The sequence below is a fragment of the Micromonospora sp. NPDC049171 genome, assembly GCF_040648275.1.
Lineage (GTDB): Bacteria > Actinomycetota > Actinomycetes > Mycobacteriales > Micromonosporaceae > Micromonospora.
Genome location: NZ_JBEZDJ010000031.1, coordinates 1 through 57,671 on the forward strand (window position 1 = coordinate 1; position 57,671 = coordinate 57,671).

The 57,671-nt window shown below is 72.3% G+C and carries 50 protein-coding genes and 1 pseudogene; 21 read left to right on the top strand and 30 right to left on the bottom strand.

All coding sequences use genetic code 11. The annotated features are described in order from the left end of the window. Nucleotides 1-34: 34 nt before the first annotated feature. A complete protein-coding gene (locus tag AB0B14_RS30750) occupies nt 35-1,537 on the bottom strand; it encodes an amino acid permease (protein ID WP_357525614.1) in 1,503 nt (500 codons plus the stop codon). A gap of 200 nt (nt 1,538-1,737) precedes the next feature. Between AB0B14_RS30750 and AB0B14_RS30755 the strand changes: the two genes are divergently transcribed. Both AB0B14_RS30755 and AB0B14_RS30760 read left to right on the top strand, forming a co-directional pair. Next, nucleotides 1,738-3,393: a family 10 glycosylhydrolase gene (locus AB0B14_RS30755; RefSeq protein ID WP_357525616.1), complete on the top strand. Its 1,656-nt coding sequence runs from the start codon at nt 1,738-1,740 to the stop codon at nt 3,391-3,393. Nucleotides 3,394-3,574: 181 nt separating this feature from the next. Then, complete coding sequence (locus AB0B14_RS30760; RefSeq protein ID WP_357068357.1) at nt 3,575-4,108, top strand: phospholipase; 534 nt, start codon at nt 3,575-3,577, stop codon at nt 4,106-4,108. A 166-nt stretch (nt 4,109-4,274) separates the two neighbouring features. Here the strand turns inward: AB0B14_RS30760 and AB0B14_RS30765 are convergent, their stop codons facing one another. Beyond that, a complete protein-coding gene (locus tag AB0B14_RS30765) occupies nt 4,275-7,115 on the bottom strand; it encodes an adenylate/guanylate cyclase domain-containing protein (protein WP_357525618.1) in 2,841 nt (946 codons plus the stop codon). A gap of 152 nt (nt 7,116-7,267) precedes the next feature. Beyond that, entirely contained in the window at nt 7,268-7,480 is a 213-nt protein-coding gene (locus AB0B14_RS30770; RefSeq protein WP_357068353.1) for a zinc ribbon domain-containing protein, read from the bottom strand. Nucleotides 7,481-7,534: 54 nt separating this feature from the next. Between AB0B14_RS30770 and AB0B14_RS30775 the strand changes: the two genes are divergently transcribed. From AB0B14_RS30775 to AB0B14_RS30785, 3 genes are all read left to right on the top strand, one after another. Then, nucleotides 7,535-9,259, top strand: a complete 1,725-nt coding sequence (locus AB0B14_RS30775) for a lytic murein transglycosylase (RefSeq protein ID WP_357525619.1) — start codon at nt 7,535-7,537, stop codon at nt 9,257-9,259. Between the two features lie 72 nt (nt 9,260-9,331). Next, nucleotides 9,332-10,348, top strand: coding sequence for a GNAT family N-acetyltransferase (locus AB0B14_RS30780; RefSeq protein ID WP_357525674.1), 1,017 nt, complete (start codon nt 9,332-9,334; stop codon nt 10,346-10,348). Between the two features lie 93 nt (nt 10,349-10,441). Beyond that, nucleotides 10,442-13,720 (top strand): lamin tail domain-containing protein, encoded by a 3,279-nt coding sequence (locus AB0B14_RS30785; protein WP_357525622.1) that lies wholly within the window; start codon nt 10,442-10,444, stop codon nt 13,718-13,720. Between the two features lie 69 nt (nt 13,721-13,789). Here AB0B14_RS30785 and AB0B14_RS30790 read toward each other — a convergent pair whose 3' ends face one another. Both AB0B14_RS30790 and AB0B14_RS30795 read right to left on the bottom strand, forming a co-directional pair. Further along, nucleotides 13,790-14,365, bottom strand: a complete 576-nt coding sequence (locus tag AB0B14_RS30790) for a helix-turn-helix transcriptional regulator (protein ID WP_357525624.1) — start codon at nt 14,363-14,365, stop codon at nt 13,790-13,792. Between the two features lie 539 nt (nt 14,366-14,904). Then, nucleotides 14,905-15,252 (bottom strand): MerR family transcriptional regulator, encoded by a 348-nt coding sequence (locus tag AB0B14_RS30795; RefSeq protein WP_357068345.1) that lies wholly within the window; start codon nt 15,250-15,252, stop codon nt 14,905-14,907. A 57-nt stretch (nt 15,253-15,309) separates the two neighbouring features. Between AB0B14_RS30795 and AB0B14_RS30800 the strand changes: the two genes are divergently transcribed. After that, entirely contained in the window at nt 15,310-15,885 is a 576-nt protein-coding gene (locus AB0B14_RS30800; RefSeq protein WP_357525626.1) for an NAD(P)H-dependent oxidoreductase, read from the top strand. A gap of 8 nt (nt 15,886-15,893) precedes the next feature. Further along, entirely contained in the window at nt 15,894-17,420 is a 1,527-nt protein-coding gene (locus tag AB0B14_RS30805; protein ID WP_357525628.1) for a DHA2 family efflux MFS transporter permease subunit, read from the top strand. Here the strand turns inward: AB0B14_RS30805 and hemB are convergent. The 5 genes from hemB to AB0B14_RS30830 are packed head-to-tail and all read right to left on the bottom strand — an operon-like array spanning nt 17,371 to nt 23,083. After that, nucleotides 17,371-18,354: a porphobilinogen synthase gene (gene hemB / locus AB0B14_RS30810; RefSeq protein WP_357068339.1), complete on the bottom strand. Its 984-nt coding sequence runs from the start codon at nt 18,352-18,354 to the stop codon at nt 17,371-17,373. The genes AB0B14_RS30805 and hemB overlap by 50 nt on opposite strands. A gap of 22 nt (nt 18,355-18,376) precedes the next feature. Then, on the bottom strand, nt 18,377-19,957 hold the full coding sequence (locus AB0B14_RS30815; RefSeq protein ID WP_357525630.1) for a uroporphyrinogen-III synthase: 1,581 nt from the start codon (nt 19,955-19,957) through the stop codon (nt 18,377-18,379). Continuing rightward, nucleotides 19,954-20,922 carry a hydroxymethylbilane synthase gene (hemC, locus tag AB0B14_RS30820; protein WP_357068335.1) on the bottom strand — a complete coding sequence of 323 codons (969 nt, stop codon included), beginning with the start codon at nt 20,920-20,922 and terminating at the stop codon, nt 19,954-19,956. Before hemC ends, AB0B14_RS30815 begins: the two co-directional genes overlap by 4 nt. Then, entirely contained in the window at nt 20,919-22,316 is a 1,398-nt protein-coding gene (locus AB0B14_RS30825) for a glutamyl-tRNA reductase (RefSeq protein ID WP_357068333.1), read from the bottom strand. Before AB0B14_RS30825 ends, hemC begins: the two co-directional genes overlap by 4 nt. Continuing rightward, nucleotides 22,313-23,083: a redox-sensing transcriptional repressor Rex gene (locus tag AB0B14_RS30830; protein WP_357068331.1), complete on the bottom strand. Its 771-nt coding sequence runs from the start codon at nt 23,081-23,083 to the stop codon at nt 22,313-22,315. The genes AB0B14_RS30825 and AB0B14_RS30830 overlap by 4 nt, the downstream gene beginning before the upstream one ends. A gap of 358 nt (nt 23,084-23,441) precedes the next feature. Between AB0B14_RS30830 and AB0B14_RS30835 the strand changes: the two genes are divergently transcribed. Both AB0B14_RS30835 and AB0B14_RS30840 read left to right on the top strand, forming a co-directional pair. Then, entirely contained in the window at nt 23,442-24,743 is a 1,302-nt protein-coding gene (locus AB0B14_RS30835) for a sensor domain-containing protein (RefSeq protein WP_357068329.1), read from the top strand. Nucleotides 24,744-24,801: 58 nt separating this feature from the next. Continuing rightward, nucleotides 24,802-25,452, top strand: a complete 651-nt coding sequence (locus AB0B14_RS30840) for a response regulator transcription factor (RefSeq protein ID WP_357068327.1) — start codon at nt 24,802-24,804, stop codon at nt 25,450-25,452. Here the strand turns inward: AB0B14_RS30840 and AB0B14_RS30845 are convergent. Beyond that, a complete protein-coding gene (locus AB0B14_RS30845; protein ID WP_357525632.1) occupies nt 25,433-26,095 on the bottom strand; it encodes an HAD hydrolase-like protein in 663 nt (220 codons plus the stop codon). The two genes, AB0B14_RS30840 and AB0B14_RS30845, sit on opposite strands and share 20 nt — an antisense overlap. 20 nt (nt 26,096-26,115) lie before the next feature. Then, complete coding sequence (locus tag AB0B14_RS30850) at nt 26,116-26,370, bottom strand: glutaredoxin family protein (RefSeq protein ID WP_357068457.1); 255 nt, start codon at nt 26,368-26,370, stop codon at nt 26,116-26,118. Nucleotides 26,371-27,085: 715 nt separating this feature from the next. Between AB0B14_RS30850 and AB0B14_RS30855 the strand changes: the two genes are divergently transcribed. The 3 genes from AB0B14_RS30855 (at nt 27,086) to AB0B14_RS30865 (ending at nt 30,199) form a co-directional block, all read left to right on the top strand. After that, nucleotides 27,086-28,042, top strand: a complete 957-nt coding sequence (locus tag AB0B14_RS30855; protein ID WP_357068323.1) for an ECF subfamily RNA polymerase sigma factor, BldN family — start codon at nt 27,086-27,088, stop codon at nt 28,040-28,042. 281 nt (nt 28,043-28,323) lie between these two features. Then, nucleotides 28,324-29,196 (top strand): DUF5667 domain-containing protein, encoded by an 873-nt coding sequence (locus AB0B14_RS30860; protein WP_357525676.1) that lies wholly within the window; start codon nt 28,324-28,326, stop codon nt 29,194-29,196. 127 nt (nt 29,197-29,323) lie between these two features. Beyond that, entirely contained in the window at nt 29,324-30,199 is an 876-nt protein-coding gene (locus tag AB0B14_RS30865) for an HAD-IB family hydrolase (RefSeq protein WP_357068321.1), read from the top strand. Nucleotides 30,200-30,205: 6 nt separating this feature from the next. Here AB0B14_RS30865 and AB0B14_RS30870 read toward each other — a convergent pair whose 3' ends face one another. The 9 genes and pseudogenes from AB0B14_RS30870 to AB0B14_RS30910 form a co-directional block, all read right to left on the bottom strand. Then, the gene (locus AB0B14_RS30870; protein ID WP_357525678.1) at nt 30,206-31,063 is read right to left on the bottom strand and encodes a lysophospholipid acyltransferase family protein; all 858 of its coding nucleotides are present in this window, start codon (nt 31,061-31,063) and stop codon (nt 30,206-30,208) included. A gap of 230 nt (nt 31,064-31,293) precedes the next feature. Continuing rightward, the gene (locus AB0B14_RS30875) at nt 31,294-32,370 is read right to left on the bottom strand and encodes an NAD-dependent epimerase/dehydratase family protein (protein ID WP_357525634.1); all 1,077 of its coding nucleotides are present in this window, start codon (nt 32,368-32,370) and stop codon (nt 31,294-31,296) included. 116 nt (nt 32,371-32,486) lie between these two features. Beyond that, the gene (locus AB0B14_RS30880; RefSeq protein WP_007465623.1) at nt 32,487-32,588 is read right to left on the bottom strand and encodes an AURKAIP1/COX24 domain-containing protein; all 102 of its coding nucleotides are present in this window, start codon (nt 32,586-32,588) and stop codon (nt 32,487-32,489) included. A 215-nt stretch (nt 32,589-32,803) separates the two neighbouring features. After that, on the bottom strand, nt 32,804-33,013 hold the full coding sequence (locus AB0B14_RS30885) for a helix-turn-helix domain-containing protein (protein ID WP_110563213.1): 210 nt from the start codon (nt 33,011-33,013) through the stop codon (nt 32,804-32,806). 230 nt (nt 33,014-33,243) lie between these two features. Next, the gene (locus tag AB0B14_RS30890; RefSeq protein ID WP_357068317.1) at nt 33,244-34,428 is read right to left on the bottom strand and encodes an ABC transporter permease; all 1,185 of its coding nucleotides are present in this window, start codon (nt 34,426-34,428) and stop codon (nt 33,244-33,246) included. A gap of 236 nt (nt 34,429-34,664) precedes the next feature. Further along, a pseudogene (locus AB0B14_RS30895) lies at nt 34,665-35,501 on the bottom strand (ABC transporter ATP-binding protein); the annotation flags it as partial. Then, entirely contained in the window at nt 35,498-36,889 is a 1,392-nt protein-coding gene (locus AB0B14_RS30900) for an efflux RND transporter periplasmic adaptor subunit (RefSeq protein ID WP_357068313.1), read from the bottom strand. The gene AB0B14_RS30900 and the pseudogene AB0B14_RS30895, both read right to left, overlap by 4 nt. Before the next feature lie 42 nt (nt 36,890-36,931). Then, a complete protein-coding gene (locus AB0B14_RS30905) occupies nt 36,932-38,224 on the bottom strand; it encodes a hypothetical protein (protein WP_357525636.1) in 1,293 nt (430 codons plus the stop codon). 101 nt (nt 38,225-38,325) lie between these two features. After that, nucleotides 38,326-39,246, bottom strand: a complete 921-nt coding sequence (locus tag AB0B14_RS30910; protein ID WP_357068309.1) for a proline dehydrogenase family protein — start codon at nt 39,244-39,246, stop codon at nt 38,326-38,328. A 107-nt stretch (nt 39,247-39,353) separates the two neighbouring features. Here AB0B14_RS30910 and AB0B14_RS30915 point away from each other — a divergent pair, with 107 nt between their 5' ends. From AB0B14_RS30915 to AB0B14_RS30925, 3 genes are read left to right on the top strand one after another with little or no spacing between them, the layout of a single operon-like run. Next, a complete protein-coding gene (locus AB0B14_RS30915; RefSeq protein WP_357068307.1) occupies nt 39,354-39,626 on the top strand; it encodes a hypothetical protein in 273 nt (90 codons plus the stop codon). A 1-nt stretch (nt 39,627) separates the two neighbouring features. Next, the gene (locus AB0B14_RS30920) at nt 39,628-40,794 is read left to right on the top strand and encodes a glutathionylspermidine synthase family protein (RefSeq protein ID WP_357068305.1); all 1,167 of its coding nucleotides are present in this window, start codon (nt 39,628-39,630) and stop codon (nt 40,792-40,794) included. Nucleotides 40,795-40,813: 19 nt separating this feature from the next. Further along, complete coding sequence (locus tag AB0B14_RS30925; protein WP_357068303.1) at nt 40,814-41,401, top strand: CGNR zinc finger domain-containing protein; 588 nt, start codon at nt 40,814-40,816, stop codon at nt 41,399-41,401. 31 nt (nt 41,402-41,432) lie between these two features. Here AB0B14_RS30925 and AB0B14_RS30930 read toward each other — a convergent pair whose 3' ends face one another. Both AB0B14_RS30930 and AB0B14_RS30935 read right to left on the bottom strand, forming a co-directional pair. Then, complete coding sequence (locus AB0B14_RS30930; protein WP_357068301.1) at nt 41,433-42,239, bottom strand: sugar phosphate isomerase/epimerase; 807 nt, start codon at nt 42,237-42,239, stop codon at nt 41,433-41,435. 75 nt (nt 42,240-42,314) lie between these two features. Continuing rightward, nucleotides 42,315-43,259, bottom strand: coding sequence for a Ppx/GppA phosphatase family protein (locus tag AB0B14_RS30935; RefSeq protein WP_357068299.1), 945 nt, complete (start codon nt 43,257-43,259; stop codon nt 42,315-42,317). 80 nt (nt 43,260-43,339) lie between these two features. Here AB0B14_RS30935 and AB0B14_RS30940 point away from each other — a divergent pair, with 80 nt between their 5' ends. After that, nucleotides 43,340-44,137 carry a hypothetical protein gene (locus tag AB0B14_RS30940; protein WP_357068451.1) on the top strand — a complete coding sequence of 266 codons (798 nt, stop codon included), beginning with the start codon at nt 43,340-43,342 and terminating at the stop codon, nt 44,135-44,137. A gap of 107 nt (nt 44,138-44,244) precedes the next feature. Here the strand turns inward: AB0B14_RS30940 and AB0B14_RS30945 are convergent, their stop codons facing one another. Then, complete coding sequence (locus AB0B14_RS30945; protein WP_039906992.1) at nt 44,245-44,928, bottom strand: response regulator transcription factor; 684 nt, start codon at nt 44,926-44,928, stop codon at nt 44,245-44,247. Between the two features lie 23 nt (nt 44,929-44,951). Further along, nucleotides 44,952-46,235, bottom strand: a complete 1,284-nt coding sequence (locus AB0B14_RS30950; protein ID WP_357068296.1) for an ATP-binding protein — start codon at nt 46,233-46,235, stop codon at nt 44,952-44,954. A gap of 206 nt (nt 46,236-46,441) precedes the next feature. Between AB0B14_RS30950 and phoU the strand changes: the two genes are divergently transcribed. Next, nucleotides 46,442-47,095: a phosphate signaling complex protein PhoU gene (gene phoU, locus AB0B14_RS30955; RefSeq protein ID WP_357068294.1), complete on the top strand. Its 654-nt coding sequence runs from the start codon at nt 46,442-46,444 to the stop codon at nt 47,093-47,095. 51 nt (nt 47,096-47,146) lie between these two features. Here the strand turns inward: phoU and AB0B14_RS30960 are convergent, their stop codons facing one another. Beyond that, entirely contained in the window at nt 47,147-47,914 is a 768-nt protein-coding gene (locus AB0B14_RS30960) for a phosphoglyceromutase (protein WP_357525638.1), read from the bottom strand. A 152-nt stretch (nt 47,915-48,066) separates the two neighbouring features. On the opposite strand from AB0B14_RS30960, the gene AB0B14_RS30965 reads away from it, so the two are divergent. Both AB0B14_RS30965 and AB0B14_RS30970 read left to right on the top strand, forming a co-directional pair. Beyond that, a complete protein-coding gene (locus tag AB0B14_RS30965) occupies nt 48,067-49,344 on the top strand; it encodes an MFS transporter (protein WP_357068290.1) in 1,278 nt (425 codons plus the stop codon). 75 nt (nt 49,345-49,419) lie between these two features. Next, nucleotides 49,420-50,685 (top strand): MFS transporter, encoded by a 1,266-nt coding sequence (locus AB0B14_RS30970; protein ID WP_357525640.1) that lies wholly within the window; start codon nt 49,420-49,422, stop codon nt 50,683-50,685. Between the two features lie 372 nt (nt 50,686-51,057). Here the strand turns inward: AB0B14_RS30970 and AB0B14_RS30975 are convergent, their stop codons facing one another. From AB0B14_RS30975 to mshA, 3 genes are all read right to left on the bottom strand, one after another. Then, complete coding sequence (locus AB0B14_RS30975) at nt 51,058-52,044, bottom strand: hypothetical protein (RefSeq protein ID WP_357525641.1); 987 nt, start codon at nt 52,042-52,044, stop codon at nt 51,058-51,060. Between the two features lie 443 nt (nt 52,045-52,487). Beyond that, nucleotides 52,488-53,003 (bottom strand): YbjN domain-containing protein, encoded by a 516-nt coding sequence (locus tag AB0B14_RS30980; RefSeq protein ID WP_357525642.1) that lies wholly within the window; start codon nt 53,001-53,003, stop codon nt 52,488-52,490. Between the two features lie 93 nt (nt 53,004-53,096). Continuing rightward, nucleotides 53,097-54,461 (bottom strand): D-inositol-3-phosphate glycosyltransferase, encoded by a 1,365-nt coding sequence (gene mshA, locus AB0B14_RS30985; RefSeq protein WP_357068284.1) that lies wholly within the window; start codon nt 54,459-54,461, stop codon nt 53,097-53,099. Nucleotides 54,462-54,664: 203 nt separating this feature from the next. Here mshA and AB0B14_RS30990 point away from each other — a divergent pair, with 203 nt between their 5' ends. Both AB0B14_RS30990 and AB0B14_RS30995 read left to right on the top strand, forming a co-directional pair. Further along, nucleotides 54,665-55,432 (top strand): SDR family oxidoreductase, encoded by a 768-nt coding sequence (locus AB0B14_RS30990; protein ID WP_357068282.1) that lies wholly within the window; start codon nt 54,665-54,667, stop codon nt 55,430-55,432. 129 nt (nt 55,433-55,561) lie between these two features. Further along, nucleotides 55,562-56,359 (top strand): class I SAM-dependent methyltransferase, encoded by a 798-nt coding sequence (locus tag AB0B14_RS30995; RefSeq protein WP_357525644.1) that lies wholly within the window; start codon nt 55,562-55,564, stop codon nt 56,357-56,359. Nucleotides 56,360-56,533: 174 nt separating this feature from the next. Here AB0B14_RS30995 and AB0B14_RS31000 read toward each other — a convergent pair whose 3' ends face one another. Then, nucleotides 56,534-57,616 (bottom strand): UDP-N-acetylmuramate dehydrogenase, encoded by a 1,083-nt coding sequence (locus AB0B14_RS31000; RefSeq protein ID WP_357068278.1) that lies wholly within the window; start codon nt 57,614-57,616, stop codon nt 56,534-56,536. Nucleotides 57,617-57,671 lie beyond the last annotated feature (55 nt).

Sequence of the window (57,671 nt, forward strand, 5' to 3'; positions counted from 1 at the left end):
GGGCGTGGGGCGGGGGGCGTGGGGCGGGGGAGGGTTAGCTTTCGGTGGTTGGGGTGCGGGGGGTTGGGGTGACCGCTGGTTCGTGTTGGGCCAGGCGGTTGCGGCGGTAGCCGTAGCCGAAGTAGATGATCGCGCCGAGCAGCATCCAGGCCAGGAACCGCAGCCAGGTCTCCACCGACAGGTTGAGCATCAGGTAGAAGCAGGCCAGCGCCGAGACGATCGGCAGCACCGGGGAGAACGGCACCCGGAACGGGCGCTCCAGGTCCGGGCGCTTGCGGCGCAGGATCGGCACCGCGATCGACACCAGCACGAACGCGCAGAGCGCGCCGATGCTGACCAGGTCGGCGAGCGCGGACAGCGGCAGGAAGCCGGCCAGCAACGCGACAGCCACCGTCATGATCGCCGAGATCCGGTACGGGGTGCCCCAGCGCGGGTGCACCGCCGCGATCGACGGTGGGATCAGCCCGTCCCGGGCGATGGCGAAGCCGATCCGGCCCATCGCCACCAGGTCGACCAGGATGACGCTGGTCAGGCCCGCGACGGCGGCGATGGAGACCAGCACCGCCGCCCAGCCCGCGCCGACCGCCTCGAACGCCGACGCGATCGGGGCACCCCTGTCGATCTCGGTGTACGGCACCATTCCGACCACCACCAGCGAGACGCCGATGTAGAGCAGGGTGGAGATCAGCAACGTGCCGAGCAGGCCCAGGGTGAGGTCCCGCTTGGGCTTCTTCGTCTCCTCACCCAGGTTCGCGACGGCCTCGAAGCCGGTGTACGCGAAGAAAACCACAGCGGCGGCGCTGAGCACCCCGACGAAGCCGAAGACCGACGGTTCCAGCCCGAAGAGCGCCTGCGTGACAGGTTGCTTGATGCCGTCGTCGCCGCCGCCCGCGGGCTCGGCCGGCGGGATGAACGGGCTGAGGTTGGTGGCCTTGACGAAGAACAGACCGGCCACCACCACGAACACGCAGATGGCGACCTTGACCAGCACCAGCAGGTTGGTGATCCGGGAGGACTCCCGGATGCCGACGATCGCCACGACACCCAGGATCAGCACGATGGCGATGGCACCGATGTTGACGGTGCTGCCCTCCTCGCCGAACCAGCGGGTCGGCAGGTCGAGCAGTTCGGCCAGGTAGCCGGACCAGCCTCGGGCCACCACGGCGGCGCCGAGCGCGAACTCCAGCAGCAGGTCCCAGCCGATGATCCAGGCGACGATCTCGCCCATCGTCGCGTACGCGTAGGTGTAGGCGCTGCCGGCGGTCGGCACGCTGGAGGCCAACTCGGCGTAGCAGAGCGCGGCGAGCAGGGCGACCACGCCGGCGATGGCGAAGGAGATCACCACGCCCGGGCCGGCGCTGTCCCGCGCCTCGATGCCGGTGAGCGTGAAGATGCCGGTGCCGATCACGATGCCGATGCCGAAGCCGGTGAGGTCGACGGCGCCAAGCCGTCTCTTCAGCCCGAGCGTGCCGTCACTGCCGTCCGCCTCACCCTGGGCTATCACGTCCTTGATTGGTTTTGTGCGCAGCACGGACACCCGGTCACCCCTCCCGCCGTGCGACCACCTTCGTGGCGGTCGGTAACCGGCGTTGCTACCCAGCGGCGCGATTGGTCAACCACGAACCCTTGCGGCAACGGCCAGACTGTGAAAATTTCCTACCAGCAACGCGGACATCCAAGGCGATTCTTGCCGTGTGCCGCGAACCATCCGGGAGCCCCAACGGAGGGACACACCGCATGAGAGCCACCCGACTCGGAGTCGTTGGGCTGGTCGCAGCCCTGCTCGGCACGTCTGTCACCGCCACCCCCGCGAGCGCCGCGACCGATGCCGCCGCTCCCACCACCACCTGCGTCACCGACCCGGCCACGCCGAAGCGTCAGTTCCGGGCCATGTGGATCTCGTCGGTGGTCAACATCGACTGGCCCAGCAAGGCGTCCCAGAGCAGCCCGGACCGGGTCGCCACCCAGCAGGCGGAGTACCGGGAGCTGCTCGACCTCGCCGAACGGCTGCACCACAACGCCGTCGTCGTGCAGATCCGGCCCACCGCCGACGCGCTCTGGCCCTCACCACACGAGCCCTGGTCGGAGTACCTGACCGGCGTACGTGGCCAGGACCCCGGCTGGGACCCACTGGCCTTCCTGGTGGACGAGTCGCACCGGCGCAACCTCGAGTTCCACGCCTGGTTCAACCCGTACCGCGTCTCCATGCCGGCCCCCGGCGGCGCCGGCGCCGACCCGACCCAGCTCGCCCCGGGCCACCCGGCCCGGCAGCACCCCGACTGGACCTTCGCCTACCCGCCGGCCGGCGTCGCCGGCAGCCGGCTCTACTACAACCCCGGCATTCCCGAGGTACGCGAGTTCGTGCAGACCGCGATGATGGACGCGGTCAGCCGGTACGACATCGACGGCGTGCACTTCGACGACTACTTCTACCCGTATCCCAGCGGCACCTACCAGGTGCCCGACGATGCCACCTTCGCCGCGTACCACCGGGGCTTCACCGACCGGGCCGACTGGCGGCGGGACAACATCAACCTGTTGATCCAGGAGATGAGCACGAAGATCAAGGCGGCGAAGCCGTGGGTGAAGTTCGGCGTGAGCCCGTTCGGCATCTGGCGCAACAGGGCCGTCGACCCGCTCGGCTCGGACACCACCGGCAGCCAGTCGTACGACATCATCTCCGCGGACACCCGCACGTGGATCAAGCAGGAGTGGATCGACTACGTGGTGCCGCAGCTCTACTGGTACATCGGCCAGTACCCGGCCGCCGACTACGCGCGCCTGGTGCCGTGGTGGGCCGAGACGGTGCGCGGCACCCGCGTGCAGCTCTACATCGGTCAGGCCGACTACAAGAGCGGCGACCCGGCGTACGGGCCGTACTGGCAGAAACCACGGGAGCTGTCCGACCACCTGACGCTCAACCGGTCGTACCCGGAGGTGCAGGGCAATGTGCACTTCTCGGCCGTCCAGGTGCGGGCCAACCGGCTCGGTGCCACCGACAACTACGCGGCCGAGCACTACTCGCGCCCGGCGCTGGTGCCGGCCATGCCGCACCTGCCGGCCAGGCCGCTGCTCTTTCCGGTGGTCACCGCGGCGGCCCGACAGACTGACGGGGTACGGCTCACCTGGCGTCAGCCCGCCGACGGCGTCGGCCCACTCGGCACCGCCACCTCGTACGCGATCTACCGGTTCGACGGCACCACGCTGCCCGGCCGGTGCGCCACGGCCGACGCCGCGCACCTGGTCGACACCGTCCGGGCCACGCCCGGCGGCACTCAGTCCTGGGTGGACACCTCGGCCGAGCCCGGCCAGCGCTACACCTACCAGCTGACCGCCCTGGACCGGTCGGCCAACGAGAGCCCCACCAGCCCGCCGGTGTTCGTCCTGCGCTGACCCGCTCTCGTCGAATGCCCCGGGTGCCCCTGGCAGCCGGGGCATTCGCCTGTTTCGACACATGTCACCAATAGTTTGCGAGGCGCATTCCCGCTGGTCGACCCCTTGATCGAAACTTATCGACATCCGGTAACCCGCCGGTAACTTCCGGCCCACCCGCTCACCCCCGCGGAGGTAACCCGTGCCCCGACGTCTCGCCACCCTGCTCGCCTCGGGCGCGTTAGCGCTGCTCGCCACCCTCACCATCGCCTCCCCCGCCGCCGCCGTCACCCCCGCCCAACGGCTCTCCGTGCTGTCCAGTTGGACCCAGACAAGCGCATCCAGCTACAACTCGTGGAACAGCGCCCGGCTCAACCGGGCACCCTGGGCCGAGTACAACTTCACCTGGTCCACCGACTACTGCTCGTCCAGCCCGGACAACCCGCTCGGCTTCACCTTCAACCTGGGCTGCTACCGGCACGACTTCGGCTACCGCAACTACAAGGCGGTCGGCCAGTTCTCCGCCAACAAGTCCCGCCTCGACAGCGCCTTCTACGAGGACCTGAAGCGCGTCTGCACCACGTACAACTCGGTCGTCCGGCCGGCCTGCTACAGCCTGGCCTGGACCTACTACCAGGCGGTCAGCATCTTCGGTTCGGTAGCGGCCGTCCAGCAGGCCGACATCGACCGCGCCGCCCGAATGAAGGCCCAAGCCGAAGCCCAAGCCCGCACCTAACCCCCTCTCCCCCACCCCACCCACCCCACCCCCCCCACCCCCCTCTCGCCCGTTGATCATGGGGTTATTGCCCGTCCGCCCGGCGTGTCGCAGCTATAGCCTCATGATCAACCGCGGTGGGGGTGGGGGTGGGGGTGGGGGTGGGGGTGGGGGTTCGGGGGTTTGGTTAGGCGCGTTCGGTGCGGGTTGCTGGGTGGCGGTCGGGGTCCAGCGGGCGGCGGGGGGTGGGCTGGGACAGGCCGGTGCTGAAGCGGGTCGAATCCGCTGCCAGGTCCGGATGTTCCACGTCCAGTGCCAGCGCTGCCGCCTCGTCCAACCCCAACTCGGCGCCCTCGCCGTACGCGTCGTCGAAGACCGTGTCGCCCAGCACCGCGCGCAGCTCCGCCTGCTGTTCGGCCCAGTAGCCGCCGAAGATGCCCGGGGTCGCACGCATGCTCGCCCGGGTGGCCTGCGCCGCGCCGAACAGGCGCGCCGCGGTCAGCCGGTCCCCGCCAATCGCACAGCGCACCGCGATCGCGTTCAACGTGTCGCAGGCGCGGCCGTGGTAGCCGTGACCCATCCGCGAACGCAGCGCCACCAGCAGGTGCTCGTGTGCCGCGATCACGTCGCCCCGGGCCAGCGCGACCATCCCGAGCAGCATGTCCACCGACCGCCGACCGCGCTCCACCGGACGGGCCGCCTCCACCGGACGCACCGCCCCCAGCAGGTCCGCCGCCTCCTCCAGAGCACCGCGCCGCCAGAGCAACTCGGCCAGGCTGAACACCGCCAACAGCGCCTCGCCGACCACGTCCTGCCCGTGCGCCCAGTCGATGACCTCCCGGCACACCCGCTCGGCCTCGACGAACTGCCCCATGTCGACAAGCGGTGCGGCTCTGCCGGCGAGCACCCGGGCCAGCAGCCCGGCATCACCGGCCTGTCGGGCGGCGGCCTCGGCCCGCTGGGAGTAGCGCAGCTCCTCGGCGAACTCACCGTCCGCGCCGGCATGCAGCGAGTGCATGTGGTAGACCGCCGCCAGCTCCGCCTCCGGGATCCGCTCACCCGTCTCGGCGATCCGCCCGTACAGCCGGAACAGCCACAGCCGCCCCTCCCGGGCCAGGCCCCGCTCAAGCCACCACTGGTCCAGGCCGCCGGCCAGACCGAGACCGGCACGGGCACTGCCGCCGGTGGCGCACCACCGCAGCGCGGCGCGTACCTCCCCGGCCAGGGGGTCGAGGGCGTACAGCGACAGGGTCACCGGGCGGCCGTCCTGGCCCAGGTGCGCCCGGTCCACCGCATGGGCCGACCAGGCCACGTGCCGGTCCCGGGCGGCCTGCGCCTCACCCGCCTCGGCCAGCCGCCGCGCCGCGTACGCCCGGATGGGGTCGAGCATCCGGTAGGTGCTGCCGGTGGCTCGTGGCTCGGCCAACACCATCGACTTGTCCACGAGCACCGAGAGCGGATCCAGCGGGTCGTCACCCAGCAGCCACTCCACAGTCGCCAGGTCCACCGGCCCGGCGAAGACCGACAGCCACCGCAGCAGGCGGGCGGCCCGGGGCCCCAGCGTCCGGTACGACCAGGTGACGGTGGCCTGCATGGTCAGGTGCCGCTCGGTGGCCGAGCGTTGCACCGCCCTGCTCGCCGGAGTGGGTGGCGACGCCCCGGACGCCGCGGCCACCAGGTCCACGGTGTCCTGCTGGTTGCCGGACCACCCGCGCTCCACCGGCGGCGGATCCGGGTCCTGACGACCGGCGTCCAAGGTGCCGAGGACGTCGTCCAGGCGCTCCGCGAGCTGGCCCACGGAGAGGACCCGCAGCCGGGCGGCGGCCAACTCGATGGCGAGCGGCAACCCGTCCAGGCGCTGCACCACCCGGCGGAGGTCGGCCGACTCGGCTGGGTCCGGTCGTCGACCGCCGCGCGCCGCCGCCGTACGGTCCAGCAGCAGCGCCACCGCGTCGCTCTCCGTGCCGTCGGCCCGTGGGTCGACCGAGAGGGGCGGGATCCGCCACACCACCTCGCCCGGCAGGCTGAACGACTCACGGCTGGTCGCCAGCACCCGCACGCCACTCCCGCCGGACAGCAACCGCGCGATCACCTCCGCGCAGGCGGCCGGCTGGGTGTCACAGGTGTCCAGGACGACAAGCATGCGGCGGGCCGCCGCGTACTCGACGAGGGTGTCCAGCATCGGCCGGCCCGGCTCGGGTCGCAGGCCGAGCACCGCGGCGATCGCGAACGCCACCAGACCCGGGTCGGTCACCGCGGCGATGTCGACAAACCAAACCCCATCCGGGTACGCCTCAACCATCCCGCTGGCCAACTCCACCGCGAGCCGGGTCTTGCCCGCCCCGCCCGCGCCCAGCACCGTGATCAGGCGATGCTGCTTGACCAGCAGGCCCAACTCGACGCGCTCGGCCTGCCGGCCGACGAACGACGTCACCTGGGTCGGCAGGTTGTGCGCCACCGCGTCCGCGGTGCGGGGCCGGGGGAACTGCCGCTCCAGGCCCGGCGCGACCAGTTGGAAGAGTCGTTCCCGGTCGTCGAAGCCACGCAACCGGTGCAGGCCCAGGTCGAGCAGGGTCGCACCGGGCGGCAACGGCTCGGCCCGACGGGCGGTGGACGCCGAGCAGAGCACCTGCCCGCCGTGCGCGGCGGCGGCCACCCGGGCGGCCCGATGCACCTCGGGGCTGGCGTAGTCGCCGTCGCGCGGCTCGGCGTAACCGGTGTGCAGGCCCATGCGTACCCGGGGTGCGGCTTCGGCGGTGGGCCAGTCGTGGTTGGACAGCGCCCGCTGGGCGGTCAGGCAGGCGGTCAGCGCCGAGGCCGCGTCCTCGAAGGCGAGGAAGAACGAGTCGCCCTCGGTCAGCAACTCCGCGCCACCCGTGCTGGCCAGCGTCCGACGCAGCAGCCGTCGGTGCTCGGCGAGCACCGGCCGGTAGTCCGGGCCGAGCAACTGGGCCAGCCGGGTCGAGCCCTCGATGTCGGTGAACACGAAGGTCACCCAACCGCTCGGGAGCTGGATCCGTGGCGACATGCGTGGAACCTCCGCCCGTAACGTCGGGTTCATGCTGCCTGAGTCCGAGCGGTAACGCATCGTGAGAACGGCCGGGCAGATGCCGCCTCAAAGTGCCACTCGAACCCGCTCACGGCAAGGCCAGCCCACCAGGTGGCGGAGAACGGGTCCGATCAGCAGCCGCAGGCGCCGCCGCAACACCCGCCACCGGCGGACGTCGGGGCACTGCCGGCCCCACCCCGGCCGGTGACCGCGACCGCGGAGAGCAGCTTGACCGTGTCGGCGTGCCCCTCTGGGCAGGTGGCCGGGTCAGCGGCCGCCGCCATCGAACGGTTGACCTCGAAAGTGTCGCCGCAGGCGCGGCAGCGGAACTCGTACCGGGGCATGTGCCCAGGGTACGTGGATCTGACGTTCGGCGGAGGATGGGTGATACTCGACGGGTGGTGGACGGCGAGGACGACACGCGTGTGCAACCGTTACGACCGGCCGCGCCGCTGGACGGGCCACTTGAGGGCTCCGGGGCCGCGCCCGACCCGGTGCCCGCGGTGCCCCGCCCCCGCCGGCCCTGGCTGAGTGGCCGGATCGGGGGTACCCCGACCCCACCCCCCACCAAGGCCAGCCCCGCCGACCCCACCGGGTCCAGCCCGACCGCGAACGCCACCGGCCCAGACGCGAGCGCCACCGGGTCCAGCCCGGACGCGAGCGTCACCGCTCCGGGCGCGAAGCCGTCGGCCGCGTCCGATCCGGTCGCCGACGGCAACGCCGACAGGCAGGTCGAGGCACTCAAGTCCGAAGCGAAGGCCGAAGGGTCGAAAGGCGAAGACCCGACGGCCGCCAGCTCGGAAACCGGAGGCCCGGAGGCGACCGGTGGCGCCGGTGACCCGACCGCGTCGAAGTCCGCCACCGAGCCGAAGACCGACAGCGCGAAGACCAACGCGCCGGCCGACAGCGCGAAGACCGACGTGCCCGCCAACAGCGCGAAGACCGAGGCGCTGGCCGACGGCGCGAAGACCGAGGCGCTGGCCGACGGCGCGAAGACCGACGTGCCCGCCGACACCGTGAAGACCGACGCCTCGGCCGACGGCGCGAAGGCCGTGACCGTGGTTGGCGCCGGGGATCCGGCGAAGACCAGTGTGGACGAGTTGCCCGTCGTGGCGGCCTCCGGCACCGCCCGGCGACGGCGGGTGCCGTTCGCGCACGCGGTACGGCTGCCACCGCGCCAGGCGGCAGCCTCCGCCGCCCGTGCGACCCGAGCCTGGGCTCGCCGGCCGAGTGGTCGGCTCACACTGCCTGGCCTCTTCCTGCTGGCGCTTGTGGGCGCGACCGCCGCGGCGGGCGCCCTGCTCGTGCCGGCCACGATCCGCGCACCCCGTCCGGTCGCGGCCGACGCCTCCGGCACACCCACCGTGCCGCCGGGGGCCCCGTCCGGCCTGCCCACCGGCCTGGTCCCGACCGGCCCTGGCCTGCCCGGAGGCGGACTGCCCAGCGGTGGGCTACCGAGCGGTGGGCTGCCCAGCGGTGGGCTGCCCAGCGGTGGGCTGCCCAGCGGCGGGTTGCCCAGCGGGCCCGCCATCGGGCCGGGGGTCGGCGGGCGTCCGTCGGACGCCTTGGCGGGCTGGGCTCAGCAGATCGCCGGCAAGGTGGGCATTCCGGCCGTGGCCATGCAGGCGTACGGCTACGCCGAGCTGATGCTCGCCCAGACCAACCGCAGCTGCGCGCTGAGCTGGACCACGCTGGCCGCGATCGGTCAGGTCGAGTCGGGGCACGGCTCGGCCAACGGTGCCCGGCTGGGGCAGGACGGCAAGGCGCTGCCGAAGATCATCGGGTTGCCGTTGGACGGTAACGGTGGCCGGATGCGGATCATCGACACCGACCGTGGGGTGCTCGACGGGGACCTGACCCTCGACCGCGCCATCGGGCCGATGCAGTTCATCCCGACCACCTGGCAGGAGATCGGCGCGGACGCCGACAACGACGGGGTCAAGGATCCGCACGACCTGGACGACGCGGCGCTGGCGGCGGGCAACTACCTCTGCAAGGGTGGTCGCAACCTGAGCATCCCCGGCGACTGGTGGAACGCGATCCTCTCCTACAACGACGTACGGCGGTACGCCCAGGACGTCTACGACACCGCCAACCGGTACGGACGGGCCAGTCGCCTGTGAAGTGATCGTCTCGATACGTTGGAGAACTGGACACTTCCCCCCAGCCTCTGTTAGCGGCAAGCTAGACAGGTGATGGTGCGCGAGTGGGACCCCAGGACCGCGTCGTCCGCCGAGATCGCGTCGCTGCTGGTCACGCTGAACGCGGTGCTGGCGGCCGATCTTCCGCAGGACCCGCCGTGGCGGGAGACCTCACTGCGGGAATACCTCGCCGAGGTGATGCCCGGCGAACGGCGGATCTCGTGGATCGCCCAGGCCGAGCCGACCGGCCCCGATGACCCGGGCGCGGTGCTCGGCCAGGTCCACGTGCTGCTCCTCGGTGACATCGGTGTGCTCGAGGTGCTGGTGCACCCGTCCGTGCGACGCGGCGGCCTCGGTCGTGACCTGGTGTTGCGTGCCGCCCGCCGGGTCTACCAGGAGGGTTTCCAGTCGATCGGGGTCGAGGTGGTCGGCGACACGCCCGCGGTCGGGTTCTTCGAGTCGCTCGGCTTCACCCGGGAGTACGTGGAGACGCGCAGCGTGCTCGACCTGACCGCGGTCGACTGGGCCGAGCTGGCCGAGATGGCCACCGGCGTCGCCGCGGGCTACCACCTGGAGTTCTTCCCCGGCGGGCCACCGGACGACCTGATCGAGGCGTACGCGCGGGCGAAGGCCGAGGTCCGCGACGTCGACGACGGTGAGCTGCGCCCCAGCTCCTACGATCCGGAGCGGCTGCGCGACAGCATCGACACCCTGCACCGACGAGGCATGAAACCGTACATCGTGCTCGCTCGGCACGAGCAGAGCGGCGAGGTGGCCGGCCTGACCGAGGTGGTGGTTCCCGCGCAGCACCCCACCCGTGCCGACCAGTACGACACGATCGTCGCGCAGGACCACCGGGGCTACGGCATCGACCGGGCGATCAAGGCCCGGATGCTGCTGGAGCTGCGCTCCGCCGAGCCGGAGCTGATCGAGGTGCAGACCTGGAACGCGCAGGCCAACGAGGCGATGCTGAAGGTCAACGCGGAGCTGGGCTACCGGCCCGACCGGGACTGGTGCGAATACAGCGTCGACGTCGCCGAGCTGGTGCACCGACTCGATCCGCCGCGCTGAGGGAATTCACGCAACTGTCCACTAGGGGATGGACGGTGGACAGTCGGGCACCTTAACGTGCGTTGACTCTCATCCACCCATCGTGGAGGCCCTATGCGCCCGCGCCGCTCAATCGCCGCGCTCGCGACCGCCACCGCCGCCGTGACGGTGGCGGCGCTCGGCGTCGCACCCACCGCGGCCAGCGCCGCGCCCACCGACCTGTTCATCTCGGAGTACGTCGAGGGCTCGTCGAACAACAAGGCGATCGAGCTGTTCAACGGCACCGGCGCCCCGGTCGACCTCACCGCCGGCGGCTACCAGCTCCAGCTCTCCTTCAACGGCTCCACCACGGCCACCACGATCGCGCTGGCCGGAACGGTGGCTGCCGGAGACACGTTCGTGTTCGCCAGCGCCTCGGCCGGGGCCGCCATCCTCGCCCAGGCCGACCAGACCACCGGGGCCAGCCTGTTCAACGGCGACGACGCGATCGTGTTGCGCCGGGGCACCACCGTGCTCGACTCGATCGGGCAGGTGGGCGTCGGCCCGGGCACCGAGTGGGGTGCCGGTGCCACCAGCACCGCGGACAACACCCTGCGCCGGTTGTCGACAGTCACCACCGGCGACACCGATCCGACCGACGCGTTCGACCCCGCCACACAGTGGGCCGGTTTCCCGGTCGACACCTTCGACGGCCTCGGCACGCACACGGTCGACGGCGGCGGCCCGGTCGACGTCCCGGCCACGCTGACCTGTGGCGCCCCGCTGGTCACCAGCGCGGGCACGGCGGCGAGCCGGGAGGTCACCGCCACCGACCCCGACGACACGATCGTCGACCTGACGGTGGGCTCGGTCAGCCCGACGCCGTCCGCCGGTTCGATCACCCGCACCGCGTTCACTCCCGCCGAGGGCCTGGGCGGCACCGCCCGCGCCACGATCGGCGCGAGCGCCGACCTCGCCGCCGGGGCGTACACCGTCGCAGTGACCGCGACCGACGCGGGCGGTGGCACCGCCACCTGCGCGCTGGCCGTGCAGGTGACCCGGGAGTTGACCGTCGGCGAGGTGCAGGGCCCGACCACCGACGCCGAGTCCGGCCCCGCCGACCGGTCACCGCTCGCACCGGCGAGCGGCAACGGCACGAGCAGCACGCTGTACGACGTGCGCGGCGTGATCACCCAGTTGACCCTCGCCCGCACCTCGGCCGGCGCGGAGCAGCACGGGTTCTTCCTGCAGAGCCGTGTCGGGGACACCGACGGTGATCCGACCAGCTCCGACGGCATCTTCGTGTTCATGGGCACGTTCACGTCGCTGATCGGCGGTTACGTGCCGACCGTCGGGGACGAGGTCGTGCTGCGGGCCCGGGTGTCGGAGTACTACAGCTTCACCCAGCTCTCCGGTGCCTCGCTGGTCCGTCGGATCGCCGGTGGCCTGGCCGTGGACAGCGCGGTCGCGGTGACCGACGCGGTGCCACCGGCCGAGCTGACCGACGCGCAGCGCTTCTGGGAGCGACACGAGGGTTCCCGGATGCGGGTCCGCGCCGGCAGTGGCGCGGTGAGCGGCCGGGACGTCTTCTCCTCCACCGCCGACGCCGAGTTGTGGGTGGTCGACCGCGACGACCCGCTGCTGGACCGCGCCGACCCGTACTCCCGGCGGGTCTTCCGCGACTCGCACCCGCTGGACAACGACCCGACCCGCCGCTTCGACGACGGCAACGGCCAACGGACGCTGCTCGGCAGCATGGGCGTGAAGGCGACCGCCGGGGACAGCGCCGCGCTGCTCCCACCGGCGCACACCTTCGACACGCTGCGCGCCGACGCGGTGGGCGGGGTCTACTACTCGTTCGAGAAGTACGGCGTCCAGGTCGAGCGGGCGGAGTTCGACGCCGGGGCCGACCCGTCGAAGAACAACCCGCCCACGCCGGCCGACCGGTCGCAGGAGGTGGCCGTGGCCACCTACAACGTGGAGAACCTGTACGACTACCGCGACGACCCGTTCGACGGCTGCGACTTCACCGGTAACACCGGCTGCCCGGGTGTCGACCCGCCGTTCGACTACGTGCCGAGCAGCGAGGCGGACTACCGCGAGCAGTTGGCCGCGCTCGCTGACCAGATCGTGAAGGATCTGCACGCACCGGACCTGATCCTGGTGCAGGAGGCCGAGGACCAGGACATCTGCACGGTCTCCGGCGCCGCGCTGAGCTGCGGTGACACCAACAACGCCGACGGCGCTCCGGACAGCGTCCAGGAGTTGGCGCTCGGCGTGGCGGCAGCGGGCGGGCCCGCGTACGCCGCCGCCTATGACCGCACCGGCGCGGACGCCCGCGGCATCACCGCGGCGTTCCTGTACCGCACGGACCGGTTGTCGTTGGCTGCCGCGACGGCGAACGACCCGCTGCTCGGCTCGGCACCGACCGTCCAGTACCGGGCTGCCGGGCTGCCCGCCAACGCCGACGTGCAGAACCCGAAGGCACTCAACGCGGTGCTGCCGCCGGATGTGGACACCTCGACCGGTCGGGACGGCACCAACGTCTTCACCCGCGCTCCGCAGCTGGGCAAGTTCAGCGTGGCGGCGGCACCCGGCGCGTCCGAGCGGTTCACCCTGTACGCGCTCAGCAACCACTACTCCTCCGGCCCGGACGGCCGGGTCGGGCAGCGGCGGGAGCAGGCGCGGTACGGTGCGGCCATCGTCACCGCGATTGAGGCGGCCGACCGGAGCGCCCGGGTGGTCTACGGCGGGGACCTGAACGTGTTCCCCCGCCCGGACGATCCCATCGCGACGGCTAGCCAGCCCACGCCGTCGGATCAACTCGCGCCGCTCTACGAGGCTGGTCTGCACAACCTGTGGGACAACCTGGTCGCGGACGTGCCGTCCTCCGCCTACTCGTACAGCTTCGAGGGGCACGCGCAGACACTCGACCACCTGTTCGTCAACGACGCGCTCTACGGCGATCTGGTGCGGGTGCGGGCGGCGCACATCAACGCCGACTGGCCGGCCGAGTTCACCGGTGACGGGTCGCGCGGTTCCAGCGACCACGATCCGCAGGTGGCGAGGTTCCGGTCCCGGGCGTCGCTGACCGTGGCCGACACGACGGTTGTCGAGGGCAGCCAGGGCACCCGTCAGCTCGCCTTCACCGCCACGGTGTCCCGGCCGCTGTCCCAGCCGGTGCTGCTCTGCGCCGCCACCGTGGGCCTCACCGCGCAGGCCGGCTCGGACTTCGACACGTACGCCGGCTGCCGGGTGCTGGCCGCCGGGCAGACGTCTGTGGCGTTCCCGGTGACCGTTCGGGGTGACCGCAGGCGGGAGGCGGACGAGAAGCTGACGCTGCTGGTGGCCGGTGTGCCCGGCCTGCGGCTGGCCGACCCGCTCGCGGTCGGCACGATCACCAACGACGACTGATTTCGGAGTCTGGTCGATGATGGCCCGCCGCCCCCGAGTGGGGTCGGCGGGCCGTCGTCGATCCACGCGTCAGCGGTATCGCCAGAGCTGTGGCGGCGGCGGATCGCCCCGGTGCTGGGCTACCCGCACCTCCCACTGACTGCGCCGACGCATCGCGTCCCGAACCTCCCGATTGCGGTAGAACGTCTCGGGCGGGCGGGCCAGCCCGTAGATGTCCGCCCACCACTCCCCCGGCTCGGGGTCGAGGATGGTGTCCAGGTGCGATGGATAGCGGCGACCCGCACCGTCGCGCGTGTCGTCCCAGTCCCGCATCGGTCTGAGCACCCGGCCGAGCTCGTCGACGACGGCCAGCCGACACCCGACGACCGCGAGGATCCGGCGGAGCAGGTCGATGCTCGGAACAGTCCGACCGGCCTCGATACGGCCGATGGTCGCATGGTGCACCCCCGCCCATCGGGCCAGCTCACGTTGGCTCAGGTCGGCGTGCCGACGGATCGCCCGGACGATGCCAACGACCGGCCACGGTGTGTCGGAGGGCTCGCTGAGTATGACTTTCCGCTGCGCGGTGCTGGGGCTCGTGCCGTTGGGAATCCCATTGTCGGCGCTGGCTGCTCCCGCATCCGGAGGTATCGGTGAGTCGTCCATGCCGCCACCGTTCCGGCTCGCGCCGTTCCTCGCAGCCCCGTTCGGTGAGCCTGTGGACAACGAAAGGACCTGTGGATAACCGGGCGCTCATTGCGGCACGAGGTGGCTCCCGCCCGGCCGGCGAAACCGTGAACCGCGAACTGCGTGTCCTCGCCGCCAAGGGGCAGGGACCGACCCCCACCCTCCCCTTCCCCTCCCCTTTGCTCTGCACCCCGATATGCGCCGGTCGCGGACCGTAGCCGTCGCATCCGCGGGTGCAGAGCAAAGGCCGGCATGGAGACGTCGGGGGCCGGCACGCCCGGTCGATCCAGCCGTTCGCGGCGGCGGCGGGCACCTTCGAGCCACGGCGTTGCCTGGCCGGCATGAAGGTGTCAGGGGCCCGGGGGCCGGCACGCCCAGTCGATCCAGCCGTTCGCGGCGGCGGCGGGCACCTTCGAGCCACGGCGCTGCTTGGCCGGCATGGAGGCGTCAGAGGCCGGGACCCGCGCGCCCGGCCGATCCAGCCGCTCTCGCCAGCCATCGGACCCGCGCGGGCGGCGTCAGAGGTCGCAGAGGCGGCGACCGGAGCGGATGTCGTCAAGTGCCGCGTGCAGGTCGCGGATGCGCCGCTCGGCCTCGGCGGTCAGCCGATCGTGCAGACCCTCCCAGTCGGTCAGCTCGGGGTCGGGTGGCAGGGACGCGAGCAGGTCCCGGATGTCGTTGACGGTCAGGCCGATGCGCTGGGCCACTCGCGCCACCCTGATCCGGCAGGCCGCGTCGGAGTCGAAGCGCCGCTGGTTGCCGCCGGTGCGGGCAGCCGAAATCAGGCCCTGCCGCTCATAGAAGCGCACGGCTGAGCCGCTGACCCCACTCTCCCGGGCCACCTCGCCGACCGTCAACGTGCCCATCGCCACTCCCCCGTCGCCATTGACTTCACCATTACTTCAAGTCCTAGCGTCCGGGGCATGACTATGCAAGAGGACACCGCTCCGCCGACCGTCGCCGTGCTCGTCGGGAGCGTCCGTCAACCTCGGGTGGGCCGCTCGATCGCCGACTGGTTCGTCGCCCACGCGGGCCGCCGCGCGGACCTCGGCCTGGACCTCGTCGACCTCGCCGAGGTGCCGCTGCCCTTCGCCGACACCCCGCCCGGGGGCAATGCGGCCAGCCCGATCAGTGCCCGGTTGGCCGCCGCCGACGCGTTCGTGGTGGTGACACCCGAGTACAACCACAGCTTCCCGGCCGCGCTGAAGAATGCCATCGACTGGCACTACCGGGAGTGGGCCCGCAAGCCGGTGGCCTTCGTGTCGTACGGCGCCGGTTCCGGCGGCATCCGCGCGGTCGAGCAGCTCCGGCTGGTCTTCGCCGAGGTGCAGGCCGCCACGACCCGCTCCGGGGTGGTGCTGCGGGCACCCTGGGAGCGGCTCGACGCCACCGGTCGGCTGGTCGACGACGAGCCGCTGCGGCAGGCTGCCGACGCCACGCTGAGCGAGTTGGCCTGGTGGGCCGAGGCGCTGCGCGCCGCCCGCCGGGCCCGGCCCTGAGCCGCCACATGGACGCGTCCGCGCGGCGACTCGGCTGGTATCTCACCCTGGGTGGTCTGCTCGCGGTGATCGACACCACGGTCACCGTGGTGGCCCTGCCGAAACTGGTCGACGACCTCGACACCAACCTCACCACGATCGGCTGGGTCACCAGCGGCTACGCACTCGCCCTGGTCGCGGTGATGCCCACCGCCGCCTGGGCGGTCGGCCGCTTCGGTGCCCGTCGCACCTACCTGACCGCGCTGCTGTTGTTCACCGCCGGCTCCGTGCTGGCCGGGGCCGCCTGGAACGTCGGGTCGCTGATCGCGTTCCGGGTGCTCCAGGGGCTGGGTGGCGGGCTGCTCAACCCGGTCGGGATGGCCGTCGCGCTCGCCGCGGTGCCACCGGGGCGGCGCGGACGGATGATGAGCCTGCTCGGCCTTCCGGTGCTGGTCGGGCCCCTGATCGGGCCGGTGCTGGGCGGGCTGCTGCTCGATCACGCGTCCTGGCGGTGGATCTTCTGGATCAACCTGCCGGTGGGGTTGTTGGCGGTGTTGCTCGGTCGGTCGGTGCTGCCCGCCGCCGACCTGCGACGGCCACCGGTCCGGCTGGACGTCGTCGGGCTGCTGCTGCTCTGCCCCGGCCTGGCGCTGGCGGTCTACGGGCTCAGCGTCACCGGCGAGCGGGGCGGAGTCGGCACCGCTGCCGTGCTGCTGCCGCTCGCGCTCGGCGCCATGCTGGTGGTCACCTTCGCGTGGCGGGCCGGCCGGATCCGGCAGCCACTGCTGAACCTGGCCGTGCTGCGCGCGCCGGGAATGGCTCCAGGCGCCGCGACGGTGGCGTTCTTCGCCGCCGGATACTTCGGCTCGTTCCTGATCATCCCGGCCTACGTGCAGGTGGTACGCGGTGACTCGGCCACCCTGGCCGGGGTGATCGGCATCCCACAGGCGCTGACCACCGGGCTGATGCTCCAGGTCGCGACCCGGCTCGTCGACCACGTCTCCGCGCGGCGGGTCGTCGGGCTCGGCATCGCCACCGCGGTGGCCGGCACGGTGGCCCGGGTACTGGTGCTCGACGCCGACACGTCGTACCCGCTGCTGGCCACGCTGGGTGCGGTCATCGGCCTGGGCATGGGCGCGACGCTGATGCCGACGATGACCGCGGCCAGCCGGTCGCTCCCGCCCGACGACCTGCCCGCCGGCTCCACGCTGCTCACCACGGTGTCGCACACCTCGGTCGCGGCCGGCACCGCGCTGATCGCCGCCGCCCTGTCCTGGCTGGCGGACCGGCTCGCCCCGAGCCTGGGCGGCGAGGGCATCACGGCCGCCAACCGGCTCGACCCGTCGACCCGGGTCAGTCTCGCGCCGGAACTGGCGCAGGCCACCCGGCTCGCGCTGGCGGTGTCGGCCGTGCTGTTGGCGCTCGCCTGGCTGACCAGCCGGCGACTTCCGGCCGCCACCCCGGGTGCCGACGAGGCGGCCACCCCGGCGGAACCCGGGGAGTCGGTCAGTAGCGCTGGCGCAGCAGCCCGGCGGCCTCGACCGCCCAGTAGGTGAGGATGACCTGCGCGCCGGCCCGCTTGATCGAGGTGAGCGTCTCCAGCATCACGCGCTCCCGGTCGATCCAGCCGTTCGCGGCGGCGGCCTCGACCATCGCGTACTCACCGGAGACCTGGTAGGCGGCGACCGGGACGTCCACCGCGGCCCGCACCGCCGACACCACGTCGAGGTAGGGCAGCGCCGGCTTGACCATCACCAGGTCGGCACCCTCGGCGACGTCGAGCGCCACCTCGCGCAGCGACTCCCGCAGGTTGGCCGGGTCCTGCTGGTAGGTGCGCCGGTCCCCCTCCAGCGCCGACTCCACGGCGTCGCGGAACGGGCCGAAGAACGCCGAAGCGTACTTCACGGCGTACGCCAGCACGGCCACGTCCTGGTGCCCGGCGGCGTCGAGGGCCCGGCGTACCACGCCGACCTGGCCGTCCATCATCCCGGACGGCCCGACCATGCCGACCCCGGCGGCGGCCTGGGCCACCGCCATCTCGGCGTACGCGGCCAGGGTGGCGTCGTTGTCGACCTCGCCGTCTCCGGTGAGCAGCCCGCAGTGCCCGTGCGAGGTGAACTCGTCCAGGCACAGGTCGCTCATCACCACCGTGGCGTCGCCCACCTCGGCGACCACGTCGCGGATGGCGACGTTCAGGATGCCGTTCGGGTCGATGCCGGCGGAGCCGGTCGGGTCCCGCCGTTCCGGCACACCGAAGAGCATGATTCCGCCGACCCCGGCCTGGACCGCCTCGGCGGCGGCCTTGCGCAGCGAGTCCCGGGAGTGCTGGAGCACCCCCGGCATCGACGCGATGGCGCGCGGCTCGGTCAGCCCCTCCTTGACGAACATCGGCACGACCAGCTCGGCCGGGTCGACGCGGGTCTCGGAGACCAGCCGCCGCACGGCCGCGTTACGGCGCAGCCGGCGGGGCCGGATCTCGGGGTACGACATGAGGGGGCCTCCTCGGAGACGACTACCGGAAGCGGAGGGCGGTCGGCCCCTGCACCTTCGAGCCACGGCGCTGCTTGGCCGGCATGGCGGCCAGCTTCTCGCGCAGCTCGACGGCGTAGGCGGCGAGCGCCTCCACCAGGTCGGGCACCGAGGCGTGCGGTGGCTGCACGTCGACCCGCAGGCCGAACTCCGTCGCGGTCTCCGCCGTCTTGGGCCCGATGACGGCAACAACGGTACGCGCGTGCGGCTTCCCGGCGATGCCGACCAGGTTCCGGACGGTGGAGGATGACGTGAACAGGACAGCGTCGAACCCGCCCGACTTGATCGCGTCCCGGATCTCGGCGGGCGGCGGCGCGGCCCGCACCGTCCGGTACGCGGTCACGTCGTCGACCTCCCAGCCGCGCTCGGTGAGCCCGGCGGCGAGCGTCTCGGTGGCGATGTCGGCACGCGGCAGCAGCACCCGGCCCACCGGGTCGAGGATCTCGTCGTGCGGGGAGAACTCGGCCAGCAGCCCCTCGGACGACTGCTCCCCGGCGGGGATCAGCTCCGGCTGGATGCCGAACGCGCGGACCGCGTCCGCGGTCGCCTCACCGATGCAGGCGATCTTGACGCCACCGAAGTGCCGGGCGTCCAGCCCGTGCTCGGCGAACTTCTCCCACACCGCGCGGACCGCGTTGACCGACGTGAAGATCACCCAGGCGTACCGGCCGTCGACCAGGCCCTTGACCGCCCGCTCCATCTGCGCCGGAGTACGCGGCGGCTCGACCGCGATCGTCGGCACCTCGCACGGGATCGCCCCGTACGCGCGCAGCCGCGCGCTCATCGCGCCAGCCTGCTCCTTGGTGCGGGGTACGAGCACCTTCCAGCCGTACAGCGGGCGGTTTTCCCACCAGCTCAGCTTGTCGCGCTGGCCCACCCCGGCGCCGACGGTGAGCACCACCCGGCCGGTGAAGCCGAGCGCGGCGGCCACGAAGCTGTCCACTGTCGACGTGGTCGTGTACTGGGTCTCGCCGGTGCCGTCGCCGGTCACACCGACGCCGGTGGTGCCGTCGACCCCGGCGGCGAGCAGCCCGTCCCGGACGGCGGCGAGGTCACCGGCGTCCACGGCGAGCGCGAGCGAACCCCGGCCGACGGCCGCGGCCAACGCCTCGAAGTCCAGGGCACTGACGTCCTCGACGTCCGCGGCGGTACGCACGCCCGGCAGCGGAACACCCGCGTAGGTGGCCACACCCTCGGCCTGGCCGACACCGGGCACCACCTCGAAGTGCGCGGCGGTACGGGCCACCGCCTGCACCTCCTTCACCACCGAGTCGTGACCGAACGGGTCGCCGGCGACCAGGTGCACCGCGTTCAGCCCGGAGCGGGCCGCGGAGATCAGCACCTTCGCCACGTCCCCGGGCGCGCCTTCGGCGGGGGTGAACTCGGCATCGTCGGAGGCCTCGGCGCGTACGACGGCGAGCAACGACTCCGGGACTCCCCGGTCGTAGATCACCTGGTCGGCGTCGACCAGGGCGTCGTGGGCCCGACGGGTCAGCAGGCCCGGGTCACCGGGGCCAGCCCCGACGAACGCGATACGGCCGACGGGCTTACGGGTGCGGGTCATTCTGTGCTCCCAAATTGCTGGGTCCCCGGGCCGGTGTGTCCTTCGTGGCCGAGGATCGAGTCGGCGCCGAGGTCGAGGAGTTCGGCGGCGAGTGCCTTACCGATCTCCGCCGCGTCGGCGGGCGTTCCGGTGCGGGACAGCCGGAGGTCACGAGTGCCGTCCGGGCTGATCACCGCCCCGCGCAGGTAGATCTCATCGCCGTCGTCGCCCTCGGCGAGTTCGGCATAGGCGGCGACGGGTGCGGTGCACCCGGCCTCCAGGGTTGCCAGCAACGCGCGTTCCGCGGTGACCGCGGCGCGCGACGGTGCATGGTCCAGCACCGTGAGCAGCTCGACCAGGTCCTGGTCGTCGACCCGGCACTCCACAGCCAGCGCACCCTGAGCGGGCGCGGGCAGCATCAGCATCGGGTCCAGTGCCTCGGTGACGACGTCGAGCCGGCCGAGCCGGGCCAGCCCGGCTCGGGCGACGACGACGGCGTCGAGGTCGGCGTCGGGGCCGAGCACCCGCGCCAGGCGGGTGTCCACGTTGCCGCGGATCGGGGTGACCTCCAACTGCAGGCCGAGGGCGTGCAGTTGGGCGATACGGCGCAGCGCGCCGGTGCCCACGGTGGCACCGGGCGGCAGCTCGGCGAGCGTCCGGCCACCTCGGGCGATCAGCGCGTCGCGCGGGTCCTGCCGGGGCGGCACCGCCGCGATGTGCAGCCCGCCGGCGGCAGCCGTGGGCAGATCCTTGTAGGAGTGCACCGCGAAGTCGATCGTCCCGGCGGTCAGCGCGTCGCGCAGCGCGGAGACGAACACCCCGACGCCGAGCCGGTGCACCGGCGCGTGGGAGCGGTCGCCAGCGGTGACCACCTCGACCAACTCGACCGGGCGGCCGGTGGCGGCGGTCAACGCCTCGGCGATCTGGCCGGACTGGGCCATCGCCAGGGCGCTGCCCCGGGTGCCGAGACGCAGGGGGGCGGTCATCGCGCTCCTCCAGTGGGTGGGGTCGGCTCGACGGTGTCGGCACCGGACACCGGGTCGATGCCGGGGAACGCCATGCCGAGGTCGGGGGCCAGCACCTCCGGGACGGTGTCCACCGGAGAGGTCTGCGGCACCTCGAGGTCGAACAGCTCGCGCAGCAGGGCCGCGTACTGGTCGCCGCCCGGCTCCGCGGCCAACTGGCGGACCTTGACCGTGGGCTGGTGCAGCAGCCGCTGCACGACCCGGTGCACCGTACGGGCCACCTCGGCACGCAGGTCGTCGCCGAGGTCGGGGCGACGTTGAGCCAGCCGGCGCAGCTCGGCGGTGACCACGTCGTCGGCCCGGCCGCGCAGCGCGGCCACGGTGGGTGCCACGTCGGCGCCGCGCAGCCAGGTGAGGAAGCCCTCCACCTCGCCCAGCACGATCCGTTCGACGGCGGCGGCGTCCGCGGCGGCCGGACCGTCGGCGAGCAGCGCCGCCATCCGGTCGATGTCGATCACCTCGACGCCGGGAAGCTCCGCGACGCCATCCTCGACGTCGCGGGGGACGGCCAGGTCGAGCAGGACCAGCGGGCCCCGGACCGGGTCCCGGTCGGCCAGGGCCGCGCCGACCACCGCCCGGGTGAGGACCGGTTCGGTGGACGCGGTGGCGGCCACTACGATGTCCACTGTGGAGAGGGTGTCGGCCAGCTCGGTCATCGGCGCGGCACTCGCCCCGTACGACTCGGCCAGCCGGACGGCCCGGTCGGCGCCCCGGTTGCTGACGGTTAGCGGGCCGGCGCCCAGTCGGGAGAGCGTGGCCACCCCGAGCGAGCCCATCGCGCCGGCACCGACCACCAGGGCCGGGTGGCCGGCGAGCTCGCCGTCGAGGTGCCCGGCGGCCAACTCCAGCGCGGCGGTGACGACACTCTGGCCGGCCCGGTCGATGCCGGTCTCGGCGTGGGCCCGCTTGCCGACCCGCAGCGCCTGCTGCATCAGCTCGTGCAGCAGCCGGCCGGCGGAGTCGGCGCCGGTGGCCCAGTGGTACGCGTCGCGCAGCTGGCCGAGGATCTGCGCCTCGCCGACCACCATCGAGTCCAGACCGGTGGCGACCCGGAACACGTGGTCCACGGCGGCGGTGTCGTAGTGCACGTACAGGTGGCTGGCGAGCGCCGCCGGCGAGCTGCCGGCCTGCTCGGCCAGGACGGCGCAGACGTCACCGAGCCCGCCGTGGAAACCGGACACGGCGGCGTAGACCTCCACCCGGTTGCAGGTGGAGACGATCACTGCCTCGGCCACGTACGGCTGGGCGACCAGGCGGTCCAGGGTGCGGGTCAGGTCGGCGGGAGGGACGGCCAGTTGCTCCAGCGTGGCGACCGGGGCGGTCCGATAGGACGCGCCGACGACGAGCAGTTTCACGTGCCTATCGCCTCCTGGGTGTCGGTGGCCGCGAACCCGCCCGGCAGGGCGGTGAGAGCGGACCCGCCGGTGGCGGGCAGCGCGGTCAGCGACGCCTTGCGGTGCTCGTGGAAGGACAGAATCTGCAGCTCGATGGCGAGATCGACCTTGCGCACGTCGACCCCCTCCGGAACCGAGAGTACGCACGGCGCAAAGTTGAGGATGCTCGTCACGCCGACGGCGACCAGTTGGTCGGCGACCTGCTGGGCGGCGGCGGCCGGGGTGGCGATCATGCCGATCGCGAGGGATTCCTCCGCGGCGACCGTGGGGAGATCGTCGACATGCCTGACCACCAGGCCGTTGATCTCTTCGCCGACCCGGGAGGGATCGGCGTCGAGTAGTGCGGCGATCCGGAAGCCCCGACCGGCGAAGCCGTCGTAGCCGGCCAGAGCGTGACCGAGATTACCCACGCCGACCAGGGCGACCGCCCGGCGCTGGGTGAGCCCGAGCACATTCTCGATCTGCTCGATCAGCAGCGTGACGTCGTAGCCGACGCCCCGGGTGCCGTACGAGCCCAGGTGGGACAGGTCCTTGCGGAGCTTGGCGGAGTTGACGCCGGCGGCGGCGGAGAGGCCCTCGCTGGACACCGTCTCGTGCCCGGCGTCGGCGAGGTTGTGCAGCGCGCGCAGGTATTCCGGAAGCCGAGCGACGGTGGCCTCGGGCAGATCCGGGAGCGCTGGTACGGCACCGGCGCGGCCGGGCGCGCCTGGGTGACGGTGCTGACTCATGAGACTCCGTGCGGTGCGATCCTCGGCCAACTCCGCTGGTGGGCCGCTTATGGACTCCCGCTGGCGACCGAGGTTGGCGGCTGTGCTAGCAGGGCGCGTCGGAGTCACAGAGTAGGCGCTTGTGAAGACGTGCACAAATCGCGATCTTGCCGCTGCGCGCCGCGACTCCACAGGCACCTCCATTCCACAAGATCGATTTAGCGGCGCGTTACCCACGCCGCCCGGGCGATTATTGCTCAATCCCGACTTCTCTGACCAATCCCGCGCCGAGCCTGGTCGGGGTGGTAGGGACAGCACTACGGGGGAGAGGCGGGGCTTCGGGATGGGGACACCGGGCCAAGTTGCCTAGCCTCTTCCCATGACCGCCGTTGCCGCCACCAGCGACCAACAGATGCTGGCACCGAGCATCCCCCGCCAACTCTTCGTCGACTCCGGGTACGTGCTGCTCGGGCTGCCCCTGGCGGTGGCCAGCTTCGTCGTCCTCGTGGCCGGTTTCGCGGTCGGCCTCGGCCTGGTGGTCACGGTGATCGGCCTGCCGATCCTCAGCGGCACCCTGTACGCCGCCCGCGGGCTGGCCGACATCGAGCGGCTGCGGCTGCCGGCCGTGCTCCGGCAGCCCCGGATCCGACCGCACTACCGGCTGCCCGAGCCGGGCGCGAACACCTGGCGGCGGATCTTCGTGCCGATGCGGGACGCCCAGTCCTGGCTCGATCTGGCGCACGGCATCCTGCGGCTGATCGCGGCGGCGGCCACCTTCCTGGTGACCGTGATCTGGTGGGCCGCCGCGATCGCCGGCTCGCTCTACTGGGTGTACGACTGGGCGCTGCCCCGACCGACCGGCGAGGACCAGGACCTGGCGCAGCTGCTCGGCCTGGGCGACTCGACCACCGCCCGGATCGGCCTGAACACCGCACTCGGGGTGTTCTTCCTGATCACGCTGCCGATCGTGGTGCGGGGTTGCGCGCTGCTGCAGGCCAGCTTCGCCAAGGCGATGCTGACCGGGGTGGCCGAGATGCGCGATCGGATCACGGTGCTGGAGGAGCAGAAGCGGGCCGCCGTCTCGGCCGAGGCGTCCGCACTACGCCGGTTGGAACGCGACATCCACGACGGCCCCCAGCAGCGCCTGGTCCGCCTGGCGATGGACCTCAGTCGGGCTCGGATACAGCTCGCCTCCGACCCGGAGGCCGCCGGCCAGACCATCGACGAGGCGGTCACCCAGACCCGGGACACGCTCGCCGAGCTGCGGGCCCTGTCCCGGGGGATCGCCCCGCCGATCCTCGTCGACCGGGGCCTGCCCAGCGCCCTGGCCGCGATCGCCGGGCGCGGGCTGATCCCGATCGAGCTCCAGGTGGACCCGCAGCTGGGCACCCCGGCGGGGCGGCTCGACCCGGCGGTGGAGAACACCGCGTACTTCGTGGTGTCCGAAGCGCTGACGAACGTCGCCAAGCACAGCCGGGCGACCGAGGCCGTGGTGACGGTGACCCGGCAGGGCACCCACCTTCAGGTGGGGGTAGGCGACGACGGGCAGGGCGGCGCGCACCTGGCCAAGGGCCACGGGCTGGCCGGCATCGCCGACCGGGTGCGGGCCGCCGGCGGTGAGCTGATGGTGGTCAGCCCGGCCGGTGGCCCCACCGAGATCCGCGCGGAGCTACCGCTGTGAGCGGTCCGGCACTCCGCGGCGCCCCCGAGGCGGCCCGGACGTGGTAGACAACACAGCCATGCGGATCGTGATCGCCGATGACGCCGTCCTGCTCCGGGAGGGGCTGGTCCGGCTGCTGACCGAGAGTGGGCACCAGGTGGTGGCCGCCGTCGGGGACGGCGACGCGCTCGTCAGGGCGGTGGTGGAGCACCAACCGGACGTGTCGATCGTCGACGTCCGGATGCCCCCGTCACACACCGACGAGGGGCTGCGGGCGGCGGTGGAGGCGCGGCGACTGGTACCGCGTACCCCGATCCTGGTGCTCTCCCAGTACGTCGAGGTCTCGTACGCCGATGATCTGCTGGCCACCGGCGGTGCCGGCGGCGGCATCGGCTACCTGCTCAAGGACCGGGTGGCCGCGATCGACGAATTCCTGGACGCGCTGCGCCGGGTGGCGGCCGGCGGCACGGTGCTCGACCCGGAGGTGGTGGGTCAGCTCTTCGCCCGACGCCGCCGCGACGACCCGCTGCGGGAGCTGACCCCGCGCGAGCGTGAGGTGCTCGCGCTGATGGCCGAGGGCCGCTCGAACACCGCCATCGCCCGCGCCCTGGTGGTCAGCGACGGCGCGGTGGAGAAGCACGTGCGCAACATCTTCACCAAGCTCACCCTTCCGCCGGACACCGAGCAGCACCGGCGGGTGCTGGCCGTCCTCACCTATCTGCGGAACTGACCTCCCGGGCCAGGGCCACCGCGTCGGTGAGGGTGTCGGCCACCGGGTGACCGGAGGCGCGCAGCCGGCCCGGGTCGGTGAACCCGCCGGTGTAGAGCACGGCCCGGCCGCCCACCGCGAGCGCCGCGTCCGCGTCGTCGATGGAGTCGCCGATCAGCACCACCGAGCTGCCGTCCACGCCCAGTTCAGCCAGGTGCAGTTTGAGCGACTCGGCCTTGCGGTCGCCGCCGATCGCGGCCCGCAGCCCGTCGACCCGGGTGAAGTGGCCGGTCAGCCCGTACGTCCGCACGGTCGGCACCAACTCCTCGTGGAACCACATGGAGAGCAGACTCTGGTTGCCCGGCCAGGCAGCCATCGCGGCGCGTGCGTCGGCGGCCAGCTCACAGGTGGTCAACCCGGTGCGGTACGCCTCGTGGAAGATCCGGTCCAGTCGGCCGAACTCGTCGTCGTCCACGGCCTGCCCGAGCACCTCGGCGTAGTACTCGGCGACCGGCCGGCGGAACCGCACCCGGTGCTCGTCGAGGGTGACCGTCGGCCCACCGAGGCTCGTGAACACGACGTTGGTGGCGGACACCACCAGGCTGAGGTCGTTGAGCAGGGTGCCGTTCCAGTCCCACACGAGGTGGGGGTGCGCGGTGTCCATCACCGCACCCTAGGCACCGCTCAGAGCTGCGGCGTGGTCAGGTCCCGCAGCAGCCGGTCCTCCTCGACCCGCCAGTAGCCGTGCTCCTTGCCGTCGAGCAGCACCACCGGCAGCCGGTCTCCGTACTCCCGCTCCAGACCCTCGTCGCCGGTGACGTCCCACTCGACCCACTTGTCACCGGTGACCGCCACCACCCGGTCGAGTGCCGTCTTGGCGTCGTCGCAGAGGTGGCAGCCGGGTCGGGTGATCAGGGCGAGCCGGGCGTCAGTGGACATCGGTACCTCCGTCAGGGTGTCGGCGATCACCGGCAGCGTCACCTGTCGCACCGGCGCCGCCGTCGCGTACGCCCGCACAGTCTCGCCGGTTCGCGGGTGCCGCACACCCGGTACCGCCGACTCGGCCGGCACGGTGATCGAGTCTGGCACGGCGGGCGGCGACCGGCCACGACCGACGGTGCGAACCCGGGTGCGGTGGCACATCGGACCGTCCCGTGTACGGGACGGTCCGATGTGCCACTGACGAGCCGATCAAGTCCCGCCGATGGGATGCGCGGCGCCGTCCGCGGGCGTTTCAGCCACGCCCGCGCGCCACCCGAGGCGATAGGGTCAACCGAACGGGCGAGGGGGCCCGACCTGGGCATCCATCCAGGAACAGCCGGTCAACGGAAAGTCAAACGCACACGACGGACAACCGGTCCGCCGGTGGTGCGACGGAGCGGGAAATACTTCCGCCTTGTGTAACGGACTTGCCACGCGCGGGTGACGTTGGCCCTATCATCACTCGGGTCGGCTCACCCCATTTGCCGTGAGTCGACACCCCTCAGCCCGAGGAGGCCCCCGTGCCTGTTAGCGCATTGGACCAGCACCTCCAGGGGATTTGCCGCCCATCGGCAAGCCCCGCGACCGTCCTGCCCGACCGGCTGCCCGGTCGGTCCGCCCCGACACGACACAGACCGGCCCGTCCGGCGACCCACGGGACGGGGGCAACCCGGTGACCACTTTCGGTTACGCGGAACGCCCGGCAGGCCTGACCGGTCAACCGGCACGCTCCCACGTCAACGAGCGACCGACGGCCCGCCCCCCAATGGACGAACCACCCGGCGCCGCTGCGCGCGGCGACGGCGCGGCGCAACGGATCCGCAGCCGGCCACATCACAACGAGCCACCGCCGCGGCCCGCGGTGCCCGGCGGGAACGCGCGACCAACCGGCGGCCGGGTCGCCGTTCCGGCCCGACCGACAATGCCCGCGCAGGGTCGCCGGGTCAGCGAGACGCCGACGGTGACCACCGACCCGGCGGCGGGCGAGACGGCGGTGATCCCGGCCGTGCCGGCCACCACCGCCACCACCCCGACCGGCTTTCCGAGCCGCCCGGACCCGTCCGACCCGGCCACCGAGGTCTGGACGCTGATCGAGCGCGCCCAGGCCGGTGAGTCCGAGGCGTTCGGTCTGATCTACGACCGGTACGTGGACACCGTGTTCCGGTTCATCTACTTCCGGGTCGGCAACCGCCAACTCGCCGAGGACCTCACCTCGGACACCTTCCTGCGCGCGCTCAAGCGGATCGGCAGCTTCACCTGGCAGGGCCGCGACCTGGGCGCCTGGCTGGTGACGATCGCCCGCAACCTGGTCGCGGACCACTTCAAGTCGGGCCGGTACCGGCTGGAGGTCACCACCGGTGACGTGCTCGACGCCGATCGGGAGGACCGGGGCCCGGAGGGCAGCCCGGAGGCTGCCGTGGTGGAGCACATCACCAACGTCGCGCTGCTCACCGCCGTGAAACAGCTCAACCCGGAGCAGCAGGAGTGCATCGTGCTCCGCTTCCTCCAGGGCTTCTCGGTCGCCGAGACGGCCCGTGCGATGGGCAAGAACGAGGGTGCCATCAAGGCCCTCCAGTACCGGGCCGTTCGTGCCCTGGCCCGGCTCCTGCCCGACGGCTTCCAGCCGTAGTTCGCGGCGGCGGGACCGATGGGCGTCGATCGACGTCCGTGCAGCTCAGAGTCGGTCCCGCCCGGTGATGACGATCACTTTCTGTAATTTCCGCTCCGCCCGGCCCGTAACCCGTGCCAGGTCCGCCGCGTTTCTCCGGGTGCGACCGGTGGTTGTCCCGGCAGGGCCGGGTCACCGAGGTCCGACCGGCAGGCCGGCGGCACCTCACCTCCGTGGTGTCACACTGCCGCCCGGTCGTCGGCAACGACGGCGGCCGACCGGCCGTGACCAGCGAGAGAGAGGTGCCTGCGGTGGACGACATCCTCTTCTCCCGCCGGCGCGCCGAGCGCTTCGCGCAGCTTCTCGACGAGGCCAACGGCGCTCGGCGACACCACGTGCGATCCCGGATGGACGCGCAACTCGCGCCCGTCGTCGCGGTGGGCCAACGACTCAGCACCGACCCCCCGAGCGTCGAGGTGGACCAGGACTTCCGCACCGGCCTGCGGGCGATGTTGCTCGCCACCGCCGAACGGGAGGGGCTGGGCACCACACCGGCGGCCACCGAGCCGGCCACGACCGCCCGTGGGTGGCTGCTGCCGGCGGTCAGCGCCCGGCGGGCCCGAGCCCGGGGCGCGATCCTGGTCGGCATCGCCGCCGGCGCCATCGCCGTCTCCGGCATCTCCACCGCCAGCGAGAACGCGGTGCCCGGCGACGCGCTGTACGGCATGAAGCGCTCGACCGAACGGGCGCAACTCGCCCTGGCCAGCTCCGACATCAGCCGCGGTCAGCTCTTCCTGGACTTCGCCCGGACCAGACTGGGCGAGGCCGCCGAGCTGCGCGGCGACCGGATCGGCTACAGCGCCGTCCTCGACGACATGGACGCCGACACCCGGCAGGGTGTCCGCCTGCTGACCACCGCCGCGGCCGAGCGGGCAGAGCCGGGCAGCCTGGACACGCTCAACGCGTTCGTCACCGGCCAACGTCGGGCGGTGAGCGGTCTGCTCGACGGGAGCAGCCGCCTCGACCGGGAACGCACCCAGCGGTCCCTGCGCCTGCTGGACAACATCCGGGAACGCTCGGACGCGCTGCGCGCGGCGATCGCCTGCGGCCTGCCGGTCCCGACCGCCAGCGACACCCTCGGCCCCGACCCGAACACCTGCCCCGGGGCTCGCTGACGGTACGCCCCCTATACCGCACCTCCGACCGGCCGCGCCGCAGTTCACGCTGTGCTCGGCCGGTCGACGGTGCGCGGCGGCTACCCTCGCTGGAGGCATCCGTCGTACCGGTGAGGAAGGGAGTCGCGTGGCGCGCAGCCGTAAGGTGACGGTCAGCACCGACGCCGCGGGACACACCGCGGGCTGGGCGGAGACCGACCTGGCCCCGGCCGTCGCCCCCGCTCCGGACCCGACCGCCGCGGCCTTCTTCGACGTGGACAACACGATGATGCAGGGCGCGTCGATCTACTGGTTCGCCCGTGGGCTCGCCTCCCGCAACTACTTCACCACGACCGACCTGGCCCGGTTCGCCTGGCAGCAGCTCCGGTTCCGGCTGTTGGCCCGGGAGCACGCCGGTGACATGTCCCTGGCCAAGGAGGCCGCGCTGGCCTTCGTCGAGGGCTGGCGGGTCGACGACGTGGAGCGCCTCGCGGAGGAGATCTTCGACGAGATGATGGCTCCCCGGATCTGGGCCGGCACCCACCAACTCGCCCAACGGCACCTGGCCGCCGGCCAGCGGGTGTGGCTGGTCAGCGCCGCCCCGGTGGAGATCGGCCGGGTGATCGCCACCCGACTCGGCCTGACCGGTGCCATCGGCACGGTGGCCGAGGTCGTGGACGGGGCGTACACCGGGCGGTTGGTGGGTGAGCTGATGCACGGGCCGGCGAAGGCCGAGGCGGTCACCCAGCTCGCCGCGGTGGAAGGGCTCGACCTGGCCCGCTGCGCGGCCTACAGCGACTCGGCAAACGACCTGCCGCTGCTCTCCGCCGTGGGCCGGGCCGTGGCGGTCAACCCGGACGGCACCCTGCTGCGGCAGGCCCGTCAGCACGGCTGGGAGGTACGGGACTTCCGCACCGGCCGGCGGGCGGTCAAGATCGCCGTACCGTCCACGGCGGCGGCCGGGCTGGTCGTCGGCGCGGTCACCGCCGGGCTGGCACTACAGCGCCGCCGCCGCGCCGGCTGAGACGCGTTACGGGCCGAACGGGTCGGGCCGTCGCTCCAACAGCGTGTGCACGGTCTGCTGGATCGTCTCCCGCACCTGGTCGGCGAGGTTGAAGACCACCAGCGGGTCGTCCGCCGAGTCGGTCAGGTGCGTGGTGGGGATCGGCGGACAGAACTCGATGAGCCACTTGCTGGGCAGCGGCACCATCCCCAGCGGCCCGAGCCACGGGAAGGTCGGCGTGACCGGGAAGTAGGGCAGCTTGAGCAGCCGCGCCAGGGGCTTGATGTCGGCGAGCATCGGGTAGATCTCCTCGCCGCCGACAATCGCGACCGGCACGATCGGGGTGCCGGTGCGCAGTGCCGCCGAGACGAAGCCGCCCCGCCCGAACCGTTGCAGCTTGTACCTGTCGGCGTAGAGCTTGCCGATGCCCTTGAAACCCTCGGGGAACACCCCGACCAGGTCGCCGCCGCCGAGCAGCCGCTCGGCGTCCGGGTTGCAGGCCACCGTGCCGCCGGTCTTGCGGGCGATCTCGGACACCACCGGCATCCGGAAGACCAGGTCGGCGCCGAGCAGCCGAAGATACCGGTGCGCGGGGTGCTTGTCGTGCAACGCCGCCGAGAGGATCAACGCGTCCAGCGCCACAGTCCCCGAGTGGTTGCCGACCACCAGGGCCGGCCCGTCGACGGGCACATGCTCGAGGCCGCTGACCTCGGTGCGGAACCAGTCCCGGTAGAGCAGCCGCAGCAGGGGGTGGAAGACCGCGTCGGTCAGCTCCGGGTCGAACCCGAACTCGTCGACCTCGTAGTCGCCGGACAGCCGCCGGCGCAGAAAGGCCAGACCGTTCGCGACCTTGCGGTCCCAGTGGTCCCCCGGCCGGTCCGGCACCGCCGGCCCGGTGCCACCACCCGGCGCGTCGACCCGGCCACCCGCGACCGCGACCGCGGGCTCGTCGGTGGCCGCGGTGTCGACCTCGTCGGTCGGCGTCGGCGTCGGCGCGACCTGGGCAGCCGGTCGATGTCCGTTACGCCGCGCCGGCTCCACGTCCACCACGGGCGGCTGCTGCGGTACGTCGAAACGCCCGACCCCCCGCGGGTCGCGCCCCTCCGCCGGCCCGGTCACGATGACCGTTCCCGGACCGCGGAACGGATCTGCCGGATGCCGTCCAGGACGAGTTGCTCGGCGGCGGCCAACTGCCCCCGCGTGACCACCACCCCACCGTGGTGGGCGCGAATGAAGTCCTCGAACGCCTCGGCGGTGGAGCGGGGCGTGAAGTCGTACTCCTGCTCCAGTCGGGTGGTGTCGACCACCCGGCCGTGCACGAAGAGGTCGACCTGGTCCAGGCCGTAGCGGCCGAAACCCATCGTGCGGGCCAGCGCGGCGGCCCCGGAGAGACTCGGCTCCAACACCGGCACGGCGACCCGGCCGGCCCGCCGGATCGCCTGGGACAGCGACAGCACTCCCGGGCCGGCGACGTTGTAGGTGCCGGGGTGGTCCTCCACGATCGACCGGTGCAGCACCTCCAACGCGTCGTCGAAGTGCAGGAACTGCAGACGAGGGTCGCGGCCGAAGACGGTCGGCACGAACGGCTGCGCGAAGTAGCGGGTCAACGTGGTGTCGGCGGTCGAACCGATGAACGGTGCGAAGCGCAGCACCGTCGCGGTGACGTCGGACCGGCGGCGCCGGAACCCACGGACGTACCCCTCAAGGTCGAGGATGTCGCGGCCGAAACCGCCACGCGGCACCTCGCGGGGCTCGGTCTCCTCGGTGAAGACCGCCGGATCCCGGAACGACACCCCGTACGCGGCGGTCGACGAACGGACCACGAGCTTGCGCAGCCGGGGTGCCCGTTGGCAGGCGGCGAGCATCTGCATGCTGCCGATGACGTTCTGGTCCTTCATCGCGGACCGGCCGCCGTGCTGCGGATCGGGGGAACTGACCAGGGCGAGGTGCACGACGGCGTCGACGTCCAGGTCGGCGAGGAGGCCACCGAGCGAACCGGTGTCGACGCGGATGCGTTCGACCCGGTCCAGGAGGTCGATGAACTCGGTGCCGGAGTCCGGTGCGTCGACCCCGATGACCCGTTCGATCCGTGGGTCGGCGGCCAGTCGGGCCGCCACGTGGGCACCCAGGTAGCGACTCACTCCGGTGACGAGGACGACCCCCGGGGCACCTGAGGTGCCACCGGGGGTCATCTGACGCACCTACCCCGGCAGGAAGGACCGAGCCGGGACGACCACGGCCTGATCACCTGAGCCTCCGGGGGTCGACAGTTTTGGCAGGTGACGCCGGGCTCAGCGCCCGGCGGCGATCACTTGCCGAGACGGCGACGCTGGACGCGGGTCTTGCGCAGCAGCTTGCGGTGCTTCTTCTTAGCCATGCGCTTACGGCGCTTCTTGACCACCGAGCCCATACGACAGCCTTTCGATACAACGTGCGGGGCGGACCGGATGACACCACGCAGGTGGCGACGGCGACCGCTTGCGGACAACGGACCGGACCAGTCTGGGCGGCAGGACGCCCCGGTGGGGTCTCGGTCGGGCTCCAGGGTAGCCGCAGGGCCGCAGCCGGACCAACGCGCCCCCGTCGATGCCGGTTAGGGCGGCACCGGGAGGGCGGAACGGTGGCTCAGGCGGTCTCTTGGAAAGCGCCCCGGAGATATTCGTGCACCGCATGCTCGGGCACCCGGAACGACCGGCCGACCCGGACGGCGGTGAGCTCACCGCTGTGCACCAGGCGATAGACAGTCATCTTCGACACCCGCATCACCGTCGCCACCTCCGCGACGGTCAGGAACCTGACCTCCGACAGCCGCCCGTCGGACTGTGACCCGGCCATGGCTCACCAACCCATCCCATGCCCGGCGCGTGCCAACCCGACGGATGCTCCGGGTCGGGCGGCGACGCGCGTGTTACCAGTACGGTAGCGGGACGGCTGTGACCGGCGCGATCCCTTCGTACAACTGATCATGTTTCTCCTCGCCGTTCACCCGATCCACGCTCCCGAAATCGCCAGGCCCGCGCCCGCCGTCCGGATCCGCACCGGCGCCCGGTTGCTCCCGACGCCGCTCACTCGGCGCGGAGCGCGACCACCGGGTCGAGTCGGCCGGCGCGCTGCGCGGGGACGACTCCGAAGACGATGCCCACCACCGCGGACACGCCGAAGGCGAGCGCCAGCGACCACCAGGTGATCGCTGCGGGGATCGGCGACAGCGCGTCGATCAGCAGGGCGGAGCCCACACCCAGCGCCATCCCGGCCAGCCCACCGATGGTGGTGAGCAGCACCGCCTCCAGCAGGAACTGCACGCCGATGTCGCGCGGGCGGGCCCCGACGGCCTTGCGCAGCCCGATCTCCCGGGTTCTCTCCCGAACGCTGACCAGCATGATGTTGGAGACACCGACCCCGCCGACGAGCAGGGAGATGCCGGCGATGGCCGCCAGCACACCGGTGAGGATGCCGAGGATGTCGCCGAGCACGCCGAGGATCTGCTGCTGGGTGACCGCGCTGAACTCGGTGTCCGGGTGCCGGCGGTTCAGCTCGGCGACGATCCGCTCGCCCAGCTCGTCGATCCGTTCCCGGTCCGGGGCCTTCACGGCGATGCCGTCCACCCGCTGGGTGCCCCAGAGCCGCTGCGCGGCGGTCACCGGCACGTGCACCTCGTCGTCCCGGTCGACGCCGAGGCTCTGCCCGAGGGGCGCGAAGATGCCGATCACCCGGAACCGCACCCCGGCCAGCGTCACCTGCTGGCCGAGCGGGTCCCGGTCGGGAAAGAGCGTGCGGGCCACCGAGTCGCCGAGCACCGCCACCCGTCGGCTGGTGTCCACGTCGGTGCCGGTGAGGTAGCGGCCCCGGGCCAGCGACCGCGTGAACACCGTCGGGGTGGTCTCCAGCACCCCCTGGACGGTGGTGAAGTCGGAACGGGCACCGGCTCGCGCGGTCGCTCCGGAGGCGACGGTGACCGCCACCAGGTCGGGGTCGCCGACCACCCGGCTGACGGCGTCGACGTCCTTGAGGGTCAGCGGTGAGACCACCGGCGCGTTGCCCACCTCGATCCGGCCGGGGACGACAAGCAACAGGTTGGAGCCGAGGCCCTCGACCTGCTGTTCGACCTTCTGTTTGGTGCCGGTGCCGATGGCCACCAGCAGGACCACCGAGGCGACCCCGATGATCACCCCGAGCATGGTCAGCGCGCTGCGCAGCCGGTTGGCCCGCAGGGCGTCCAGCGCGACCCGCCACGCCTCGGCGACCCTCACGCCGCGCCTCCCGGCCGCTCGACCTCGGGCCGACCCTGGTCGGCGTCGCGCGGAACGGCGTCGCGCGGAACGGCGTCGCGCGGAACGGCGTCGCGCGGAACGGCGTCGCGCGGAACGGCCTCGGCCGGAACGGCGTCGCGCGGAACGGCCTCGGCCGGGGCGGCCTCGCGCGGAACGGCCTCGGCCGGAACGGCGTCGCGCGGAACGGCGTCGCGCGGAACGGCGTCGCGCGGAAGGCGCCCGGTGGCTCCGGCGGCGCCACCGGAGCCACCGGACGGGTGCCCCGGGCCGCTTCCGGACGCGGACCGAGGCTCCGCGCTGGGAGCGGAGACCAGTGTCGCAGGTCGACCGAGATCGACGGACGGCGGTCGATCATGAGGGGTGTCGCTGTCCGCGACGACCACCCCGTCGCGCATCGTGATCCGGCGCTGAGCTCGGGCCGCCACCTCCTGGTCGTGGGTGACCATCACCAGCGCCACCCCGGACTCCGCGTTCAACTGCTCCAACAGCTCCAACACCGCCGCGCCGGTGACGCTGTCCAGGTTGCCGGTCGGTTCGTCGGCCAGCAGCACCGTCGGCTCGGTGACAAGCGCGCGGGCGATCGCCACCCGTTGCTGCTCACCGCCGGACATCTGGTTGGGCCGGTGGTCCAGGCGGTGCCCGAGGCCGACGCGGCCGAGCATCGCCGCCGCCCGCGCCCGACGCTGCCGCGCCGGCACACCCCGGTAAACCAGCGGCAGGGCCACGTTCTCCACGGCCGAGGTACGCGGCAGCAGGTGGAACGCCTGGAAGACGAAGCCGATCGTCTCGTTGCGCAGGGCGGCCATGTCCGGCGGGGCGAGGGTGTTGACGTCCCGTCCGCCGATCACCAACCGGCCACCGGTCGGCCGGTCCAACCCACCGAGGAGGTGCATGAGAGTCGACTTGCCCGAGCCGGACGGGCCGACCAGTGCCACGTAGTCCCCCGGTTGCACGACCAGCGACACCCCGCGCAACGCCTCGACGGACACCCCGTCGAGGTGGTACGTCCGGGACACCTCCACCGCCTCGATCGCCGGCGGGGTGCCGGTCACCGCACCTCCTGGCCGTCGCGCACCTGGTCGGTGCCGCGCACCACGATCCGGTCGCCGGGCTGCACGCCGTTGAGGATCTGCACCAGATCCGACCCCTGGACGCCCACGGTGACCGCCGCCCGGTCGGCCCTGCCGTCGCGGACCACCCAGACCGCGTCCCGGCCGTCGGCGGAGAACACCGCCGAGGCGGGTACGGTCACCGCGTCGGCGGCCTCGCGTACCCGTAGGTGCACGATCGCGTTCATGCCCGGCCGGGGGCTCGGTGCCGGCTCGCCCTCGGCCAGCTTCCCGGCACCCAGCGCGAGGCGCACCCGGTAGCTCACCCCACCCTGGGCGGAGTTGGTGGGCAGCACGTCCACCGAGCGGACCGTCGCGTCGTAGCTGGCGCCGCTGACGGCGTCCAACTCGACGGTGGCGGTCACGCCGGCCCGCACCAGCAGCACATCGGTCTCGTCCACCTCGGCGAGCAGCCCCAACTGCCCGATGTCCACCACGGTCAGCACCGGTGTGCCGGCGGTGACCTGGGCGCCGACCGTGACCGCGTCGTCCACCCCGGCGGGCGGGCCGCCCTGGCCGGGCGTCAGCACGGACGGGTCGATGCCAGCCGCCTGGGCGCCACCGGCCTGCTCCAACAGCCCGGCGAGGCCGCCGGTCGAGCCACCGCCGGCCCGGGTGCCACCCGGCTGCACGACACCGGCGATCGGGGTGCGCAGGGTCAGCGCGTCGACTGTCGCCTTCGCCAGGTCGTACGCCTGCTGGGCCTGGAGCCGTTGCGCGGCGGACAGCGCGCCGACGGCGGAGCTCAGCCCGTTGATTCCCCGCTGCACCGCGCGGACGGCCTGGTCGGCGCTGCGCGCGGCGGCGGAGTACTGCCGCTGCGCGGACGTCACCTGGGTCCGCAGAGCGTCCCGCACCTGCGGGTCGGCGATCTTCTCGGCGGCCTTGCGGGCGGCGTCGAACGCCTCGTCGGCCGCCTTGTCGGTGCCGCGTCGACTGCTGGTCAGGTCACCCGTGGAGGCACCCCGACCGGCGCGCTTCGCGGCGGTCAGCGCCTCCTTCGCCTGCCGCAGCCGTTGCTGGGCCGAGGGCGAGTCGACCACGGCGAGGACCTGGCCACGCCTGACCCGCTGCCCGGGCTGGACGCGCAGGCTGGCCAGCGTGCCGTCTGCGGGAGCGGTGAGCGTGGCGGCGGCCCGGGCGGTCACCGTCGCCGGGGCGTCGATCACCTCGCTGACCTGGTTGCGGGCGGCCGAGGCGAGCGCCAGGTCGGGGTCTTCGTCGCCACAGGACGCGGCGGTGGTGGTGATCAGGACGGCGACGGCGGTCAGGGCGACGAGCAGGCGAGGCCGGATGGTGCGGCCCGGCCGAGGTGACTGAGGGCGGTGCACCCATCGATGGTACGGCGGACCGGCACACCACCCGCGGACCCGTCAGGCGGCGGCGGCGCGCACGTACGCGACGCACTCGTCGTGCAGCGTCGACCACTGCTCGCCGAACGCCTCCTCGGCGGCCACCTCCAGGGTCTTGCGCTCGTGCACCACGGCCTTGAAGAAGGTGAGCAACCGCTGCGGCCCGTACCTGTCGACGAGGTGCCGGACGGCCAGGTAGCCGACGCCGTAGCTGCCGCTGACCTGCTCGGCGGACGCGTCGTCGGCCGGGTTGACGCCGGACAACTGACCGTCCCATTTGGCCTTGACCAGTTTGCGCACCTCGGCGAGCCCCTCGTACCTGTCGACCGCCTGGCCGCCGGTGCCGGCGAACTCGGCCAGCCCTTCCACCAACCACCAGGTGGTCTTGCCCGGGTAGCCGCGCTCCGGCAGTGAGGCCGCGTGGGTCAGCTCGTGCCGGAGCAGGTCGTCGGTGCCGCTGCTGGGCAGCCCGTCGGCGTTGAGCACCACCTCGTGGTGGCCGCCGCCCACGGTCACCGCGTAACCGCCGGTCCACTGTGGTCGGTCACCGCCGTACCAGCGCTTCCACTCGGCGCGGCCGGCGTAGAAGATCCGGTAGCGGTCCGGCGGCGACGCCCCGGCGACCACGTACCCGTCGGCGATCCTGGCGGCCGCCTCGGCCTGGGCCAGCAGCCCGGGCAGCTTGCCGCGCAGCGGAGGTGTGGTGGCGACGATGGTCCGCGCGCCGATCGCCACGACCAGGTCACTGACCTCCCACGGTCGGGTGCCGGTCTCCACCGACTTGGACTCCTCCAGGGCGATCAACCGGGGCTGGTCGCCGTACTCCCGCCAGCGGGTGCCGATCAGCACCGGGCTGGGTCGGCAGTTCGGTGCGACGAAGCAGTACTGGAAGCGCACCAGGAGCCGCCACTCCCCCGGCTTGCCGACGATCGGCGCGGGCAGGCCACTCGGCTCGGCCCGCCAGACGGTCACCTTGAGCTCGCGCAGCGCGGCGAAGCGTCGGCGCAGATCGGCGTGCGCGGCGGGGTCGGCGATGGCGAGAAAAGCAGCGCGGTCGCCGCCGAGCAGCGCCGTTGACTGCCGGTCGAGCTGGGCGGTCATCCGGTCGGCCAACCCTCGGGCCAGCGCGGTGGCCGGGTCGTCAGCCGTCGAGGCACCGGCCCGACTGATCGTGGACCGGGCGCCGTTCTCCCGGACCACGCCGGCGACGAGCAGCGCCGGCAGGCCGCAGCCCAGCAGCAGGACGACCACCACGAGCACCGTCCACAGCGGCCAGAGCCGCCGTGGTGCTGGCTGCTGCACCCCGTCAGTCACCCGCCGAAGGGTACGACCACCCGGTGGATGGGGCGAGGCCGCCCCCGGGCCAGCGGTGACCCCGGAAGATCACCGCCGGCCCGTCGGCCGAACCGGAGCTGTTACTTCTTGGAGATCAGGGCACGGCCGAAGAAGACCAGGTTGGCCGGGCGCTCGGCGAGCCGGCGCATCAGGTAGCCGTACCACTCGTCGCCGTACGGGACGTAGGTGCGCACGGTGTAACCCTCGGCGGCCAGGCGGGCCTGCTCCTCCGGGCGGATGCCGTAGAGCATCTGGAACTCGAAGCGCTCCGGCCCCCGGTCGAACCAGCGGGCCCGGTCCTCGCCGATCGCGATCATCCGGGGGTCGTGGGTGGCCAGCATCGGGTAGCCGTCGCCGGACATCAGGATGTTCAGGCAGCGCACGTACGACTTGTCGACCTCACGAGCCGACTGGTACGCCACCGACTCCGGCTCCTTGTACGCACCCTTGCACAGCCGCACCCGCGACCCGGCCGAGGACAGCTCCCGGCAGTCCGACTCGGTCCGGCGCAGGTACGCCTGGAGCACCGCACCTGTCGACGGGAAGTCCTTGCGCAGCTTGCCCAGCACCTCCAGCGTCGAGTCGGTGGTGGTGTGGTCCTCCATGTCCAGGGTGACAGTGGCGCCCGCCGCGTCGGCCGCCGTGCAGATCGCCCGGGCGTTGTCGTACGCCAACTGCTCGTCGAACATCTGGCCGAGGGCGGAGAGCTTCACGCTCACCTCGGCGGCCGGGGTGAGCCCGGCGGCACCGAGCAGCTTCAGCAACTTCAGGTATTCGTCGCGGGTGGCGACGGCCTGTTCGGGGGTGACGGTGTCCTCACCGAGGTGGTCGAGGGTGACCGCGAGACCGTCGTCGACGAGCCCGCGGGTCGCGCGCAACGCGTCGTCGGTGGTGGCGCCGGCGACGAACCGGCGAACGACGTCCCGGGTGTACGGGGCGGTCGCGACGAGCCGCTCGACCTGGGTTGACCGGGAGGCGGCGAGGATGACGGAACGGAGCATGAGCCGAGCGTATCGCCCCTGCCAGGGGCCCCGCCGAGGGGCGGGGAGGACCGCCTCTCGGTGGGGGCGGGGCGGCGGTGGTGGCGCCGATCGGCTACAACGATGCCGTGGACCCACGCCCCCGCCGCCGGCTACGGTCGGCCTCCGTGCAGCTCGGCGCGCTCACCGCTCTCGCGCTCGCCCTCTCCGGCTGCAACATGACCTCGGACGACGACGATGACGACGACTGTGCCCTCGGGCCGGTCGGCGGCGGCGACACTGTCGCGCTGGCGATGCGGGTCCCCGACCCGGCCGCCGGCCGTGCCGCCCCCGAGCCGACCACTGCCGCCCTGCCCGATCGTGGCGGGTTCGGCACCCACCTCGCCTCCTGCGGCGGCTGAGGTGCGCCGCGAGACGGTCACGCCCCGACCCGACTGGGACACCACCATCCGGGAGCAGGGGCTCGTCTACGTCGACACCGAGCTGCCCGACGGCGAGATCATGTCGTACTGGGACGAGACCGGCGCGTACGCCTTCGACCTCGACGAGGTGCTGCGGCTGGAGGAGGCCACCGAGGAGCTGCACCGGATGTCGGTGGCCGCCGCCGAACACGTGGTGGCACAGCGCCGCTACGCCGAGTTCGGCATCCCGGACTGGGCGGCCGAGGCGGTGGCCCGGTCGCTGCGGGAGACGCCACCCACCCTCTACGGGCGCTTCGACCTGGCGTACGACGGCACCTGGCCGCCGAAGATGCTGGAGTACAACGCGGACACCCCGACCGCCCTGGTCGAGGCGAGCATCATCCAGTGGTACTGGCTGGAGCAGACCCGGCCGGAGCTGGACCAGTGGAACAGCCTGCACGAGCGGCTGGTTGGCGCCTGGGCCAAGATCGCGGCCGGGCTGCACGACCCCCGGGTGCACGTGCTCTGGTCGAACGAGGAGGAGTCCGGCGAGGATCACATGACCGCCGGCTACCTGGCCGAGACCGCCCGACAGGCCGGCCTGGACATCGCGTTGCAGCCCATCCAGAAGATCGGCTGGGACGGCCGGCGCTTCCTCGACGCCGCCGACCGACCGGTGACCACCTGCTTCAAGCTCTACCCGTGGGAGTGGATGCTGGCCGAGCCGTACGGGCCGGCGGCCCTGGCCCCGGGCACCCCGACCACCTGGATCGAGCCGGCCTGGAAGCTGCTGCTGTCCAACAAGGCGCTGCTCGCCGTCCTGTGGGAGCTCTACCCCGACCACGAGTACCTGCTCCCGGCGTACCTCGACTCGCCGCGCGGCATGACGGAGTACGTGGCCAAGCCGCTGCTCGGCCGGGAGGGCGGTTCGGTACGCATCGTCACCGCCGAGCAGGAGATCACCAACCCGGGGATCTACGGCGACGAGGGCTGGTGCTACCAGGAGTTCCGGGCGTTGCCGCAGTTCGCCGGCAACCACGTGGTGCTGGGGAGCTGGATCGTCGACGGCGAGTCGGCCGGCGTGGGTGTGCGGGAGAGCGCAAGTCTGATCACCGACGGCTACGCGCGCTTCCTGCCGCACTACATCGACGCGCCGCGCACCCCGTGAGTCGTCTACCGTTGGGGGCGTGAACTTCGACGCGTACGCCCGGACCGGCGTTGACCTGGTCAACGCCCGCCTGGACGACCTCGACGACCTGCGGGCCCTCTTCCCCGACGACAACGCCTGGATGCGCGACGAGGTCGCGGACCGGGACGTCGCGATCTTCCGGCGGGCCCAGAAACGGTTGCGCGACGTCTTCGAGTACGGCACCTCGGGGCGCGACGGGCAGGCGGTGACCGAGCTGAACGCGCTGCTCGAGGCGTTTCCGGTGCAGCCGCGCATCTCTGGGCACGACTCCAGCGACTGGCACATGCACGTGACCAGCCGGGGCGCCTCGGTGAGCGCGGAATACCTGGCCGGCGCGGTCTGGGGGCTGTCGGTCTGGCTCTGCGAGTACGGCAGTGCCCGGTTCGGGGTGTGCGCCGACGAGCGGTGCGGCAACGTCTACCTGGACACGTCGTCCAACTGCTGCCGGCGGTTCTGCTCGGAACGCTGTGCCACCCGCTCGCACGTGGCGGCACACCGGGCCCGCAAGCGGGCGGCCGTCGGTGAGCAGGTGACGGTCGCCGCACAGCCGACCGTGGGCGCCGACTCGCTCTCGCCGGTGAGCTGACCCCGCCACCGCCCGGTCGCGGGCGGACGGGTCAGGCGTCGACCGGGGACGGCGCGGTCAGGTGCTGACGGGCAAACTCCAACGCGGCGCGCAGGTCGGCCTCGCGCACCGCGCGGCTCTTCGCGCCCCGGGTGGCGACCTCCACCGCCACCGCCCCGGTGAAGCCGCGCCCGGCCAGCGAGGAGAGCAGCTCCCCGCAGGGCTGGGTGCCGCGCCCGGGCACCAGGTGCTCGTCGCGGCCCTCGCCGGTGCCGTCACCGAGGTGCACGTGCGCCAGCCCGGCGCCCATCCGGTCGGCCATCTCCAGCGGGTCGCTGTGCGAGGCCGCGCAGTGCGACAGATCCAGGGTGTACGACGGGTAGCCGGTCTCGGTGGGATCCCACCCCGGCACGTACGGGACGAACTGTCGACCCGCCATCCGCACCGGGTACATGTTTTCCACGGCGAACCGCAGCCCGCTGAACCGGTCGGCGACGGTGGCCAGCCCCTCGGTGAAGTTGCGCGCATAGTCGCGCTGCCAGGTGAACGGCGGGTGCACCACGACCGTCGGCGCCTCCAGCGTCTCGGCCAGCTCGGCGGCCCGGCGCAGCCGCTCCCACGGGTCCGGGCTCCACACCCGCTGGGTCACCAGCAGGCAGGGCGCGTGCACCGAGAGCACCGGCACCCCATAGTGCGCCGACAGGCCGCGCAGCGCGCCCGCGTCCTGGCTGACCACGTCGGTCCAGACCATCACCTCGACCCCGTCGTAGCCGAGCGCCGCGGCCAGTTGGAACGCCGCCGCGGTCGGCTCGGGAAAGACCGACGAGCTGGACAGGAGCACGGGAACGCGGGAAGTCACGTCAGCCAGCGTAGCCCGGCAGCGCCGGTGCCATCGTGACGAGTGCCAGCAAACGGGCCGAAACCGGCCGCCCGGTCAGATCGGTTCAAGTTGATCGAGTCGACGGAGGATGACGCCCTCGCGCAGCGCCCACGGGCAGATGTCCAGTGAGCCCAGATCCAGGCGGCGCATCGCCGCCTCGGCGACCACGGCGCCGGCCAGCAACTGGTGCGCCCGGCCGGCGCTGACCCCCTCCAGCTCCATCAGCTGGGCCGGTGGGATGTGCCGGATGAACCCGATGACCTGCCGCAGACCCGCCCGGGTCAGGCTGCGCCGTGCCCAGAGCCCGGCACCGGAGGGCGCGGCCCCGGCCAGCCGGGCCAGGGTGCGGAACGTCTTCGAGGTCGCGACCGCCCGCTCCCAGCCCACCTGGGTCATCTGGTCGATGATCTTGTCCAGCCGCCCGTCCACGTACTCCCGGAGCTTCTCGATGGTCTCCGCCGACGGCGGGGCCGCGCTGCCCGGATCGACCCGCAGCCGCTCCCGGGTCAGCCGACCGGCCCCGAGCGGCAGTGAGACCGCGACGTCCGGGTCCTCGTCGATGCCGGCGGCGATCTCCAGCGAGCCACCGCCGATGTCCAGCACCAGCAACCGCCCCGCCGACCAGCCGAACCACCGCCGCACGGCCAGGAACGTCGACCGCGCCTCGTCCGCACCGGAGAGCACCACCAGCTGTACGCCGGTCTCGTCCCGGACCCGGGCCAGCACCTCGGCCGCGTTGGTGGCGTCGCGCACCGCGGACGTGGCGAACGCGATCAGGTCGTCCGCCGCCAGGCCGGTGGCCGCCGCCTTGGCCATGCCGACGGCCTTGACCAGGCCGTCCGCACCCGCCTCGGTCAGCGCGCCGTCGGGGCCGATCTGCTCGGCCAGCCGGAGCACCACCTTCTCGGAGTGCGCCGGCCACGGGTGCGCGCCGTGGTGCGCGTCCACCACGAGGAGGTGCACCGTGTTGGATCCGACGTCGAGGACACCCAGTCGCATGATGAAGACCATAGGTGCAACGCGTTTGCGCGGCTCGCCGGCCTGCGGACGTCACCGCGCGTACGCTGGGCCGGGTGACGATGGAGCTCCGTGTGCTGGTGGACGACCCGGGTGATCCGCGCAGTCGCGAGGTGCCACTGGACTTTCCCCGGGAGTGGATCGAGTTCACCGATCCGGCCGACGAGACGCACCTGATCCGCGCCGACCTGACCTGGCTGCTGTCCCGCTGGACCTGCATCTTCGGCAAGGGCTGCCATGGCATCATCGCCGGCCGGGCCGCCGACGGTTGCTGCTCGCACGGGGCGTTCTTCACCGACTCCGACGACGAGAAGCGGGTCCGCAACGCCGTCAAGCGGCTCACCCCGTCGACCTGGCAGCACTTCCAGCGCGGCTTCAAGAACTGGACCGCCGAGGACACCATCGACGGCAAGAACCCGGCCCGCCGCACCGCCACCCAGGGCCCCGACGGTCCGTGCGTGTTCCTCAACGACGCCGACTTCGCCGGCGGGGGTGGCTGCGCCCTGCACGGCCAGGCGCTGCGCGACGGGGTGCACCCGCTGGAATACAAGCCGGACGTCTGCTGGCAGTTGCCGATCCGCCGCGATCAGGACTGGGTGAAGCGGCCGGACAACTCCAAGGTGTTGGTCTCCACCCTGTCCGAGTTCGATCGGCGCGGTTGGGGTGCTGGCGGGCACGACCTGGACTGGTGGTGCACCTCCTCGACGGACGCGCACGTCGGCACCGAGCCGATGTACCTGTCGTACGGGCCGGAGTTGACCGCGCTGATCGGCGCTGCCGCCTACGAGCGGCTGGCCGAGCTGTGCGCGGCGCGGGTCAAGCAGGGCATGGTCGCCCCGCACCCCGCCGACGAAATCTAACCGATCTTGGTAGCAATCTTGCTACAACCTCAAGGTCGTCCGCTGACCGAGCGCGAACAGGCCGAAGGGGGCCTACGCCGAGCGCAGACCCCATTCGGGTACGCCGATCACGGCTCGAACTTGTAGCCCAGGCCCCGGACGGTGACGATGAAGCGCGGCGCCGACGGCTCCGGTTCGATCTTGGAACGCAGCCGCTTGACGTGCACGTCCAATGTCTTGGTGTCACCGACGTAGTCGGCGCCCCAGACCCGGTCGATGAGCTGGCCGCGGGTGAGCACCCGGCCCGCGTTGCGCAGCAGCAGCTCCAGCAGCTCGAACTCCTTCAACGGCAGCTGCACGGCCCCGCCCTCGACGGTCACCACGTGCCGTTCGATGTCCATCCGCACCGGGCCGGCGGCCAGCGTCGGAGCGCCCGCCTCGGCCACCTCCGGGCTCTGCCGGCGCAGCACCGCCCGGATCCGGGCGACCAGCTCCCGTGGCGAGTACGGCTTGGTGACGTAGTCGTCGGCACCGATCTCCAGCCCGACCACCTTGTCGATCTCGCTGTCCCGGGCGGTGACCATGATGATCGGTACGGCCGACCGCTGCCGCAGTTGCCGGCAGACCTCGGTCCCCGACATCTCGGGCAACATCAGGTCGAGCAGCACGATGTCGGCGCCGGTTCGGTCGAACTCGGTGAGGGCATCGGTGCCGGTCGCCGCGACCGAAACCTCGAAGCCCTCCTTACGGAGCATGTACGACAAGGCGTCGGAGAACGACTCCTCGTCCTCGACCACCAGAACGCGGCTCAACGGGGATTTCCTTTCCATTGCTGTCAGACCTGCCGTAGCCCAGCCGGACCGGACTCGATCCCAACCGGCGGCAGTGTCGCCAGCAGGTCGTCCGGTGGGCTGGCGGGCAGCCGGAGGGTGAACGTCGATCCACCACCAAGAGTGCTCGACACCTCGACCCGTCCGCCATGGTTGCTCGCGATGTGTTTCACGATTGCCAGGCCGAGCCCGGTGCCGCCGGTGGCCCGCGAACGGGCCTGGTCGGCCCGGTAGAACCGCTCGAAGATCCGGTCCACGTCGGTGGGGGCGATGCCGATGCCCTGGTCAGCGACGGCGACCTCGACGTGCTCGTCGTCACCGCGCAGGGTCACCCGCACGGTGGTGTCCTCGCCCGAGTAGTTGATGGCGTTCTCGACCAGGTTCGCCACCGCCGTGGCGAGTTGGGAGTCGCTGCCGTAGGCGGTGAGGCCCCGTTGACCGTCCACGGTCACCTCGACACCCCGGGCGGAGGCCGTGGTGCGGGTCCGGTCGACCACCTCGGCGATCACCCAGTCCAGCGCTACCGGCTCGGGTGGCGGCTGTGGTTCGGCGCCCTGCAACCGGGTCAACTCCAGCAACTCCTGCACCAGCCGACCCAGTCGGGTCGACTCGTGCTGGATCCGCTCGGCGAACCGGCGGGCGGCCACCAGGTCCTCGGAGAGATCGGGCGCCGCCGCGTCGGCCGGCTCGGTCGCGTCCAGCAACGCCTCGGCGAGCAGCTGCAGCGCCCCGATCGGGGTCTTCAGCTCGTGGCTCACGTTGGCCACGAAGTCGCGTCGCACCCGGGTCAATCGGTGCGACTCGGTCACGTCGACCGCCTCCACCGCGATGAACCCGTTGCCCAGACCCATCGCCCGCAGGTGCACGCCGAGCGGGTTCTCCCCGGCGCTGTCGCGACCCCGGGGCAGGTCCAGCTCGATCTCGCGCCGCACCCCGGTGCGTCGCACCTGGCCGGCAAGGGTACGGATCAGCGGGTGCGCGGCGATCGAGCCGGGGGTGCTGCCGGTACGCAGAAGCCCCATCGCGCGGGCGGCCGGGTTGATCAGCACCGGCACGTCGTCGTTGTCCAGGACCACGACACCGGCCCGGAGCGAGTCGATCGTCCGGCGGCCGAGCCCAGCCTGCTGCTCGTCGGCTATCGCGGGCCTCCCCCTGCTCCAGCGGGGGCTCGCGCCGCCCGTCGACGTGGAGCGACCGTCCCGCGCGGGCAGGAACCGGGGCAGCAGGAGGCCGGCGGCCAACCCGGCCACCAACGCCACGGCCACCACGACCGCCACCGCCCACTCCACCCGGCGATCGTAGGGTCATTGTTAACCTGGCTACCACACAGAACGGGACGAACCACCCGCACTTCGAGAAGTGTTCACCCCCACGTCTGGCGTCGTTCACCGTGGTTCATCCGCGGTCCGCCCGCGCCCCATACCGTTGGCGTCGCACCTGCTCAACCCCCCTGCGCCGGCACCCGTCGGCGGCGACCGAACCACAGGACGTGATGATGCGCGACGAGTTCCGGGCCGACCTCCAGATCGTCAGCCAACTGCTGGTGGACATGGCGGAGGGCGTCCGCGCCGCCATGCGCCAGGCCACCCGGGCCCTGCTCACCGCCGACCGGCAGGCCGCCGAGACGGTCATCGAGCGGGACGCCGAGATCGACGACCTCTACCGACACGTCGAGGAGCGCGTCTGTGACCTGCTCGCCCGACAGGCGCCGGTCGCCTCCGACCTCCGGGCGATGATCACCGCGCTGCACGTGGCCGCCGATCTGGAGCGGATGGGTGACCTCGCCGAGCACGTGGCGAAGACCGCGTTGCGCCGACACCCCTCCCCCGCCGTTCCGGCCGAGTTGCGGACGGTGTTCACCGAGATGTCCGAAATCGCCGACCGGATGGCCGTGAAGATCGGCTCGGTGCTGGCGAAGCCCGACGCCGACCTGGCCGGCGAGCTGGACCGCGACGACGACGCCATGGACGAGCTGCACAAGAACCTGTTCGCGGTGCTGCTCGGCGACGACTGGCCGTACGGGGTGGAGACGGCGATCGACGCCACTCTGCTGGGCCGCTTCTACGAGCGCTTCGCCGACCACGCGGTCAACGCCGGCGAGCACGTGATCTACCTGATCACCGGGCAGAGCACGCCCTCGGCGAGCTGATCCCCGGCACGACGAAGGCCCCCGGGAATCCCGGGGGCCTTCGTCGTCGGCTCAGCGGCCCTGGTTGGCGACCGCGGCGGCGGCTTCCTTCGCCGCCGTCGGGTCGAGGTAGGTGCCGCCCAGGGTGAGCGGGCGCAGCTGCGGGTCGAGGTCGTAGCGCAGCGGGATGCCGGTCGGGATGTTGAGCTTGGCGATCGCCTCGTCGGAGATCTGGTCGAGGTGCTTGACCAGGGCGCGCAGCGAGTTGCCGTGCGCGGCCACCAGCACCGTCCGGCCGGCCAGGATGTCCGGCACGATCGAGTCGTACCAGTAGGGCAGCATCCGCTCGACGACGTCCTTGAGGCATTCGGTACGCGGCATCAGCTCGGTCGGCAGCAGCGCGTAGCGGGGGTCGCCGACCTGCGACCACTCGTCGTTGTCGTCGATCGGCGGCGGCGGCGTGTCGTACGACCGGCGCCAGAGCATGAACTGCTCCTCGCCGTACTCGTCGAGGGTCTGCTTCTTGTTCTTGCCCTGCAGGGCGCCGTAGTGCCGCTCGTTGAGCCGCCACGACCGGCGCACGGCGATCCAGTGCCGGTCGGCGGCGTTGAGCGCCAGCTCGGCGGTGCGGATCGCACGGCGCATCACGCTGGTGTGCACGACGTCCGGCAGCAGGCCGTGCTCGCGCAGCAGCTCGCCGCCGCGCCGCGCCTCGCCCTCGCCCTTCTCGGTCAGGTCGACGTCCACCCAACCGGTGAAGAGGTTCTTGGCATTCCAGTCGCTCTCACCGTGTCGCAGCAGGACCAGCGTCCCGACGGTGGGCCCTTCGCTCGCAGTCATGCCGATCATCCTGCCTCAACCGCCGCGAGGACACGCGGGCAGCCGTCGTGACGACCACCACGTGAAAATGCGGATGACCAGCGGATCACCCCGCCACTAGGGTTGTAAGGCACGACAGTCATAGCGGTCATTACTTGCAAGCGGGGCGCCAGATGCGGACGATGCGGAGTTGGTTCCGGGACACCACCGGCGGCCTGCCGGCCACCTTCTGGTACCTGTGGTCCGGCACCCTGATCAACCGGCTCGGCTCGTTCGTCCTCGTCTTCCTCGCCATCTACCTCACCCAGGAACGCGGCTTCTCGGCGTCCCAGGCCGGCCTGGTGATCGGCCTGTGGGGGGTCGGCGGCGCGTTCGGCACCACAGTGGGCGGCACCCTCGCGGACCGGTGGGGCCGCCGGCCGACGTTGCTCACCGCGCACGTCGGCGCGGCCGCCATGATGCTCGGCCTCGGGCTGGCCCGGGACCTCTGGGCGGTGGCGCTGGGCGCCCTGCTGCTCGGCATGTTCGCCGAGGCGGCCCGGCCCGCGTTCGGGGCCATGATGATCGACGTGGTGCCGGCGAAGGACCGACTGCGCGCCTTCTCGCTCAACTACTGGGCGATCAATCTGGGCTTCGCCTGCGCCGCGGTCCTCGCCGGCCTCGCCGCGCAGGCCGACTACCTGCTGCTCTTCGTGGTCGACGCCGGGACCATGCTGGTCACCGCGCTGATCATCTTCACCCGGGTGCCGGAGACACGGCAGGCCCGTTCGGCCGCCGCCACCGCCACTCCCCGCGGCGCCCTGCGCACGATCCTCACCGACCGCGTCTACCTCGGCTTCGTGGCACTCAACCTGTTCGCCGCGCTGGTCTTCCTCCAGCACATCTCGATGCTGCCAATCGCCATGGGCGACGACGGCCTGAGTCCGGCCACCTACGGCTCGGTGATCGCGCTCAACGGTGTCCTCATCGTGGTCGGCCAGCTCTTCGTGCCCCGACTGATCCGGGGTCGGAGCCGGTCCCACGTGCTCGCGCTGGCATCCGTGGTGATGGGCGTCGGGTTCGGGCTCACCGCGTTCGCCGGCACCCCCTGGTTCTACGGGCTGACCGTGCTGATCTGGACGGTCGGCGAGATGCTCAACTCGCCGTCCAACTCCACACTGATCGCCGAACTCTCGCCGGCCGAGCTGCGCGGTCGCTACCAGGGCGTGTTCTCCCTGTCCTGGCAGATCGCCGGGGCCAGCGCACCGATCCTCGGCGGCCTGGTGCGCGAGCACGCCGGCAACGACACGCTCTGGTACGGCTGCGCCGCGCTCGGCGTACTGACCGCGGTGGCCCACCTGGTGTCCGGCCCGGCCCGGGAGCGGCGGGCCGCCGCGCTGCGCCGCTCCGGCGAGGCGCTGGCACCTGTCGACACCCGCCGGACGCCGCAACCCGCCGAGGCGGCCGCCTGACGACTGGCGCCGGGGCGGCCCGGGTTCCTACTCTGCACTCGAAACAGTTAAGAAAGCGAACTGTCGGGAGGACGAGTGCACGCCCTGCGGCGCCTGTGGCACGACACCGCAGGTGGGCTCCCCGCCACCTTCTGGTACCTCTGGGCCGGCCTGCTGATCAATCGGGCCGGCGCGTTCGCCATGCTGTTCCTGTCGCTCTACCTCACCGACGTACGCGGCGCGAGTCTCGGGCTGGCCGGCACGGTCGTCGGCGCGTACGGGGCCGGCGGCGCGGCCGGCGTGCTCCTCGGCGGTGTCCTCGCCGACCGGTGGGGCCGCCGGGCGACCCTGCTCGCCGCACACCTGACCACGGCCGGCCTGATGGTGGCCCTCGCCTTCAGCAAACCCCTGCTCCTGATCGCGGTGCTCTCGGCACTCGTCGGCGTGGTCCACTCGATGCCCAGCCCGGCGTTCGTCGCGGCGATCGTCGACGTGGTGCCCGCCGAACGCCGCTCACGCGCGTTCAACCTCCAGTTCTGGGCCTTCAACCTGGGCATGGCGGTCGCCTCGTTGCTCGCCGGAGTGCTGGCCGAGGCAAGCTTCACCGCGCTGTTCCTGGTCGACGCCGGTGCCACCCTGACCGCCGCCGCCGTGATCGGCTGGAAGGTGCCGGAGACCCTGCGGCTGACCGCCCCACCCGCCGACAGCCCGACACCCACGGCGATCCGGCCCCGTCGACCGGGACTGCACACCGCGCTCACCGACCGCACCTTCCTGGTCTTCGTCGGGCTCACCTTCGCGCTGGCCGTGCTCACCATGCAGACGTCGACGATCATGCCGCTGGCCATGCGCGCGGACGGCCTGGGCCCGTCGGCGTACGGGCTGGTGGTGGCGCTCGGTGGCGCGCTGATCGTGATCGGGCAACTGTTCGTGCCCCGGCTGATCGACAGGCACCGCAAGGACGTCGTACTGGCCGCCTCCACCGCGCTGCTCGCGCTCGGTTTCGGGGTGCTCGCCGTCGCCGACGAACTGCCCGTCTACCTGACCGCCGCCGTGGTCTGGACGATCGGCTCGATGCTCGCCGCCCCGCCCAACGCGCAGATCAACGCCGACCTGGCACCGCCGCCGCTACGCGCGCGCTACCAGGCGGTCTTCTACCTGACGTTCCCGGCCGCGGCATTCGTCGCTCCCACCCTCGGCGGGGTGAGCCTGCAGCACCTCGGCGAGGGGCACTGGCTGCTGGTGGGTGGGCTGGGCCTGGCGGCCGCGGTCGGGCACCTGCTCGCCGGACCACCCCGGGAGCGGCACGTCGCCGCGCTGCGCCAGGAGCAGACGCCGGCCACGGACCGGGTGAGCGCATGATCGGCGGAACACGGCAAAGCGCCCACCACGGCCCTGAGGTCGTGGTGGGCGCCCGCCGGTGGGGCCGGCGGCGGCGGGCAACACTCACCCCCGTAAGCATCGCCCGCTCAGCCGCCGGTCCAAACAGGTGGGCACCGTCCCCCAACGGTAGGTCCACCCGTCCCCTCGCGCCTCGCCTGGTGCGCGGATCTGATCGATCCGCCGCTCCCCCGAACGTTTCCAAGCGTGGCGCGGTGCAATAAAGCTAGTTCGCCCAGATTCTGGATTCAACCCAGAACGGCTGTCTCGCCGGTCACAACTGACGAGTATCCGCTGCTCGGGACTCAGTCTCTGACAACAGCCGCGTACCCGTCAGCCATTCCCGCAAACACCTCAGCCGTCCTCCCGATCGGGCGACTCGGTCCGGAAAAAGCTGCTCTGCCGGCCGTCGCGCAACTGTTCCTGATAAATCAGGTTCAGCCGCCGAAGGTCAAAGGTATAGAACCACTCATCCCAGGTGATCTCGCGAATTCGGCTACTTTCCCGGTAACCGGGGATGTTGAAGGTCAGAACGCCCGCACGGCCGTCTCGCTCGGTCCCCGCGATGGTTGCCGGCCTGGCCCCACGCCCCCGGGCCCAACGCTGGATCACCTCGTGGTTCGTGGTGATCAGGCTCCGCCCCGGCCGCTCCGGCCGGTCCTGGACCGACGAGATCACCTGCGAGCTGCGGACCGACCGTCCGGTACCCCGTCCGGTCCGGATCCCACCGGTCGTCGTGCCACTGCTGGCCGACGGGGTCGCCGCGCGCTTGGCGGGTGCCGCCCGCTTCGCGGTGGTACGCGTGGCGGGCGCCGCCCGCTTCGCCGCCGGCCGCGCCGGGGCTTTCTTCGCCGGCGCCTTACCCGCGGGCGCGGTACGGGCCGTCGTCGTCTTACGGGCCGTCGTGGTCTTACGGGCCGCCGTGGTCTTACGGGCCGCCGTGGTCTTGCGGGCGGCTGCCGTCTTACGGGCGGCCGTCGACGTCGCCGCTGTCGTCCTCTTCGCAGCTGTCGCCTTCTTCGCCGGCGCCCTCTTCGCCGCCGCCGACTTCCGCGCGGCGGTCGCCTTCGTCGCGGCGGCCCGCTTCGCGGGCGCGCTCTTGTTCGCTGGCGCGGCCTTCGCGCGGCTCGACGCCGGCCTGGCCGCCGACTTCTTGGTGGCGGCGGCACGACCCGCCGACACCCGGGTGCCGGTGGCCCGGCCCGTCGGACCGGTGCTGCTCCGACCCGCGCCGGCCCGCATCGAGCGGACCAACTGTTTCACCAGGTCGGGCTTGCGCAGCGCGGAGATCCCAGAGACCCCGCGTTTACGCAGTTGCCCGCGGATGTCGTCCACCCGCATCCGGGAGATCTCCGACTCGGAGACTCCTGGGGTACCCGGCGTCTGGTTGCCGGCCTGTCGCTTCGTCCTGGTCGCAGTCGCGCCGCGACCTGAGCTGTTCCGCTGAGCCATGGGACGCTCCGCTCCTTGACACTCCGTCCTCGGCGCGCGGGGGTCCCTCGCCGCACCGCGCGGTGCGGCATACCCGTCAGGAGCAGTCCGAACCTCCGACGACTCACCATGATCGTGCTCGATCCAGGATCGAGTGGTATCGGCGCGAGGGTGCGGCCACTACTTCCTGGTTCGAGCGTGACCGTGGCGGCGGTAGAAGCCCCAAACTCCGCTCCGGAGCGGTGCAAGTCGTCAAGATCCGCACAAGATCGGGGATGTTGCTGTCTCTCGGCGGTCGGAGGCAGCAACAACGGGGAAGTTGCGCAGATCTTGGCGCGGGAGCGCGGGGGCGGTCAGGCTGGGTCGGGGCCCGAGCCGGAGGGCTCGAAGAGGTGGGCGAACGCGGCCAGGTTGGCGGTCGACTCGCCACGCTTGACCCGCCACTCGTACTCGCGGCGGATCGAACTGCCGAAACCGATCTCCAGCATCGTGTCGAACGACTCGTCGGCGTACGTGAGCACGGAACCGAGCAGCCGGTCCAACTCGTCGGCGTCCACGCCGGCCGGGTTGACCCGACCGGTCAGGTAGACGTCGCCGACCGCGTCGGTGGAGAAGGAGACGCCGTACATCCGGGCGTTGCGCTGCAACAGCCAGGCCCACAGCTCCTCGCGGCGCTCGTCCGGCTGGCGCATCACGAACGCCTCGATCCGCAGCGCGTGCTCGCCGACGATCAGGTTGCAGACCGTCTTGAGTTTGTGTGTGCCCGGCAGGGTCACCGCGTACGAGCCGGGGCCGGTCGACTCCCAGGCCAACTCCCGCTCGGCACAGACCGACTCGATCAGGGTCGCAAGATCGCTCTTCGGGCTCACCGGACCCACTCTACGACCGACCCGGCCCGCGCACCGGTTGGCGGCAACGCCCCCGGTTCAGGCGACCCCCCTCGGTCAGCCGACGCCCACGGATCACCAGGAGCAGGAGAGTGCCGGGTCGCCTGCCAAGTCGGCCGCGAGCCGGTCCCGGTGTGCGGCGATCGCCTCGCCGTAGACGCCGAGCAGGCCGGCCACCGTACGGTCCCAGGAGAAGTGTCGGGCGTGCTGCTCGGCCCCGCGGCCCAGCACCGCCCGGAGGGCCGGGTTCGGCAGCAGGCGGCCCAGCGCGCGGGCCCAGTCGACCGGGTCGTGGCCGTCGATCAGTACGCCACTGACCTCATCCCGCACGGCGGTGACCAGCCCTCCGACGGCGGCGGCCAGCACCGGCGTACCGCAGGCCTGCGCCTCGAGGGCGACCAGCCCGAACGATTCGTTGTGCGACGGGACCGCGACGAGATCGGCCGCCCGGTACAGGGCCGGCAGGTCGTCCCCGGTGAGCGGTGGCAGGAACCGCACCCCGTCGGCGACACCGAGTGTGGCAGCCAGCTCGATCAGTGCGGTCGGACGGTCCAGTCCGCTGCCGCTGGGCCCGCCGCAGATCACCACTGTCACCTGGGCGGCCAGCGCCGGGTCGCGTTCGCGCAGGGCGGCAACCGCGCGGATCAGCACGTCGGGGGCCTTGAGCGGCTGGATCCGACCGACGAAGGCAACCACGTACCCATCGGCTGGAAGCCCCAGCCGGCGGCGGGCCGCGCGGGCGGCCGCGGACCGGTCGCCCGGCGCGGGCCGGAACCGGCCCAGGTCGACACCCGGCTGTACGACGGACACCCGGGCCGGATCGGCGTCGTACCTGTCGACGAGGTCACCGGCCTCGACCCGGGTGTTGGCGACCAGGCGGTCCGCCTCGGCGACCACCTGCTCCTCGCCGATCACCCGGGCCTTGGGCTCGGGCCGGTCGCCGGCCGCGAGCTGGGCGTTCTTGACCTTCGCCAGGGTGTGCGCGGTGTGCACCAGCGGCACCCCCCAACGCTCCTTGGCCAGCCAGCCGACCTGGCCGGAGAGCCAGTAGTGGGAGTGGATCAGGTCGTAGTGCCCGGGCGGGCGGGACGCTTCGGCGCGCAGCACCCCGGCGCTGAAGGCGCACAGCTGACCGGGCAGCTCTTCCTTGGTGAGGCCCTCCAGGGGGCCGGAGGTGATGTGGCGGACCTGCACCCCGGGTGCCATCTCGACGACCGGGGGCAGGTCGCCGGAGGTGGCCCGGGTGAAGATCTCCACCTCGACGTTGGCTTCGGCGAGTCGCCGGGCGACCTCGAGGATGTAGACGTTCATGCCGCCGGCGTCGCCCGTGCCGGGCTGGTGCAGGGGGGAGGTGTGCACCGAAAGGGTGGCGATACGGCGAGGCCGGGGCCACGGTTGGGCACCTCGCTGACGCCCGACACCGGTGTGCAGTTCCGCCACATCCGCTCCTTTGTCACGGTAGATGCCATCTCGCACGACCGGTGCTTCTCGGTCAACCTGTACGCCAGGTGTCATCTTCCCCATCGGGCTTCGGAAATTCCCCGGCGCGGGTCCCGGGGGTGACGGACCTCATCACCGCACGCCCATCGATGGCCGCCCCGCCCGGTCCGCTCGGGTCCCACGGGCGGGGGGACAATGTCGCAATGACCCCTGTCGCCATCGTCACCGGAGCGTCCAGCGGAATCGGCGCGGCCACCGCCCGCCGGCTCGCCGCCGAGGGCTTCCACGTGCTCGCCGCCGCCCGTCGCGCCGAGCGGCTCGCCGACCTGGTCGCCGACATCACCGCCGCCGGCGGGCAGGCCACCGCCGTGACCTGCGACATCACGTCGGACGAGTCGGTGGCCGGGCTGGCCGAGGCCGCCGCCCAGGCCCCCGGGCCGGTCACCCTACTTGTCAACAACGCCGGCGGGGCGCGCGGGCTGGACCCGGTGGAGTCCGGCTCGGTCGCCGACTGGCAGTGGATGTACGACGTGAACGTGCTCGGCACGCTGCGGGTCACCCAGGCGCTGCTGCCGGCGCTCGAGGCGTCCGGCTCCGGCACCATCGTGGTGGTCTCCTCGACCGCCGGCCTGACGGTGTACGAGGGCGGGGGCGGCTACGCCGCCGCGAAGCACGCGCAGACCGCCATCGCCGGCACGCTCCGCCTGGAGTTGTGCGGCCGACCGTTGCGGGTGATCGAGATCGACCCGGGCATGGTGCAGACCGAGGAGTTCGGGCTGGTCCGCTTCGAGGGTGACGTGCAACGGGCCGCCGCCGTCTACGCCGGGGTGCCGGGGCCGCTGGTGGCCGAGGACGTCGCCGACTGCATCGCCTGGTGCGCCACCCGCCCCGAGCACGTCAACATCGACCGGCTGGTGGTCCGGCCGCGGGCGCAGGCCGCACAGCACAAGGTCCACCGGGTCGGTCAGTGAAGCGCGAGGAGTGAGCCGGGTCTGCGAGCCCCGCAGTCGCGAACAGAGACGACGCCGTGAAGCGCGAGGAGTGAGCCGGGTCTGCGAGCCCCGCAGTCGCGAACGAGCGCCGACCGGGCAGGGTGCGGAGTGAGCGGCGGGGCGCGGCGCCGGCCGTTCGGTGTGGTCACGCGTGGCACGACCAACCCGAACCGGCTCCGTCGGGTGGACAACTGGATCGTCGCCACCTGCGCCGACCGACTGTTGGCGGCGGAAGACCCCCTGGTGGTCGACCTCGGCTACGGCGCCAACCCGGTGACCGCTGTGGAGTTGCGCGCTCGGCTGGCGGCGGGGGTTCGTCCCGACGTACGGCTGGTGGGGTTGGAGATCGACCCCGCCCGGGTGGCCGCCGCGGCCCCGGCCGCCGATCCGCCCGGCCTGACGTTCGCCCGGGGTGGGTTCGAGTTGGCCGGGCTCCGGCCGGTGCTGGTCCGCGCGTTCAACGTGCTTCGACAGTACGACGAGAGCGAGGTCCCGGAGGCCTGGCGGACGATGACTGCCGCGCTCGCCCCGGGCGGGGTGCTCGTCGAGGGCACGTGCGACGAGTTGGGGCGGCTCGCCAGTTGGCTGCTGATCGACGCCGACGGCCCACGGACGCTGACCCTGGCCGCGAAGCTCACCACGCTGGGCAGCCCTGCCGAGTTGGCCGAGCGACTGCCCAAGGCGCTGATCCATCGCAACGTCCCCGGTGAGCGGGTGCACGATCTGATCCGCGCTCTGGACGACGCCTGGCAGGCCGCCGCCCCGTACGCCACGTTCGGCCCCCGCCAACGATGGCTGCGAGCGGTAACGCGTCTCCGCGAGTCAGGCTGGCCCATCCTCAACAACCCCACCCGCTGGCGCCAGGGCGAACTAACCCTCCCCTGGCCCCTCCCCACCCTCCCGTAACCCACCCGCCCCGCCCACCCCTCGCCCACCCGCGCCTCGCCAGCCCGACCGCGTTGATCATGGAGTTGTGGTGGCCGCTTTAACCCCGATCGGGGTAAACGTCCCCCACCACAACTCCTTGATCGACAAGAGCGGGGGGTGGGGGTGGGTGGGGTGGGTGGGTTTGGGGTGGGGTTAGAGGGTGCAGTTGATGAGGACTGGTTCGGGGTGGAGGGTTACGCCGAAGCGGGCCTGCACCGTGTCGCGGATGTCTCGGGCCAGGGTGAGCAGGTCGTCGGTGCTGGCCGTGCCGCTGTGGTTGGTCAGGGCGAGGGTGTGCTTGCTGGAGATCGAGACTCCGCCCTCGCCGGGGTGCCCCTTGGTGAAACCGGCCTTGTCGATCAGCCAGGCCGCGCTCACCTTGACCAGGCCGTCGGCTCCCGGCCAGGCGGGCGGGTCGCCCAACTCGGCGGAGCGCTCCAGGAGCAGCTCGTACGTCGCCTGGTCCAGCACCGGGTTGGTGAAGAAGGAACCGACCGAACGAGTGTCCGGGTCGGTGGCGTCGAGCACCATGCCCTTGCCCGCGCGCAGCCGCAGCACCGCCGCTCGGGCGTCCGCCAACGGCACCTGGTCGCCCACCTCGACACCGAGCGCACGCGCCAACTCGGCGTAGCGCACCGGGCCGGAGAGCGGGGACCGGGTGAGTCGGAAGTCGACGGACAGCACCACCCAGCGGTCCCGGTACTTGAAGATGCTGCCCCGGTAGGCGAACCCGCAGTCGGCGGCGGGGATGGTGTGGCGGGCGCCCTCGACCCGGTCGTACACCTCGACGCCGGTGATCGTCTCGGCGACCTCCTGGCCGTACGCGCCGACGTTCTGGATCGGGGTGGCGCCGGTCGAGCCGGGGATGCCGGAGAGGCATTCCAGCCCGGCCCAGCCGTTGGCCACCGTGGCGGCGACCAGGTCGTCCCACGGCTCACCGGCGTCGACCCGTACCGTGACGGATTCGGCGTCCTCGGCGACGACGCTCAGGCCACGGGAGCGCACCAGCACGACGGTGCCGGCGAAGCCCGGCTCGCCGACCACGACGTTGCTGCCACCGGCCAGGATCAGGACCGGCTCGTCCGCGGCCCGGACGGCCCGGACGATCTCGTCGGCACTGCCGGCGGTCACGATCCGCTCGGCCGGCCCACCCATCCGTAGAGTGGTGTAGTTGGCCAGTGGACCGGGGATGGCACGATCGGCTTCGGTTGTCGGCTGGGCGGAGGCGTCTGGCACGCCCTTCACCTTAGGCTGACTGATAGCCGTGGCACCCACTGGTCGCCCGGCACCC

What these genes read in the sequence shown, in the direction of transcription:
- AB0B14_RS30755 (WP_357525616.1), top strand. Translation starts at nt 1,738, where the DNA reads ATGAGAGCCACCCGACTCGGAGTCGTTGGGCTGGTCGCAGCCCTGCTC.
- AB0B14_RS30765 (WP_357525618.1), bottom strand. Translation starts at nt 7,115, where the DNA reads ATGTCGCCACGGATCCAGCTCCCGAGCGGTTGGGTGACCTTCGTGTTC.
- AB0B14_RS30770 (WP_357068353.1), bottom strand. Translation starts at nt 7,480, where the DNA reads ATGCCCCGGTACGAGTTCCGCTGCCGCGCCTGCGGCGACACTTTCGAG.
- AB0B14_RS30780 (WP_357525674.1), top strand. Translation starts at nt 9,332, where the DNA reads ATGGTGCGCGAGTGGGACCCCAGGACCGCGTCGTCCGCCGAGATCGCG.
- AB0B14_RS30785 (WP_357525622.1), top strand. Translation starts at nt 10,442, where the DNA reads ATGCGCCCGCGCCGCTCAATCGCCGCGCTCGCGACCGCCACCGCCGCC.
- AB0B14_RS30790 (WP_357525624.1), bottom strand. Translation starts at nt 14,365, where the DNA reads ATGGACGACTCACCGATACCTCCGGATGCGGGAGCAGCCAGCGCCGAC.
- AB0B14_RS30795 (WP_357068345.1), bottom strand. Translation starts at nt 15,252, where the DNA reads ATGGGCACGTTGACGGTCGGCGAGGTGGCCCGGGAGAGTGGGGTCAGC.
- AB0B14_RS30800 (WP_357525626.1), top strand. Translation starts at nt 15,310, where the DNA reads ATGACTATGCAAGAGGACACCGCTCCGCCGACCGTCGCCGTGCTCGTC.
- AB0B14_RS30805 (WP_357525628.1), top strand. Translation starts at nt 15,894, where the DNA reads ATGGACGCGTCCGCGCGGCGACTCGGCTGGTATCTCACCCTGGGTGGT.
- hemB (WP_357068339.1), bottom strand. Translation starts at nt 18,354, where the DNA reads ATGTCGTACCCCGAGATCCGGCCCCGCCGGCTGCGCCGTAACGCGGCC.
- AB0B14_RS30815 (WP_357525630.1), bottom strand. Translation starts at nt 19,957, where the DNA reads ATGACCCGCACCCGTAAGCCCGTCGGCCGTATCGCGTTCGTCGGGGCT.
- hemC (WP_357068335.1), bottom strand. Translation starts at nt 20,922, where the DNA reads ATGACCGCCCCCCTGCGTCTCGGCACCCGGGGCAGCGCCCTGGCGATG.
- AB0B14_RS30830 (WP_357068331.1), bottom strand. Translation starts at nt 23,083, where the DNA reads ATGAGTCAGCACCGTCACCCAGGCGCGCCCGGCCGCGCCGGTGCCGTA.
- AB0B14_RS30835 (WP_357068329.1), top strand. Translation starts at nt 23,442, where the DNA reads ATGACCGCCGTTGCCGCCACCAGCGACCAACAGATGCTGGCACCGAGC.
- AB0B14_RS30840 (WP_357068327.1), top strand. Translation starts at nt 24,802, where the DNA reads ATGCGGATCGTGATCGCCGATGACGCCGTCCTGCTCCGGGAGGGGCTG.
- AB0B14_RS30845 (WP_357525632.1), bottom strand. Translation starts at nt 26,095, where the DNA reads ATGGACACCGCGCACCCCCACCTCGTGTGGGACTGGAACGGCACCCTG.
- AB0B14_RS30850 (WP_357068457.1), bottom strand. Translation starts at nt 26,370, where the DNA reads ATGTCCACTGACGCCCGGCTCGCCCTGATCACCCGACCCGGCTGCCAC.
- AB0B14_RS30875 (WP_357525634.1), bottom strand. Translation starts at nt 32,370, where the DNA reads ATGACCCCCGGTGGCACCTCAGGTGCCCCGGGGGTCGTCCTCGTCACC.
- AB0B14_RS30880 (WP_007465623.1), bottom strand. Translation starts at nt 32,588, where the DNA reads ATGGGCTCGGTGGTCAAGAAGCGCCGTAAGCGCATGGCTAAGAAGAAG.
- AB0B14_RS30885 (WP_110563213.1), bottom strand. Translation starts at nt 33,013, where the DNA reads ATGGCCGGGTCACAGTCCGACGGGCGGCTGTCGGAGGTCAGGTTCCTG.
- AB0B14_RS30910 (WP_357068309.1), bottom strand. Translation starts at nt 39,246, where the DNA reads ATGCTCCGTTCCGTCATCCTCGCCGCCTCCCGGTCAACCCAGGTCGAG.
- AB0B14_RS30935 (WP_357068299.1), bottom strand. Translation starts at nt 43,259, where the DNA reads ATGCGACTGGGTGTCCTCGACGTCGGATCCAACACGGTGCACCTCCTC.
- AB0B14_RS30940 (WP_357068451.1), top strand. Translation starts at nt 43,340, where the DNA reads ATGGAGCTCCGTGTGCTGGTGGACGACCCGGGTGATCCGCGCAGTCGC.
- phoU (WP_357068294.1), top strand. Translation starts at nt 46,442, where the DNA reads ATGCGCGACGAGTTCCGGGCCGACCTCCAGATCGTCAGCCAACTGCTG.
- AB0B14_RS30960 (WP_357525638.1), bottom strand. Translation starts at nt 47,914, where the DNA reads ATGACTGCGAGCGAAGGGCCCACCGTCGGGACGCTGGTCCTGCTGCGA.
- AB0B14_RS30965 (WP_357068290.1), top strand. Translation starts at nt 48,067, where the DNA reads ATGCGGACGATGCGGAGTTGGTTCCGGGACACCACCGGCGGCCTGCCG.
- AB0B14_RS30975 (WP_357525641.1), bottom strand. Translation starts at nt 52,044, where the DNA reads ATGCGGGTGGACGACATCCGCGGGCAACTGCGTAAACGCGGGGTCTCT.
- AB0B14_RS30990 (WP_357068282.1), top strand. Translation starts at nt 54,665, where the DNA reads ATGACCCCTGTCGCCATCGTCACCGGAGCGTCCAGCGGAATCGGCGCG.